Origin of the sequence: Pseudomonas rubra (genome assembly GCF_028656935.1) — a bacterium.
GTDB lineage: Bacteria > Pseudomonadota > Gammaproteobacteria > Pseudomonadales > Pseudomonadaceae > Aquipseudomonas > Aquipseudomonas rubra.
On sequence record NZ_JAMDGZ010000040.1, the window covers coordinates 1 to 56285 of the forward strand.

Genomic DNA, 56285 nt, shown 5'->3' on the forward strand with positions numbered 1-56285 from the left:
AGCGTTTATTTTGAAGTTTTCCAGAATTTCTCTTTCAACTTCAACCACTTGACTCGCTGCGATCTCTCGTTAGCGGGAGGCGAATTCTACAGCGTTTCAATCCGCTGTCAACCACCTTTTTCACCGCTAGCGATCTTTCGATCGAAGCCCCTCCGGAATGCCCTGAAACTGCTAACTCGTTGAAACTCAAGGAGTTTTCAGCTCCGACTGCGCCGGAAGTGGGGCGAATTATAGAGAGATTAAATCGGGCGTCAAGGACTTATTACAAACTTATGACAACATGCCTTTGAAACGCCTCTCTATATAGAAGGGAAGGGCGTCAAACCACCCTAGCCACCTGCAAACGCTCGATCTCCGCAGCCGACAAGCCAAGCACCTCACCGAGGATCTGCTCGGTATGCTCGCCCAACAACGGCGGCGCATGGCGATACTCCACCGGCGTCCTGGACAAACGAATCGGGCTGGCCACCTGCGGCACCTGCCCGGCAAGCGGGTGAGGCATTTCAATCGCCAGCCCCCGCGCCTTGACCTGAGGATCGGCAAACATCTGCGCCAGGTCATTGATAGGCCCGCACGGCACACCCACCTGCTCCAGTTGCGCGACCCATTGCGCAGTGGTCTTGAACACCGTGGCCTGGCGGATCAACGGGATCAGCTCGGCACGATTGGCAACCCGCTGCTTATTAGTAGCAAAGCGTGGGTCGTCCGCCCATTGCGGCTGGCCTGCGACCTCGGCGAACTTGCGGAACTGCCCGTCGTTGCCCACGGTAAGAATGAAATCGCCGTCAGCGGTAGGGAAGTCCTGGTAAGGCACGATATTGGGATGAGCATTGCCCAGGCGCCGAGGCGGGGTGCCGGTAGTGAGGTAGTTCATGGCCTGGTTGGCCAGGCAGGCAACCTGCACGTCGAGCAACGCCATATCGATGTGCTGGCCGCCGCCATCGCGGTCACGATGGGCGAGGGCGGCCAGAATCGCTACGGTCGAGTACAGCCCGGTGAGGATGTCAGTCAGCGCTACACCCACCTTTACCGGCCCCGCACCTTCTTCACCCTCCGGGCGCCCAGTCAGGCTCATCAGCCCGCCCAGGCCCTGGATCATGAAGTCATAGCCTGCACGCTTGGCGTAGGGCCCGGTCTGGCCGAAGCCGGTGACCGAGCAGTACACCAGGCGCGGGTTGATCGCCTTCAGACTTTCATAGTCCAGCCCATAGGCAGCCAGCCCACCCACCTTGAAGTTCTCGATCAGCACGTCCGACTTGGCCGCCAGCTCGCGCACCAGATACTGGCCCTCGGGCTGGGTGAAGTCGATGGTCAGCGAACGCTTGTTGCGGTTGGCCGCCAGATAGTAGGCCGCCTCGCTGGTGTTCTCGCCATAGGCGTCCTTGAGGAAGGGCGGGCCCCAGGCGCGCGTGTCATCGCCGCTGCCTGGGCGCTCGACCTTGATCACTTCGGCACCCAGGTCAGCAAGAATCTGCCCGGACCACGGCCCGGCCAGTACTCGCGACAGGTCCAGCACCCGCAGATGAGATAGCGCGCCCATAGCTGGCTCCTTATTAATAGAAGGACTGAATGCCGGTCTGCGCGCGACCGAGGATCAGCGCGTGCACGTCGTGAGTGCCTTCATAGGTGTTGACCACCTCAAGGTTGACCAAGTGACGGGCCACGCCGAATTCGTCGGAGATACCGTTACCACCGAGCATGTCGCGAGCCAGACGGGCGATATCCAGGGCCTTGCCGCAGGAGTTGCGCTTCATGATCGAGGTGATTTCGACCGCAGCGGTGCCTTCGTCCTTCATCCGACCCAGGCGCAGGCAACCTTGCAAAGCCAGGGTGATTTCGGTCTGCATGTCGGCCAGCTTCTTCTGGATCAGCTGGTTGGCGGCAAGTGGGCGACCGAACTGCTTACGGTCCAGAGTGTACTGGCGCGCGGTGTGCCAGCAGGCTTCCGCAGCCCCCAGGGCGCCCCAGGAGATGCCATAACGGGCGGAGTTCAGGCAGGTGAACGGGCCTTTCAAGCCACGCACATCCGGGAAGATGTTCTCTTCGGGCACGAACACGTTGTCCATGACGATCTCGCCAGTGATCGAAGCGCGCAGGCCGACCTTACCGTGAATCGCCGGGGCGCTCAGGCCCTGCCAGCCTTTCTCGAGAACGAATCCGCGAATGTCGCCGGCATCATCCTTGGCCCAGACCACAAACACGTCGGCGATCGGGCTGTTGGTGATCCACATTTTGCTGCCGCTCAGGCGATAGCCGCCGTCTACCTTCTTGGCCCGGGTGATCATCGAGCCCGGGTCGGAACCATGGTCAGGCTCGGTCAGACCGAAGCAACCGATCCATTCGCCGCTGGCGAGCTTGGGCAGGTACTTCTGCTTCTGGGCCTCGGTACCGAATTCGTTGATCGGCACCATGACCAGGGAAGACTGCACGCTCATCATCGAGCGGTAGCCGGAGTCGATGCGCTCCACTTCCCGCGCAATCAGGCCGTAGCACACATAGTTCAGGCCGCTGCCGCCGTATTGCTCGGGAATGGTTGCCCCCAACAGGCCGATTTCGCCCATCTCGCGGAAGATCGCAGGGTCGGTTTGCTCGTGGCGGAAGGCCTCCAGCACGCGCGGGGCCAGCTTGTCCTGGGCGAACTGATAAGCGCTGTCACGCACCATGCGCTCTTCTTCAGTGAGCTGTTGGTCGAGCAACAGCGGGTCGATCCAGTTGAAGCTTGCTTTACCGGCCATGAGCGAATCCTCGAGAGATGGGTCCAGAGTTGTTGTGCATTGATCCTAGGCCCGTTCAGGCGACGAGACAAACGAGGATTGCGCATGCTCTTGTGATATTTTCTCACTTCGTCATGGCCGAAAAGGCCATCTTCACGCCACATTAGTGAGGTCGCTGTACATGCGACGCAAGATCCCCAGCACAGCGGCACTGGTCTGCTTTGAGGCCGCCGCCCGCCACGAGAGCTTTACCAAGGCATCCCAGGAGCTATCCCTGACCCAGGGCGCCGTATGTCGGCAAATCGCCGGGCTCGAGGAGTTTCTCAATGTCGAATTGTTTCGCCGCTCCCGGCGCGGGGTGAAGCTCACGGAAGCCGGGCTTTCCTATAGCCGTCGAGTCGCCACCCAACTGGATGCGGTAGAGCGCGACACCTTGTCGGTGATGGGCCAGCAGGGCGCCAACGTCATCGAACTGGCAGTGGTGCCAACCTTCGGCACTCAATGGCTGCTGCCGCGGCTCAAGGACTTCCAGCAGCGCCACCCGGAGGTCACAGTCAACCTGACCAACCGTACCCGGCCATTTCTGTTTGCCGACACCAGCTTCGACGCGGCGATCTACTTCGGTGATGCCGACTGGTCGGGCACCGAGTCCCACCGACTGATGGGTGAGAACCCCGTACCGGTATGCAGCCCGGCGTTGCTGGCCGGCAACCGGCAACTCACGCCCGGGCAGATTGCCCAGCTACCGCTGCTGCAGCAGACCACCCGACCCTATGCCTGGCGCCAATGGTTCAACAGCCTGGATATGAGCGTCGCGCGCGACATGACCGGCCCACGCTATGAGCTATTCTCGATGTTGGCGCAGGCCGCCATGCACGAGATGGGCGTGGCACTGATTCCACCCTTCCTGATCCAGCGCGAACTGGCGGAAGGGCACCTGGTGGTAGCCAGCCCGCACGCGCTGTCGAGCATCAAGGCTTATTACCTGATGATCCCCGAGCGCAAGGTGGAATCGGCCTCGTTGCGCGCCTTCCGCGACTGGCTGGTGACTGAAGCAAGCCGCTACGCCGCAGTACATAAGGACGACAACTTTAAACTGACCCCGTAGTCAATAAAATCCAAGCCCTACAGATATAAGAAAATGTCGCATTTAACCCAACTGTTTCAGGCACCCTCACAAAAGCCCTTAACCCTGCTGTCTATGCGGCTTTCACAGCATAAATCGCGCTTTGATCATGGCATTCAGCAAAATCGGCGGAAAATTTTCAAATTTTACCGTAATCTCCCTGAAGCCCACGTTTGGCGGGCTCCAGGCCTGTTCTTGCGACATTCGGTCACAGGGTGACTTGTAGTTTGATTGCCGTCACCCTTCAAAACTGGTTGAAGCGATTCAGGAATCACCTGCAAAATGCCGCGCCCCGCCTGAATTCGGCGGGATCGTGCTGATCGGCCGCCCCAGCGCACCATCCGCAGTGCACTGGTTTACCAACAAAAGATCACGCAGGAGAAATGACGTGCACATTGGTGTTCCTCTCGAAACGCAGACGGGCGAAACACGGGTTGCTGCAACCCCGGAAACCATCAAGAAACTGATTGGCCAGGGGCATCAAGTCACAGTCCAGAGCGGCGCCGGCGTCAATGCCAGCGTTCCGGACAGTGCCTATGAAGCAGCAGGCGCCACTATTGGCAGCGCTGCCGATGCGTTTGGAGCTCAGCTTGTTCTGAAGGTTGTAGCCCCTGACGATAGCGAACTGGCCCAGATCAAGAGCGGCACCGTTCTGGTGGGCATGCTCAATCCATTCAACAACGAAACCATTGCCAAGATGGCCGAGCGCGGCATCACCGCCTTTGCCCTTGAAGCTGCGCCGCGCACCTCGCGAGCACAAAGCCTCGATGTGTTGTCGTCGCAAGCCAACATCGCCGGTTACAAGGCCGTGTTGCTGGCGGCTCACCACTATCCGCGCTTCATGCCGATGCTGATGACTGCTGCCGGTACCGTTAAAGCCGCACGCGTGCTGATCCTCGGCGCAGGTGTCGCCGGGCTGCAGGCCATCGCCACGGCCAAGCGCCTGGGTGCGGTGATCGAAGCCTCGGACGTGCGTCCGGCGGTAAAAGAGCAGATCGAATCGCTGGGCGCCAAGTTCATCGATGTCCCTTACGAGACGGATGAAGAGCGCGAATGCGCCGAAGGTGTCGGGGGTTACGCCCGGCCCATGCCGGCCAGCTGGATGCAGCGCCAGGCCCTGGCGGTGCACGAGCGCGCCAAACAGGCCGATATCGTCATAACCACCGCACTGATTCCCGGCCGCAAGGCACCGACCTTGCTCAGCGCCGAGACCGTGGCGCAGATGAAGCCCGGCTCGGTGGTCATCGACCTGGCTGCAGCCCAGGGTGGCAACTGCCCGCTGACCGTTGCCGACCAGGTAGTGGTAGAGCAGGGCGTGACCATCGTCGGCCCGACCAACCTGCCAGCCCAGGTTGGCGCTGATGCCTCGGCGCTGTATGCGCGCAACCTGCTCGACTTCATGAAGCTGCTGTTCGACAAGGACGGCGCACTGACGATCAACCTCGAAGACGACATCGTCGCCGCGTGCCTGATGTGCCGCGACGGCCAGGTCATCCGCAAGAACGGATAAGGAGCCAGACAATGGAAGACATGCTGATCTCTCACGGCGTCTATAACCTGATCATCTTCGTGCTGGCGATCTATGTCGGTTATCACGTGGTCTGGAACGTCACCCCGGCACTGCACACCCCGTTGATGGCGGTCACCAACGCCATTTCCGCCATTGTCATCGTCGGCGCCATGCTGGCCGCCGCGCTGACCGTGACACCGCTGGGCAAGACCATGGGCACCCTTGCGGTGGCCCTGGCCGCGGTCAACGTATTCGGCGGTTTCCTCGTCACCCGGCGCATGCTGGAGATGTTCAAGAAGAAAGCCCCAGGCAAGGGCGCAGCGAAGCAAGAGGGGCAGAAGTAAACATGAGCATGAACCTGGTAACACTTCTCTACCTTGTCGCCTCGGTGTGCTTCATCCAGGCGCTCAAAGGCCTGTCGCACCCGACCACCTCGCGGCGCGGCAACCTGTTCGGCATGCTCGGCATGGCCCTGGCGGTGATTACCACCGTGGGCCTCATCTATAAGCTGGGCGCTGAGCTGGCCACCGATGGTATCGGCTACGTCATTGTCGGCCTGCTGGTTGGCGGTACCGCCGGCTCGATCATGGCCAAACGCGTTGAAATGACCAAGATGCCCGAGCTGGTCGCCTTCATGCACAGCATGATCGGCCTGGCCGCGGTGTTCATCTCCATTGCCGCGGTGGTCGAACCGCAATCGCTGGGCATCGTTGCCAGCATCAGCGACCCGATCCCGACCGGTAACCGCCTGGAACTGTTCCTCGGCGCCGCCATCGGTGCGATCACCTTCTCAGGTTCGGTCATTGCCTTCGGCAAGCTCTCGGGCAAGTACAAGTTCCGCCTGTTTCAGGGGGCACCGGTACAGTTCAGCGGCCAACACAAGCTGAACCTGGTCCTGGGCCTGGCCACCCTCGGCCTGGGCCTGGTGTTCACCTTCACCGGCAGTTACAGCGCCTTTGCCCTGATGCTGATCCTGGCGTTCATCATGGGCGTGCTGATCATCATCCCGATTGGTGGCGCCGACATGCCAGTGGTGGTGTCGATGCTCAACAGCTACTCGGGTTGGGCGGCAGCCGGTATCGGCTTCTCGCTGAACAACTCGATGCTGATCATCGCCGGCTCCCTGGTCGGTTCGTCCGGTGCGATCCTCTCGTACATCATGTGCAAGGCGATGAACCGTTCGTTCTTCAACGTCATCCTCGGCGGTTTCGGTGGTGCGGCAGAAGCGGCCGGCCCTGCAGGTGCCAAGGAAGCCCGCCCGGTGAAATCCGGTTCGGCCGACGACGCCACCTTCCTGCTCAGCAACGCCGACACCGTGATCATCGTCCCGGGCTACGGCCTGGCGGTGGCCCGTGCCCAGCACGCGCTCAAGGAGTTGACCGAGAAGCTGACCCACAACGGCGTGACCGTGAAGTATGCGATCCACCCGGTAGCAGGGCGCATGCCTGGGCACATGAACGTACTGTTGGCCGAAGCCGAAGTGCCGTACGACCAGGTGTTCGAGATGGACGACATCAACTCCGAGTTCGGCCAGGCCGATGTGGTGCTAGTGCTCGGCGCCAACGACGTGGTCAACCCGGCGGCCAAGAACGATCCGAAGTCGCCGATTGCCGGCATGCCGATCCTCGAAGCCTTCAAGGCCAAGACCATCATCGTCAACAAGCGCTCGATGGCCAGCGGCTACGCCGGCCTGGATAACGAGCTGTTCTATCTGGACAAAACCATGATGGTCTTCGGCGACGCCAAGAAGGTCATCGAAGACATGGTCAAAGCGGTCGAATAAGCCTACAAAACTGCTGTGACAAATAGCCCCAGCGCGGTACCGGCTGGGGCTTTTTCATGCCCGGCCAGCCGACAGAAGGCTCAGCTTCAAGGCTTTGCATTCGACCTTGGTCGCGGGACGTGGCCAGGCGAAAACACTAGACTGCGCATCTAGCTTTAGTAGCCCGAGATAACAATCCATGTACCGTGATCGTATCCGCTTGTCCTCCCTGCACAGCAAGGTAATGAGTGCGGCTGATGCCGCTGGCCTGATCGAGGACGGCATGACCGTCGGCATGAGCGGTTTCACCCGCGCCGGTGAAGCCAAGGCCGTGCCCCACGCACTGGCCGAACGCGCTAAACAGTCGCCGCTGAAAATCAGCCTGATGACCGGCGCAAGCCTGGGCAACGACCTCGATAAACAACTGACCGAGGCCGGTGTGCTGGCCCGGCGCATGCCGTTCCAGGTCGACAGCACCCTGCGCAAGGCCATCAATGCCGGCGAGGTGATGTTCATCGACCAGCACCTGTCGGAAACCGTCGAGCAGCTGCGCAACCAGCAGCTCAAGCTGCCGGACATCGCGGTCATCGAAGCAGTGGCCATCACCGAGCAAGGCCACATCGTGCCGACCACTTCGGTGGGCAACTCGGCCAGCTTCGCGATTTTTGCCAAACAGGTCATTGTCGAGATCAACCTGGCGCACAACGCCAACCTCGAAAGCCTGCACGACATCTATATCCCGACCTATCGTCCGACCCGCACGCCGATCCCGCTGGTAAAAGTCGATGACCGCATCGGCAGCACCGCGATCCCGATCGACCCGGCCAAGATCGTCGGCATCGTCATCACCGATCAGTCTGACTCACCGTCCACCGTACTGGCGCCGGACGATGAAACCCAGGGTATCGCCAACCACCTGATCAACTTCCTCAAGCAGGAAGTCGACGCCGGGCGCATGACCAACAAGCTCGGTCCGCTGCAGGCCGGTATCGGCAACATCGCCAACGCGGTGATGTGCGGTCTGATCGACTCGCCGTTCGAAGACCTGACCATGTACTCCGAAGTACTGCAGGATTCGACCTTCGACCTGATCGACGCCGGCAAACTGAGTTTCGCCTCGGGCAGCTCGATCACCTTGTCGAGCCGCCGCAACGCCGACGTGTTTGGCAATCTGGAGCACTACAAGGACAAACTGGTGCTGCGTCCGCAGGAAATCTCCAACCACCCCGAAGTGGTCCGCCGCCTGGGCATCATCGCCATCAACACGGCCCTTGAGTTCGACCTGTACGGCAACGTCAACTCCACTCACGTCTGTGGCACGCGGATGATGAACGGCATCGGTGGCTCGGGCGACTTCGCCCGCAACGCGCACCTGGCGATTTTCGTCACCAAGTCGATTGCCAAGGGCGGGGCGATTTCCAGCGTGGTGCCGATGGTCAGCCACGTCGACCACACCGAGCACGACGTCGACATTCTCGTTACCGAGCAAGGCCTGGCTGACCTGCGCGGCCTGGCGCCACGCGAGCGGGCCCGGGTGATCATCGACAACTGCGTGCACCCGGACTACCGCGACGCGCTGAACGACTACTTCACCCGCGCTTGCGAGCGCGGTGGGCATACACCGCACATCCTGCGCGAAGCCCTAGCCTGGCACGAAAACCTGGAAGAAACCGGGCGCATGCTCGCCAGCTGACCTGAACAGTCACCCGCCGGTTGTGTGCAATGCCAACCGGTCGGGCAACTGATATATTTGTTCAGGAGTAAACTGTTCTACTGTACTGGTGCTTTCAGTACCATTTTCCGCGACCCACGCTCCCATCCGATCAAAAATGCACCATTTTAGTGCTGACCAGTACAGTTGCGCCTATTCCGAGTGCAACAGTCGCTTTAAACAGTTAACTGGCCCATCACAATGTAGATGAACTGTATCTACTGTTATGGACGACAGAGGAGGATCATTGGCATCAGTTAAATCACTACCTAATGCCGCCACAAGCGGAAGGATGACATCATGGAACGTACCCTCAGTTCCGATCTGGTTTTCGAAAACACCGCCGAACAATCCAAGGCCTCGCTGCCCCTGCGCCTGCTGGCCAACCTGATGCTGTGGCAACGCCGTATTGCCAGCCGCCACCAGCTGGCTCGCCTGGATTCGCGTCTGCTGGCTGATGCCGGTATCAGCGAAGCACAACGCTACGAAGAGCTGAGCAAGCCGTTCTGGCGTTAATGCAGGGCTCGCCGGCCAAGGCCGGCACCTAGAATTCCTCGAAACCCGTCGCAGGTGACTGCTGACGGGTTTTGTCGTTCAAAGGCCCGGATTAGAGCGTCCGTACAAGACACCTGTACAGTTTTTATTTTAATACAATTGACAGGTACAGTTGATAAATCTTGCCACGATACGGTCCAACTCGCGTATTGCCCTCGCGTGATACCCTTAACGTACCCAGCTTGGTAAAAAGTAGCGCAACAAGCTGAGCGTGCGTCTGACATAAGAACCACCAAAGAGCCTATCCAGGAGATCGACCATGTTCCATTCACGCTTGTTTGGCGCCGCCCTGCTGCTGGCCCTGGCTTCCACTGCCAACGCCACCAGCTTCGTCGTCACCACCGATACCGTCGTTCGTGGTGTCGCCGCCTCCACTGATGCCACCTCCGATGTGTCGTCTTCGTTCCGTGACGACAAAATCGTCCAGGCCGCCCGTGACGACGCTGCCAGCTTCATTGCCAGCCACGGCGACATCCGCGGTGCGAAACTGGAGAGCGCTTTCGCCCATATTCGCCAGCAGACCCCAACCCTGCAGGCCAGCGACGCACAACTGGCACAGGCCATCCTGGCGCTCTGAAGTCGCTCGCTTCCGGCCCTGTGCATGTAACACCATGCAACTAAGCCGGGCCCTCTGCGCTGGTCCTCACCGGCGCATTGGGATAGCCTTGGCCGCCTGATTCAGCTGCCGTTCGAGACCCATGCGTTATCTGTCATTGCTGTTGCTCGTGTTCTGCTGGAGTGGTGCCGCCCAGGCGCTGGACCTGACCACCAACAACCTGGTCGTCAGTGGTTATGCCACCAGCCAAGTGACATCGGCGCCCTTCGATCGCAAACTGCTGCTCGCCGCCCAGGACGATGCAGCAGCCTTCGTGGCCAGCGATGGCCAACGGCGGGGCGCTCGCCTGGAAGCTGCATTGAGCCGGCTGCGCCAGGCCAACCCGCACCTTCATGCCAGCGACCTTGAACTGGCGCAGGCAATTCTCGTCCAATAAACACTTCTGTTCTCCCGGAGATGCTCCATGCGTAACCCGCTGATTGCCGCCACTCTTGGCCTTATGCTGCTGGCCGATGTGGCCCAGGCACAAACCCTGGTGGCCACCAGCAACATTATCGTCCGTGCCTTTGGCCGCTCGATCGACTTCACCTCCGACACCACCACTTCGATTCGCGACTCAAAAGTCGTACGCGAAGCCCGTGACGATGCCGCCAGCTATGTCGCCAGCCGTGGCGACATAGCTGGCGCGCAGCTCGAAGCCGCCTTCGACACCCTGCGCCAACGTGTTCCCGAGGCACGCCAGGCCAGCGACCAGGTCCTGGCTGAAGCTATTCTCGCGCTGTGAAACCGGTGCGTGCCTGGCTGCTGGGCTGCCTGCTGATACTGTGTTCAAGTCCGGTACTGGCCGACCTGCAGTTGGTGCTGCAGGCCGACGGCTTGAGCCCGCAACAACAGCACGCGAGCCAGGCACTGCTGGACGAAGCCCTGCAGGCACTGCCGCCGAGCTTCAAGACCCGCCTTGACCGACGCGTTCAGGTCAGCTGGAGCAGCCACATGCCGGAGGACGCCTACGGTCAGGCGTCGCTGGTCTCGACCCTGCAACTCAATAGTCGCCTGCTGCCCAGCCTGGTCGACGGTAGCGCGGCAACGCAAAAGACCGGCCGCCCCCACGGCACTGTGCGCCAGGAGCTGCTGGCCACCGTCCTGCATGAGCTGACTCACATTTATGACCGCGCCCGCCTGTGGCAAGGCACCCAGCGTCGGTTGATCACCCAGTGCGCTCGGCAACACAACAGCCAGGGCAAAATCGGCCTGCCCGAGCAATGCCGCGGCCAAAGCGAACGCCGCTTCACCCTCAGCGACGATCCACGCCTGCTCGACCTGGCTGGCTGGCCGCAGTATGTAGGCCGTCGTGGCGAACGCGAACAGCACAACCGCCAGGTGGCACGTAGCCCCGACAGCTATGAGCTGAGCAGCCCCAAGGAATTCATTGCGGTCAACATGGAGTACTTCCTGCTTGACCCAAGTTTTGCCTGCCGCCGTCCGGCCCTGCAGGCATACCTGAGAGAGCACTTCGACTGGGCACCCGAACATCCAACATGCCCGAGCGCACTGCCGTTTCTCAATGCCGGCAACGACTTTGCCAAATCACCGCTGGGCGAGATCGACCCCGAGCGGGTCTATGCCGTCGATTACCTGTTGGCCGAAGCCAACCAGAACTGGGTCAGCCGTTGGGGCCACAGCATGTTGCGCCTGGTGATCTGCGCCCCGGGGCGCCCGCGTGGGCCGGACTGCCGCCTGGATCTTGACCAGCACCTGGTGCTGTCGTACCGGGCTTTCGTCAATGATGTACAACTGTCGAGCTGGGACGGTTTGACCGGTGCCTACCCGTCGCGACTGTTCGTGTTGCCACTGGCCCAGGTTATCGACGAGTACACCAAGACCGAACTGCGCAGCCTGGCCTCGATTCCGCTCAGGCTCGACCGTGACGAACTGGAAAGCCTGGTGCGCCAGGCTGCCGAAATGCACTGGAGTTACGACGGCAACTACTACTTTCTGTCCAACAATTGTGCGGTCGAAACCCTCAAGCTGTTACGCAGCGGCACGGCCAACCCGCGCCTGAGCGACCTGGACAGCATCGTCCCCAATGGTTTGCTCGAAGTCCTCGCGGGCCGTGGCCTGGCTGATGTCAGCGTGCTCGACGACCCACGTGAGGCGCTGCGCCTGGGTTATCGCTTCGACTCCTATCGGGACCGCTACCAGGCGATGTTCCTGGTGCTGAAGAAGCAGCTGCCGATCAAGCAGGACAGCGTCGAGGCCTGGCTGGAACAATCCGCCGAACAACGCCAGCAATGGTTCGCCCGGGCCGACCTGCGCACCAGCGCGGCCTTGCTGCTACTGGAGCAGGCTAGTCTGCGCCGGCAACTGTTGCTGGCCCAGGACGAGGTCAAGCAGCGCTACCTGAGCGGCCGCGAACGCAACGACGCCAGCGTCGGCAAAGCCAACAACACCCTGCAACAGATTCTCGCCAACAGTGGATTTCTCAGCCGCCCGGCAGAACTGCTGGGCAGCAGCGGCTACGGCCTGCCTCAGGCCAGCGAGCGGGAAAAGCTACTGAGCGAAACCCGCCTGCGGCAAACCCAGCTACAAACCCTCAGCGCCGACCTTGATAAAGAAGTGCGCGCCTTGCTCGACCCGGCACGCGCCGCTGAAATCAAAGCGGTAGAAGCCAATATCAAACAGGTGGGCGAACACCTACGCGCACTGCACAAGGCCGGCGGCGGCCTGCAACTGCCCTGATCACAGGGTTTCGCCGGGCTCTGCAGGCAAGTGCTCGTCCAAACGCAGCCAAGGCAGGCGGCTGTCGCTCCAGATGTGCCGGCTCGGCGGCGCAAGTTCCGGATGATCCAGGGTAGTGACAGTGACGTCGATGCTCTGCGGGCTAAGATCCGTGGTCAGCGCCACATGGGCACCGCAACGACTGCAGAAATAGCGCACGCAACTGGCCGACGAGTCGTAGCGTTGCGGCGTGCCGTTCAACCATTGGAAGTCATCGCAGTTCACGGTCAGCCAGGTGATCAGCAAGCCACCTGTGACCCGCCGGCACACCGAGCAGTGGCAATGGGCAACATCCGTCAGTGGGCCCTCAATCCGGTAGCGCAGGGCTCCGCAATGGCAGCCGCCTTCATACGTATCACGCATCGCTCCCTCCTGTTGCCTGCTGGGTAATAGCCAACAATGCACCTCTGGTCGGTTTAGGGCCAGCGAAAGCTGGCTGAAAGCTTCCCACCTTAGGATTGCCCCACTACCGGCACAAGACCGGTCAGCCAGGGCAGCGTTTGTTTCAGACGGCGCCCGGCCCAATTAACAACAACAATGGTGATACTGATGCTTTCCTACGCCCGCCTCCCTGCAGCAATCCCTCCGCTATTCCACGCGCCGCGCCCCGTGCGCTGATCCGCCCGAATCGTTTTTCCTTCGTCGCGCTACGCCTGGAGTACTCCCATGCTGACCTTCCTCGGCTTTGCCATGGTCATCACCTTCATGTACCTGATCATGACCAAGCGCCTGTCGGCCTTGATCGCGCTGATCCTGGTTCCGATCCTGTTCGCCCTGTTCGGCGGTTTCTCGGGCGATATCGGCCCGATGATGCTGCAAGGCATCACCAAGCTGGCGCCCACCGGCGTGATGCTGATGTTCGCCATCCTGTACTTCGCCCTGATGATCGACTCCGGCCTGTTTGACCCGGCCGTGCGCAAGATCCTCAAGCTGGTCAAGGGCGATCCGCTTAAAGTATCGGTCGGTACTGCGGTGCTGGCCCTGGTGGTTTCGCTCGATGGCGACGGCGCCACCACCTACATGATCTGCGTCGCAGCCATGCTGCCACTGTACAGCCGCCTGGGCATGAGCCCACGGATCATGGCCGGGCTGATCATCCTCGCCGGCGGCATCATGAACATGACCCCCTGGGGCGGGCCGACCGCACGCGCCGCCAGTGCCCTGCATGTCGACCCATCCGATATTTTCGTGCCGATGATCCCGGCCATGCTCGCCGGTGTCGTGGCCCTTCTGGCCATCTCCTACATGTACGGCAAGCGCGAGCGTGCCCGCCTGGGTGAGCTGCACCTGCCGGGCGATGAAATCGATCACAGCGAAATCAGTGTCTCGCAGTTCCCTGACGCACGCCGGCCGAAACTGCTGTGGTTCAATGGGGCCCTGACCGCCGCGCTGATGGTTGCCCTGATCATGGGCCTGCTGCCCCTGCCGGTGCTGTTCATGATCGCCTTCAGTATCGCCATGATCGTCAACTACCCGTGCCTGCAGCAGCAGAAGGACCGCATCGCCGCCCACTCCGGCAGCGTGCTGGCGGTGACCGGGCTGATTTTCGCCGCCGGTATCTTCACTGGCATCCTCTCCGGCACTGGCATGGTCGATGCCATGTCCAAGAGCCTGCTGGCAGTCATCCCGGATGCGCTGGGCCCGTACCTTGCGGTGATCACCGCGATCGTGAGCATGCCGTTCACCTTTTTCATGTCCAATGACGCGTTCTACTACGGTGTGCTGCCGGTACTCTCCGAAGCCGCCAGCCACTACGGTATCTCGCCAGTGGAAATGGCCCGCGCGTCGATCGTCGGCCAGCCCGTGCATCTGCTCAGCCCGCTGGTACCCTCTACTTACCTGTTGGTGGCCCTGGCCGGTATCGAGTTTGGCGATCATCAGCGCTTCACCCTGAAGTGGGCAGTGCTGATCTGCCTATGCATAATGTTCGCCGCGCTGCTCATGGGAATTTTCCCACTGTTCAGTAGCCTATAAGACAACAGAATTACCTAACCGTGGCTGCGCCCCATTGCCTGGGGCGCACTGCTTACACCGTTCGAAGGAATACACATGGAATGGCTGACCAGCCCAGAGATCTGGGTTGCCTTTTTTACTCTGACAGCGCTTGAGATCGTGCTCGGTATCGACAACATCATCATGATCTCGATCCTGGTCAGCCGCATGCCCAAGCATATGCAGCAGCGCACCCGGATCTTCGGCCTGGCGCTGGCCATGGTCACCCGGATCCTCCTATTGCTATCGATCACCTGGGTGATGCGCCTGACCGCAGACCTGTTCGTGGTGTTCGACCACGGTATTTCCGGGCGTGATCTGATCCTGTTCTTTGGCGGCCTGTTCCTGCTGTGGAAAAGCTCACAGGAGATCTACCACGGCCTGGAAGGCGAAGACGAAACCAACGACGAGCCAAGCGGCGCCGGTGGCAAGTTTTTCTACACCATCATCCAGATCGCGATCATCGACATCGTCTTCTCCCTGGACTCGGTGATCACTGCAGTCGGCATGGTTTCCCACGTACCGGTAATGATCGCCGCGATCGTCGTCGCCGTGCTGGTGATGATGCTCTGCGCCGGTGCCATCAGTAATTTCATCGACAAGCACCCGTCGCTGAAGATGCTCGCCCTGTCGTTCCTGATCGTGGTCGGTACCGTGCTGATTGCCGAATCCTTTGACGTTCATGTGCCTAAAGGCTACGTGTACTTCGCCATGGCGTTTTCGCTGGCGGTCGAAGCGATCAACATCAAGATGCGCACAGCGATGGCCAAGAAGAGGCAGCAGAGTGATCCGGTGAAACTTCGCAAGGATATTCCGGGTCAGTAATCCCGGTGCTGTAGCAAAGGGCCCTGCGGGGCCCTTTTTCATTGGCCTTCATGTCAGTTTTGTTTCAAAGGCCGTTCTGCCTATGCCATGCTGGCGCCATGGCCATTGGCCGACTACAGCTTAAGTGAGCACTGGGAAAAACCGCCTGGCAGCAGGACAGGCTCACGGCATCATCCATTTGCCCCGCTGGGGCACTCAACAGGGGGCCATTTCAATGCTGACCCTGCTCAATCTGCTTTCCGCCGTGGCGTTGCTGATCTGGGGCACGCACATCGTGCGTACCGGCATCCTGCGGGTGTATGGCTCGAACCTGCGCCGGGTGCTGAGCCAGAACATGTCCAAGCGACCTCTGGCCTTTGTCGCCGGGATCCTGGTCACGGCGATGGTACAAAGCAGCAACGCCACGGCGATGCTGGTGACCTCGTTCGTCGGCCAGAGCCTGATGGGCCTGACCCCGGCGCTGGCGATCATGCTGGGGGCCGATGTCGGTACCGCGCTGATGGCCCGGGTGCTGACGTTCGACCTGTCGTGGCTGTCACCGCTGCTGATCTTTCTCGGGGTGATCTTCTTTCTTTCCCGCAAGCAGACCCGCGCTGGCCAACTGGGCCGCGTCGGTATCGGCCTGGGCCTGATCATCCTCGCCCTGCAGTTGATCGTCGAAGCAGCGGCACCGATTACCCACGCCCAAGGCGTGAAAGTACTGTTCGCCTCGCTGACCGGCGATATCCTCCTCGACGCCCTGGTCGGCGCGCTGTTTGCGCTGATTTCCTACTCCAGCCTTGCCGCTGTGCTGCTCACTGCAACCTTGGCGGGTGCCGAGCTGATCAGCTTGCCGGTGGCCATTGGCCTGGTTATCGGCGCAAACATCGGCAGCGGCCTGCTGGCCTTTCTCAGCACCAGCATGCAGAACGCCGCCGGCCGCCAGGTGGCGCTTGGCAGTTTGCTGTACAAGCTCATCGGCCTGGTGCTGATCATTCCCGTACTGCACCCGCTGGTGACGTGGATGGACAGCCTGAGTTTCAGCCCCCAGGAACTGGTGATCGGCTTTCATCTGCTCTACAACACCCTGCGTTGCCTGATCCTGTTGCCCACGGTGACGCCCATGAGCCGTCTGTGCAGCTGGTTGCTGCCCGAGCGCGAAGAAACCAACGGCCGTGCCCGCCCACGGCACCTGGACGCTACCGCACTGACTACGCCAAGCCTGGCCCTGGCCAACGCCGTCCGCGAAACCCTGCGCATGGGCGACCTGGTCGACAGTATGCTCGATGCCATGCTCAACGTGCTGCGTGGTACCCAGACCGCCATGACCCAGCAGATGCGTGGCCTGGGCGAAGACGTCGAGGCCCTGTACAACGCCATCAAGCTGTACCTGGCGCAAATGCCCCGTGAAGACCTCAGCGAGCAGGACCGCCGACGCTGGGCCGAGATCATTGAACTGGCAATCAACCTCAAGCTTGCCAGTGACCTGATCGAGCGCATGCTGCGCAAGGTTCAACAGCAAAAAACCTCGCAACGCCGGGAGTTTTCCGACGTCGGCCTGGAGGAACTCACCGGCTTGCACGGCCAGTTGCTGGCCAACTTGCGCCTGGGCCTGTCGGTTTTTCTCAGCGCCGATCCGGAAAGTGCTCGCCAGCTGTTGCGCGAGAAGCGCCGCTTCCGCGCCCAGGAGCGGCGCCTGGCCCACGCTCATGTCAGCCGACTGCAACGTAAAGTGGTGCAAAGTATCGAGACCAGTTCATTACATCTGGAGCTGATCGCCGACATGAAGCGATTGAACTCCTTGTTCTGCAGCAGTGCCTATGTGGTATTGGGCGGCTCCGATACCGGCGGCCTGCTGCTCGACAGCGTGCCGGACGACGCTCATTCACCCTGATTGCTCGCCCCCAAGAACTCCCGCAAGGAAGCTCGCCATGCGTTGCCTGATGTTCATTTGCCTGCTGCTGGGCTGTATGCCCGGCTTTGCCCTCGACCGCTCCCAGGTCGAAGGCTACCTGTTGCCCAACGGCCTGCAGGTCGTGCTCAAGTCAGGCTATGAACGCAACCATGTATCGATCCGCCTGGTGGTGGGGGTCGGCTTCGATGATTTCCCGTGCGATCGCCAGGAGCTGCCGCACCTGCTTGAGCATTTGCTCTTCAGTGGCATCGATGACCGTGGTGAAGGCGGCCTGGAGGAGCGCATGCAGGCCCTGGGCGGGGAGTGGAACGCCTACACCAGCAGCGCTGACACCACCTTCGTCATCGAAGCGCCAGCACGTAACCAGCGCAAGGTGCTCGACCTGCTGCTGGCCGTAATCAACGATACCCAAATCGACGACAAAGCCCTGGAACTGTCCAAACGCATCGTCGAGCACGAAGACGGTGGCCACTACACCCGCCTGCAGCGCTGGCTCGATCGCCAGGATATCGGCCACCCGGCCAGCGACCAGCTGGCGGTGGAACTGGGGCTCAAGTGCGCCGAACGCTCATCAGTCGAGGACATGAGCCTGGAAGCGGTCAACGACCTGCGCCAGCACTGGTACGCCGCCAACAACATGACCCTGATCGTCGTCGGCGGCCTCGACCGCCTGCTGCCGGCCTACCTGGAGCGCACCTATGGCGAGCTACCGGCAGTCGAGCCGGGTGAGCGCAGGGTACTGGAAGGCGTTACCCACAAGGCTGAGGCACGTCGCGAGCTGAGCCGTGGCTGGCTGGGCGACAGTGCCCGGTTGCATTGGCTGTTTCTGGAGCCGGTGCTGGACCAAGACCATGGCCAGACCTACGACCTGCTGCAGCGTTACCTGGACTGGGCGCTGTACGATGAGTTGCGGCTCAAACACGGCTTTTCCTACGGTCCCTACAGCCAGCGCGAGAGCTTCGGCGACACCGGGCTGATGACGCTCAATGCCGATATCGACCGTGCCGATATCAATGCCGCCGAGAAAACCCTGGCGGCCATGCTAGAGCGCCTGCGCAAGGATGGCCTGGACCCGGCGACCTTCCAGCGTATCAAGCAGGCTGCCATCGACCGCGAGGCGTGGGCCACCCAGGGCAACAGCGCCCTGGCCGATTACTACTGGGGGGCACTGAACGACTTTGACGAAGGGCGTTTTGCCGATCCGGCGCGGGCGTTGCGCAAAATCAGTCTGGCAGACGCCAACCGGGCCCTGCAGCTGTTGCTGGCCGAACCCGGCTATGTGCGGATCGAGAAGCCGCTGCTCAGTTATGACGAGCTGTATGGCTGGGTGGCGCTGGCGGTGGGGGTATTGCTGGCCGGGGTGCTGATCTGGGGACGCCGCCGTTCACGCTGAAACCATCGGGGGGGCAAGCCCGCGCCTACAGATGGAGTATCCTGTGCAGGTTTTTTACCTGACCTTGCGAACCCCTTCATGCCTCTTTACCTGCAGCGCCTGATCGAGCTGATCAAGCGCTACCCCGGGGTCATTGCCCTCGGTGGTTTCATCTCCGGTGTCGGCAGCTTCATCCTGGTCGATCGCCAGGAAAGCCTGGCCAGCTGGATTGCCATCGTCATGCTGATCAGCTGGATCTGGCTGATGATGGAAAACACTTTCACCAAGGTCTTTGCCAAGGTCTTCAAGCGCGAAATACCCCAGCCGCTGCTGCGCTACGCAACGCAGATGATCCACCAGGAAAGCCTGTTCTTCGTCCTGCCGTTCTTCTTTGTCACCACCACCTGGAACAGCGGCCAACTGGTGTTTACCGGCATCCTCGCCGCAGCCGGGCTGATCTCGATCACCGACCCGCTGTACTACAAGTGGCTGGCCCCACGGCGCTGGCTGTACCTGGCACTGCATACCCTGACCCTGTTCGCCGCGCTGCTGACCGCACTGCCGATCATCCTGCACCTGACCACTTCGCAGAGCTTCAAGCTGGCCCTGGGCATCGCCATGCTGCTGTCATTCCCGAGCCTGGCCAGCAGCTTTCCGATCAGCCACTGGCGTCGCGGCCTGGTGCTGGTGGTGATGACCCTGGCCGTCGGTGCCGGCGGCTGGATGCTGCGCTCCTGGGTACCGCCGGCAACCTTGTGGATGACGGAAGTGGCGGTCAGTACCCAGGTCGAGAATCGCACCCCGGGCAAAAGCCTGGAGCAGCTCAAAGCCAGTGAAATACGCGCTGGCCTCTATGCGTTTACTGCAATCAAAGCCCCACGCGGGTTGAACGAGCGGATCTACCACGTCTGGCAGTTCGAGGGTAAAGAGGTCGATCGCATCGCCCTGGACATTCATGGCGGGCGCAAGGAAGGCTACCGGGCCTGGACCCACAAGCAGAACTTCCCGGGCAACCCGGTCGGGCGCTGGCAGGTGCGGGTGCTGACAGAAGACGGTCAGGTGATCGGCGTGCTGCGCTTTAATGTGCTTGACGATGGTCAAGCAACCGCGCCCGAGTGAGGCTATGATCAGAGGCTGCGAACCGTTGGTCGGACTGCATGGAGCTTATGACAACACACGCCAGCGCAACCCTGGACACCGCAAGCAACCCGCCACGGTTGCGGATCAGCGGTGACTGGACCCTGGCCAACTACGCCGGCCTCAAGCGCGTCAGCGATAGCTTGGCCGGCCAGTACGATCCCTCCACCGAAGTCGACCTCGACCAGCTCGGCAAGCTCGACACCGCCGGTGCTGCGCTGCTGGTCGAGCTGTTGGGTGCCGAGCGCCTGGCACGCCTGACCGAAACCACCACGCACTTGCCCGCTGCCAGCCAGGCGCTGCTCAAGACCGTGTATTGCTCGGTACAAGACTTCTGCATCCCGCAAAAGCAGCCCGAGCGCTCGGTACTGATCCAACTGCTCAGCCGTATCGGCCGCGCGGTCGACACCCTGTGGCAAGACACCCTGCAGTTGCTCGGTTTTGTCGGCCTGATCCTGCAAACCCTGTTCCTGCGCCTGTTCCAGCCCAAGCGCTGGCGGGTCACCTCGGTTGTGGCGCATATCGAACAGACCGGCCTGGATGCCGCGCCCATCGTCGCCTTGCTGACCTTCCTGGTGGGCGCCGTTGTGGCCTTTCTCGGCGCCACGGTGCTGGCCAGCTTTGGTGCCAGCATCTTTACCGTCGACCTGGTGGCGTTCTCGTTCCTGCGTGAATTCGGCGTGCTGCTGACCGCGATTCTGATGGCCGGGCGCACCGCCAGTGCCTTTACTGCGCAAATCGGCTCGATGAAGGCCAATGAGGAAATCGACGCGATTCGTACCCTGGGCCTGGATCCGGTGGAGCTGCTGGTAGTGCCACGAGTGCTGGCGCTGCTGATCGCGCTGCCACTGCTGACCTTTGTCGCCATGCTCTGCGGCATCATCGGCGGGGCGGTGGTCTGCGCCTTGTCGCTGGATATTTCGCCGGCAATGTTCCTGTCGCTGCTGCACAGCGATATCGGCGTGCAGCACTTTCTGGTCGGCCTGGTCAAAGCACCGTTCTTCGCTTTTCTGATCGCCGCCATTGGCTGTCTGGAAGGCTTCAAGGTCAGCGGCAGCGCCGAATCAGTCGGCGCCCACACGACCTCAAGCGTAGTCCAGTCAATCTTCGTGGTGATCGTTCTCGATGCCATAGCAGCACTGTTTTTCATGGAGATGGGCTGGTGAAAAACACCCGTGACCGAGAGGCTGTGATCGAAGCCCGGGGCATCTGCAATCGCTTTGGCACCCAGAGCGTGCATGAGCAACTCGACCTGGACCTGTACCGCGGCGAAATCCTCGCCGTGGTCGGTGGCTCGGGCAGCGGCAAATCGGTGTTGCTGCGCAGCATCGTCGGCCTGCGTCGCCCCAACGAAGGCCAGGTGCGAGTATTCGGGCAAGACCTGAGTGTTGCCAGTGACGAGCAGCGTTCACTGGTCGAACGGCGTTTCGGTGTGCTGTTCCAGAAGGGCGCCTTGTTCTCGTCGCTGACCGTTACCGAGAACGTCGCCTTGCCCTTGATCGAGCACGCGGGCCTGAGCCGCTCCGATGCCGAGCACCTGGCCGGGGTCAAGCTGGCCCTGGCCGGGCTGCCGATTTCTGCTGCCGACAAATACCCCTCATCGTTGTCCGGCGGGATGATCAAGCGCGCCGCCCTGGCCCGGGCGCTGGCCCTGGATCCGGACATACTCTTTCTCGACGAACCCACCGCCGGCCTCGATCCGATCGGCGCCGCAGCCTTCGATCAGTTGATCCTGACCCTGCGCGACGCCCTGGGCCTGAGCGTGTTCCTGATCACCCACGACCTGGACACGCTCTACACCATTACCGACCGCGTCGCCGTGCTGTCGCAGAAAAAAGTGTTGGTAGCCGGGCCTATCGCCCAGGTCGAAGACACCGACGACGCCTGGATTCACGACTACTTTCATGGCCCGCGTGGCCGCGCGGCGTACCAGGCCGCTACAGCGCCCAAGGAGCTCTGAGATGGAAACCCGTGCACATCATGTGCTGATCGGCCTGGTCACCGTCGTGGTGGTGGCTGGCGCCATGCTGTTCGGCCTGTGGCTGACCAAGTCCAGCGTCGACAGCACCTTCAAGGACTACCAGGTGGTGTTCAACGAGGCCGTGTCGGGCCTTTCGCGCGGCAGCTCGGTGCAGTACAGCGGGATCAAGGTCGGCGACGTCACCAGCCTGCGCCTGGACCCCAGTGACCCGCGCCGGGTGCTGGCCCAGGTGCGCCTGAGCGCTGATACCCCGGTCAAGGAAGACACTCAGGCCAAGCTGACCCTGACCGGCATTACCGGCACCTCGTTCATCCAGCTCAGCGGCGGCACACCACAAAGCCCGGAGCTCAAGGGCAAGGACGGCGAGCTGCCGGTGACTGTCGCGTCACCGTCACCGATTGCCCGCCTGCTGGACGACGGCAGCGACCTGATGGGCAACATCAATGCCCTGGTGCACAACGCCAATCTACTGTTCTCCCAGGACAACGTCGCCCGCTTGAGCAATACCCTGAGCAACCTCGAACAGACTACCGGCGCCTTCAACGACCAGCGCGGTGACATCCGCGAAGCCATCCAGCAACTGGCCCAGGTCGGCAAACAGGCCGGTGACATGCTCGAACAGACCAGCGCCTTGATGCGCAATGCCAACGGCCTGCTCAACAGCCAGGGCAAGCAGATGTTCGGCAGTGCCGAACAAGCCATGCAATCCTTGGCGCAAAGCACCGAGACCATCAACAAGCTGCTCAACGACAACCGTGAAGCCATCGACGGTGGCGCCCAGGGTTTCAATCAGCTGGCACCGGCAATACGTGAGCTGCGCGATACCCTGACCTCGCTCAAGGGCATCTCCCAGCGCCTGGAAGCCAACCCCAGCGGCTACCTGCTGGGCCGTGACAAAAACAAGGAGTTCGAGCCATGAAGCGCACCTGCCGCTACCTTGCCCTGGCCGCCGCACTGAGCCTGGGCAGCGCCTGCTCGATTCTGCCCCAGGCCGAGCCCGCCGACGTCTACCGCCTGCCTTCGGCGCAGATCACCCGCAGCGTGACGCAAAGCAACCCGTGGTCGCTGCGGATCAACAAACCAATCGCCAGTGATGCCCTGAGCAGCCCGCGCATCGCTGTGGTGCCGCAAGGCAACCTGATCAGCAGCTACAAGGGTGCACGCTGGAGCGACCCGACGCCGACGCTGCTGCGCAACCGCATGCTCGATGCCTTCCAGCGTGACGGCCGGGTACAGCACCTTAGCGCTGACGACAGCAACCTGCAAAGTGACTATGAAATTGCCGGAGAACTACAGGCTTTCCAGAGCGAGTACAGCGCCGACGGCCTGGCCGTGGTGATCCGCTACGACGCCCGCCTGGTGCAGGGCCGCACCCAGCGCATTGTCGCCAGCCAGCGCTTCGAGGTGCGCCAGCCACTGGGCGACAAGCAAGTTGCCGCAGTGGTCAGCGGCTTCGGTGCGGCCAGCGACCAGTTGATGAACCAACTGGTCGACTGGACAGTGAGCCAGGCTACTCTGCTTCAGGCGAAGAACCAGTAGCAGACAAAGATCGCCGCAATCACCCCGGCCAGTTCCGCCAGCAGGGCACAGCCCACTGCGTGCCGGGCGCGCTGGATACCGACGGCGCCGAAGTACACCGCCAGCACATAGAAGGTGGTTTCGGTGCTGCCCTGGATAGTGGCCGCCACCAGCGCCGGGAAGCTGTCCACCCCATGAGTCTGCATGGTTTCGATCAACATCGCCCGCGCCGCACTGCCGGAAAACGGCTTGACCAGCGCCGTGGGCAGGCCTTCGACAAAACGGGTGTCCCAACCCAGCCACTCGACCACATGACGGATGCCATCCAGGGCCAGCTCAAGGGCCCCTGAGGCGCGCAGCACGCCGACCGCGCACAACATGGCAACCAGGTAGGGCAACAGGCTCTTGGCGACGTCAAAGCCCTCCTTGGCGCCTTCCACGAAGGTTTCATAGACCTTCACCCGCTTCAGCGCGCCGATCACCAGGAACAGGATGATCAGACCGAACAGGGTCAGGTTGCCAAGAATCGACGAAAGGCTCGCCAGCGCGGTGGCCGACAGGGTGGCGAGGAACGCCATGAAACCGCCCAGCAACAGGGCGCCGGGGATCAGGTAAGCCAGCACCACCGGGTCCCACAGCCGCAGACGCTGCATGACCGCCACCGACAGCAGGCCGACCAGGGTCGAGGCACTGGTGGCGAGCAGGATCGGCAGGAACACCAGAGTCGGGTCCATCGCCCCTTGCTGGGCGCGGTACATGAAGATGGTCACCGGCAACAAGGTCAGCGACGAGGCATTGAGCACCAGGAACAGGATCTGTGCGTTGCTGGCGGTAGTCGAGCTGGGGTTGAGCTCCTGCAGCGCGCGCATGGCCTTGAGGCCGATAGGCGTGGCAGCGTTGTCCAGGCCAAGGCCGTTGGCGGCGAAGTTGAGGGTGATCAGGCCCAGGGCCGGGTGGCCGGGTGGGACTTCCGGCATCAGGCGGGCGAACAGCGGGCCGAGCACCTTGGCCAGCCAGTCGACGACACCGGCCTTTTCAGCAATCTTCAGAAAGCCCAGCCACAGGGTCAGGGTGCCGAACAGCAGGACCATGACCTCGACCGACAGCTTGGCCATGGCAAAGATGCTCTCGACCATTGCCGCGAAGATCCCGGCGTTACCGCCCACCAGCCATTGGGCCATGGCCGAGATGGCCGCGACAATGAAAAAACCAAGCCAAAGGCCGTTGAGCATCCGTTGTTCCCCCACAAAGTTGCGACAAATGATAGCGGGGCGGGTTGGTTTCGCGCCATAAACCTTGTGCCCCATCGCGGGTCAAGCCCGCTCCTACAGTGTGGGAGCGGGCCAACAAAAAAGCCCCGACCAGGTCGGGGCTCTTTCACACAGGCAGCCTAATCAGTCGTTGGCAGGGTTGCCAGCCGGTACGGCTTCCTTGCTGCGCCAGTGCGGCAGCGAGTTCCAGTAGCGCTGACCTTTGGCATCGTCGTACATGCCTTCCCAACGCGCGATAACCAGTACTGCCAGGGCGTTGCCGATCACGTTGAGTGCGGTACGGGCCATGTCCATGACGCGGTCGACACCAGCGATAAAGGCCAGGCCTTCCAGCGGGATGCCAACACTGCCCAGGGTAGCCAGCAGGACCACGAAGGAAACACCTGGAACACCGGCGATGCCTTTGGAGGTGACCATCAGGGTCAGGACCAGCAGCAGCTGCTGGCTCCACGACAGGTCGATGCCGTACAGCTGGGCGATGAAGATTGCTGCAATGCTCTGGTACAGGGTCGAACCGTCAAGGTTGAACGAGTAGCCGGTCGGGACCACGAAGCTGCAGATGGCTTTCGGCGCGCCGTAGGCTTCCATCTTCTCGATCACGCGCGGCAGAACGGTTTCGGAGCTGGCGGTGGAGTAGGCCAGTACCAGTTCGTCCTTGAAGATGCGCATCAGCTTGATCACCGAGAAGCCGAACAGGCGGGCAATCAGGCCAAGCACCATGAAGGCGAAGAAGGCGATGGCGAAGTACACCAGCAGCACCAGCTTGGCCAACGGCAGCAGCGAGGCGAAGCCGAAGTTGGCGACGGTCACGGCGATCAGCGCGAACACACCGATTGGCGCGTAATTCATGATCATGTGAGTGACCTTGAACATGGCTTCGGAAACGCCCTGGAAGGTTTTCACCAGAGGATCGCGGATGTCTGCCTGCAGGCTCGACAGGCCCAGGCCGAACAGAACCGAGAAGAAGATGATCGGCAGCATCTCACCGCGCATCAGCGCTGCGAAGATGTTCGACGGGATCAGGTTGAGAATGGTCTCGATGAACGCATGCTCGTGCTGAACTTCGGCCGCCGTGGCCTGATACTTGGAAATATCGACGGTACCCAGGGTGCTCATGTCGATGCCGGCGCCCGGGTGGAACAAGTTGGCCAGAACCAGGCCGACGACGATGGCGATGGTGGTCACCACCTCGAAGTAAATAATGGTCTTAAGGCCGATACTGCCGAGTTTTTTCGCATCGCCAACCCCGGCGATACCCACGATCAGTGACGAAATCACGATCGGGATGACGATCATCTTGATCAGGCGAATGAAGATGTCACCAGCAGGTTGCAGGACGTTGCTGATCCACCATGCCTTTTCTGCACTGAAATGGTTCAGTAAAGCGCCAATTGCAATCCCCAGTACCAGACCGATGAGGATCTGCCAGGCGAGGCTTAGCTTTGCCTTCTTCATGTCGTTACCTTTTCTTCAGGTGGAAACGGCCACCAGGCTGATAACCGCGATCCAGAGCTATTGCCAGCCATCCGTATCATATTTTGTTATCTGCCGATGACATCGTAAAAGGTCACCGCAAGCGAGCGTAGGAACGCTCAGGCCAGCGAAAAAAGGCGCAACTATTCCCACGCAGGGGGGCTCCGTCTAATGCCGTAAACGACTACCCCATGCCGAATCGGCATGAGGTTTATCGGCCAAAACGTACGTCACAATGGGTTATTCGCTTACCGTTCGGAAATCCGACGATGGCCAAAGCGCCATAATCCGGCAGATATAGAGGTATCCAGGTGCGTGACCAAAGCCTTTGTTCGACAATCCGAATGCATGAAATCGCTTCGGCTTTGGTAGGGCGGCGGGGCGAAAAAATATCGATGTACGGTCGGGCAGAAATATGCGTCGACAGCTTCTGTAGGAAAAAGGAATTTACTGCGGGGTAAAGGCAATTGTCTCTAAGCGCGCTACGGAAGTCCGGTCAGGCATCACCGCCTGACGGTGGTTGCCTGACCTGGAACTTCCGCGACCGCTTCACCTGACCCGGCCCTCATCGGAGGCACTCCCTGTACCCCTAGGCCCCTCCGATCCTGAAACAATCAGAGCAGCCCGGCCCCTTGATCATGCGCCTGCCTTCCTCGGGTGGCGCAGCATAGAAGCCTGAAAGGGGAAAAGGTTCAGCTTCTATATATGTACTGAAGCGCGAGCAACACCTCAGTACCAGTTTGGATCACGCTTGAGTTGCTCTTTTAGCAGGGCTTGCATGCCTTCGTCCGGCTTGCCCAGCCAGCGGTAGTCAGCGTGGCGTGTGGGCGATTTATCGGACGGCAGACCTTCGGGCACTTCGATCAACATCCCGTAGGCTTCGTCCTTGTCCCAGCTGAAAGCAACGATCAGACGCTTGTTCAGGCATTTCTGCTCGGACTCGCACAGTGGCCCGACCAGATACTTGTCGCCATCCTCCTCAACTGCCGACATCTGTTGCTCGGCAGTCCCACTCAGGTTGAGGACCCATTCAGGCAAGCGCTCCTCATCTTTCACCACGTCTTGCCAGGTTTCCCGGTATTCAGGGTCCGAGCCAAGAATCTGGTTGGCCCGGACCTGGCCGTCATTGGCCGCCATTGCCACTGCGCTGCCGCCCATCATCAGGGCGACAACCAGGGCTCTGCCTAGCGTTGTGCTCATGTTCAACCCCTACCGCGGCGACCGAAGAAGAAGGACACCACAAATAGCACCAGGAAGATGATGAACAGAATCTTCGCGATACCGGTAGCGGCGCCGGCGATACCACCGAAGCCCAGCACGGCAGCAACAATGGCGATAATCAGGAAGGTGATGGCCCAACTCAACATGGTGATTCTCCTTGCTGTTTTTGGAAGAAGTCTTTGGACGCTCGCTTAGAACACCCAACGATCACGTGGTGCAGCAGCGTCAACCACGGCCGGGGTAGTGACAGGCGTTGCCTGCAAGACCCTGACAGGCAGGGGAGCAACCGAGCGTTGAACCTGAACCTGAGCCACCTGCGCAGCCTGGGCCGCCAGTAGATCGGCGCTACGCGCCGCCTCCCAACTGCTGTAGAGCTGCCCGGCAATCAGGGTCAGCAGTAGCGCCATACTGAAAAACAGGCCCTGGCGCAGTTGAAGCGAAGTAACCTGCATTAGGGTGGCGGATTTACGGTTCATGCCGTGCTCCTCCTGCTGCGTTTATTGTTGACTTGATGTAGTCATTGCAGCAGGCATGCCAGCCTCAAAAACAATTTTTATCTTTAAAAATCAGATAGATAAGAAAACAGCTCAAGCCACCCTGAAACGTATCCTGCACGATTGGACTTAGGCGTTCGTGCGTTTTGCATGATCAGCCCTGTGGATAACTTCGACGGATAAGTAACAGGCAAGCGACTACCCTGCAGGCAACGGAATGAATCAGAATGAGCCATGCAACTTGCACGATTTTTCCGACACTAACCTAGATCTTTCTAAAAGGAGCGTAGGAAATGGAGTCAGCCCAGGAGCATCAAGGCCGTATTCTGCTGGTCGACGATGAGTCCGCCATCCTGCGAACCTTCCGTTACTGCCTCGAAGATGAAGGCTACAGCGTTGCCACCGCCAACAGCGCGGCGCAAGCCGAAACCCTGTTGCAGCGGCAAGTCTTCGACCTGTGTTTCCTCGACCTGCGCCTGGGTGAGGACAATGGTCTGGATGTGCTGGCGCAAATGCGCATCCAGGCACCGTGGATGCGTGTGGTGATAGTCACCGCGCATTCGGCCGTCGACACAGCGGTTGATGCGATTCAGGCCGGCGCCGCCGATTACCTGGTCAAGCCCTGCAGCCCGGACCAACTGCGCCTGGCAACCGCCAAGCAACTGGAAGTCCGCCAGCTGTCGGCGCGCCTGGAAGCGCTGGAAGGTGAAGTACGCAAACCCAAGGACGGCCTCGACTCGCACAGCCCGGCCATGATGGTGGTGCTGGAAACCGCCCGTCAGGTGGCCACCACCGACGCCAACATCCTCATTCTCGGAGAGTCCGGTACCGGTAAAGGCGAGCTGGCCCGCGCAATTCACGGTTGGAGCAAACGTGCGCGCAAAGCCTGCGTGACCATCAACTGCCCGTCGCTAACCGCCGAATTGATGGAAAGCGAACTGTTTGGCCACAGCCGCGGTGCCTTTACTGGCGCCAGCGAAAACACCCTGGGCCGGGTCAACCAGGCGGACGGTGGGACCTTGTTCCTCGACGAGATCGGCGATTTTCCGCTGACCCTGCAACCCAAGCTGCTGCGCTTCATTCAGGACAAGGAATACGAACGCGTCGGCGACCCGGTGACCCGCCGCGCCGACGTGCGGATTCTGGCCGCGACCAACCTCAACCTCGAAGACATGGTCCGCGAAGGCCGCTTCCGTGAAGACCTGCTGTACCGTCTTAACGTCATCACCCTGCACCTGCCGCCATTGCGCGAGCGCAGCGAAGACATCCTAACCCTGGCCGATCGCTTCCTCGCCCGCTTCGTCAAGGAGTACTCCCGCCCGGCCCGCGCGTTCAGCGACGAGGCCCGCGCCGCACTGCTCAACTACCGCTGGCCGGGCAATATTCGCGAACTGCGCAACGTGGTCGAGCGGGCGAGCATCATCTGTGCCCAGGAGCGCGTCGAAATCAGCCATCTGGGCATGGCCGAACAACCGGCCAGCAATGCCCCGCGCATTGGCGCAGCGCTGAGCCTGGATGAACTGGAGCGGGCGCACATCGGCGCAGTCCTGGCCACCAGCGAAACCCTCGACCAGGCAGCCAAGACCCTCGGTATCGATGCCTCGACCCTGTACCGCAAACGCAAGCAGTACAACCTGTGAAACTGGCGATGAAGCTGCGCACACGGCTTTTCCTCAGCATCTCGGCGCTGATCACCGTGGCGCTGCTGGGCTTGTTGCTGGGCCTGGTCAGCGTGCTGCAAATGGCCAGCTCACAGCAGGCACTGGTGCGCGATAACTCGATGACCCTTGAGCTGGGCCTGAAGCTGCGCCAGAACCTGGGCGAGCAACTGACCCTGCTACTGGGCGACTCCGCAGATAAACCCGCCCTGGAGCACTTGCAAAGGCAATTCCAGCAATTGCTGGACGAAGGCATCAACCATGATGACGACAGCCCTGGCGACCAGGGGTTTGCCAAAGCCAACGTCGATTACCAGGCATTCCTGCAGGCCTACCGCAGCAGCCGCACACCGTCGAAAAGCCTGGGCGCCGAGCAGCCGTTGGGCCACGCCTTCAATCTATTGCGGGGTGATCTGGTCGAGTCGCACAAACGCGCCCTGCAGCACATCAACGAAAGCGAACAAAAAGCCCATGACCGTGCCCTGCTGATTGGCGGCTTGCTGGGCCTGGTTGGCCTGAGCGTTTTGATTCTCGGCTTCGTCACCGCCCATGGCATTGCCCGCCGGGTCGGCCAACCGATCGAAGCACTGGCCAAGGCCGCCGACCAGATCGGCCAGGGCAATTTCGACGTCACCTTGCCGGTGTCCCATGCCCTGGAGCTGAACCAGCTGACCCGCCGTTTTGGCCTGATGGCCGAAGCCTTGCGCAAACATCAGGCGACCAACATCGATGAAGTACTGGCCGGCCAGCAACGCTTGCAAGCGGTGCTCGACAGTATCGACGACGGCTTGCTGATAATCGATCGCCAGGGCCACCTGGAGCACCTCAACCCGGTCGCCCAACGCCAGTTGGGCTGGGAGGATGCGCGCCTGGGCACCGGTCTGGGCGATGCCTTGCAACGCCCGGAGCTGGACGAGCAACTGCGCCTGGTGTTGCGCGGCGGCACCCTGGAGCGGGTGCCCGACGATCTCAGGCTGGAAATAGATGAAGAAATCAGGCTGCTTTCCTATAGCCTGACACCGGTCTGTCACCCACAAGGGCAGATCCTCGGTGCGGTAATGGTGCTACACGATGTCACTGAGCAACGCGCATTCGAGCGGGTACGCAGCGAGTTCGTCCTGCGCGCTTCCCATGAGCTGCGCACCCCCGTGACCGGTATGCACATGGCCTTCGGTCTGCTACGTGAGCGTTTGAGCGTTGCCCCGGGCTCACGCGAAGCCGACCTGTGCGAGACCATCGGCGAAGAAATGCAGCGCTTGACCCAGTTGATCAATGACCTGCTGAACTTTTCCCGCTACCAGAACGGCCTGCAAAAACTCGAGCTCACCCCCTGTGCCATCGACGAACTGCTGGACCGTGCTTGCGAACGTTTTGCCGCCACGGCCAACAACAAGCAGATCGAGCTGCAGGTAGAGCTCGCAGCACCGCTGCCACGCATCCAGGCGGACCCGGCGCAACTAGACCGGGTCTTGGACAATCTGCTGGACAACGCCGTGCGTCATACGCCACCTGCCGGACGTATCCGTTTGCATGCACGCCGCCATGCCGAGCGGGTGATTATCAGCATCGAAGACAACGGTGAGGGTATCGCTTACGGCCAACAGGGTCGGATCTTCGAGCCTTTCGTTCAGGTCGGACGCAAAAAAGGCGGGGCCGGCCTTGGCCTGGCACTGTGCAAAGAGATCGTGCAGTTGCATGGCGGGCGCATGGGCGTGTATTCGCGGCCCGGCCAGGGCACGCAGTTCTACATGGCCCTACCGGTCTGAAACAGCTACCGCTCAGGCCTCGTCGTCGATGCGGCGAGGGCCCAGGCGCCGACCGCGGGTGATCAGCTCGATGAATTGCCGAGCGTTGAGTGGATGAGCAAACAGCCAGCCCTGGCCATAGTTGACCCCTTCGCTGTTCAGTAGCAGGGCCTGGTCTTCATACTCGATGCCTTCGGCAATCACCCGCAACTGCAGGGCGTGGGCCATGCGAATGATGTGCGGCGCCACGCCGCTGCTGGCCGCGTCATGGCCCAGGGCATCGATAAAGGCCTTGTCGATTTTCAGGCAATCGACCGGCAGGGTTTGCAGGTAGGCAAGGCTGCAATAGCCGGTGCCGAAATCATCGATCAGCACCTGGTGCCCGACGGCGCGCAAGGCTTGCAGGTTATCGCGCGCCACCACCACATCGATCAGCCCGCGCTCGGTGACCTCGAAGGCGATCTGGCTCGCCGCCACATGGTGCAAGGCCAGCAGGCGCGCCGCCACCCGGCCGATCCTGGGCACCATCACATCGCAAGCGGCAAGGTTCACCGAGATGTACAACTGGCGATTGGCGCGCAGTAGCTGGCCCAACTGCTCCAGCACCCGCTGCAGGACGAAATCGGTGATCTGGCGAATCTGTCCGGTGTTTTCCGCCAGCGGGATGAACAGCTCCGGGCTGGTCAGCGTGCCATCCGAGCGACGCCAGCGCACCAGGGCTTCGGCGCCTACACAGCGGCGGCTGGTGAGTTCGAAAATCGGCTGGTAGAGCACCTGCAGCTCACCACGGCGCAGCGCCCCCTGAAGCTCTGAACTCATCGAGCGACGTTGGCGGATCAACTGCAATACCAGCCAACCTATGCACCAGGCCAATACCAGACTGCCCGGGAACAGCAGCCAGAGAATCCCGTTCATCTTCAGCGGCAGGCTGGCCCGCGGCGCGATCAGCACCAATTGATAGTCCGGTGACTTGGTCGGCATGCGGTAAATCAGCCGATCAGGCAACTCCAGCAGCGAGCCACTGGAGGCGGGTGGCCAATCGGCGGACGGCGGCCACACCTGCGGCGGGCCGAGTACCGGTACCGCCCGCGTGCCGTTGTCGAGCACCACCAGCAGGCTGCCTTCGGGCGGCAGGTCAACCACGTCGGTTATATGCCCACGGGAGGTGGCAACCAGAAACTTGCCACGCCCAAGCATCAGCGCCGCCAGGTTGTCATCGGGCTCGGTGGTTGTGTTGAGCCAGTAGCTGTAGGTCGGCCCCTGGATATCGGCAGGGCGTAACGGGTTGATGGTGCGCTCGCCCACCCGGTTGGAACAGGCGATGTTGCCATCGACGTAAGCGGCCTCATAAACAAAGCGGTAGCGGAATGCGACCTGTTGCAAGGCCGTCATCATGCTGGCATCGCAACCTCGCACGGGTTGCGCCTGAAGTTCGTCGACGCCTTCACGCAGTTGGCCGAAGATCTGCTCGAGGCGGGCGAGAAAACGCTCGCCCTTGGCGTTCATCTGCTCGATTTCGCTTTGCTGCATTTGATGCATCGCCACGCCAACACTGGCCATGAGCAACAGGATCGCGCTGGCCATAGCCGCGAGTGTGGCCAATAACCAGGGACGATAGAGCAAGTGGCGCAGCACGGAGAGGGCAGCTGACATCAAGAATTATCCCGTTGAATACCAAGAGGTATAGCAACTGCCACTCAAGTCAGCCTGCCCGTTGGGCGGTGCAGGTCAACGACGGTTGTTGAGTACCTGCAACATGGCAGCGGTCTGGGCATCTGCAACCCCATCAAAACGCTGGGGGCGAAAGCGCATCTGGAAAGCGGCCAGCACATGTTTGGTGCTGACATCGTACTCACCGGTCTGCTCGATGGCGTAGCCAAAACGCTTCAACTGCTGCTGATACCAGGCGATGCTCGGAGGATTGACGCTGAAGTACGCTTGCTGCCGGGCCACGGCCTGAGCATTCGGCCAGACCCCGAGCCCCTCGTCCGCCAGGCGCTTCCACGGGAACATCGGCCCCGGGTCGAGTTTGCGCAGCGGTGCGATGTCGCTGTGACCGATGATATAGCGCGGCTGGATGTGGTTGCGCTTGACGATGTCCTTGAGCAGGACGATCAGTGCCTGGATCTGCGCCTCGGTGTAGGGATGCCAGACCCGCCCGGTAGGCGTGTCGGTAAAACCTGGGTTGACGATCTCGATGCCAATGGAGGTGGAGTTGAGCCAGGTACGCCCATCCCACTGGCTGTCACCGGCATGCCAGGCGCGGCGGCTTTCATCGACCAGTTGATAGACCGTCGCCGGCGAGTCGCCGATCAGGTAATGGCTGCTGACCTCACCATGGGTCAGCAAGGCCAGTGAACGCTCCAGCGAGGCGTTGGTGTAATGCAAGACGACGAACTGGATCCGCTCGTCCTGATTGGCAGAAGTGTGGCTGCGGTCGATCCGCAAGCCAGTGGCGCAACCTGCCAGCGTCAGCAGCAGGAGCGCAGTGAAAAACGCTTTCATGGAGGGCACTGTGATGAGAGTCTGCAAAGCGTAAGCTTAACGTATCCTCGCCAATGCCACTCAGCCCTGTTCGACGCGATTTCGACCAAGATGTTTCGCCCGGTACAGCGCCTCGTCTGCCCGCTTGAGCACCGCTTCGCTGCGCTCACCGCTGCGAAATGCACTGATGCCGATGGACAGGGTGATGGTCACCCGCTCGCCCTTGAAATGGAACGGGCAGGCTTCGATGGCTGCACGCAGGGTTTCTGCCAGCTGGCAGCCGGCGGGCAGCGAAGTTTGCGGGATCAGCAGGACGAACTCCTCGCCACCAAAGCGGGCAATGAAGTCTCGGCTACGCAGACGCTTGCGCAGCACACTGGCTACGATCTTCAACACCTTGTCACCGGCCAGGTGGCCATAGCCGTCGTTGATACGCTTGAAATGGTCAAGGTCGAGGATCGCCATCAACAGATGACCGCCGTTTTCCTGCCACTCCAGTACTTCCTGATCGACCCGTTCCGACCAGGCGGCACGATTGGGCAGGCCGGTGAGGGGGTCGATCAGGGCCTTTTGCCGCTGCTCCTCAAGGTGCTCACGGTAGCCCAGGGCTTCCTGCTCCATGCTCGCCACCCGCTCGGCCAAGCCTTGCAGACGGTTAGCCATGTCCTGCTCACGCTGATCACGCTGCTGCTGGTGCTCATCCATGGTGCCGAGCAAGCCTTCGAGGCGGTTCTCGAGGATATTCTTGAGGCTGCCCAGGTCGGCAGCACCCTGCACACTGCTTTGCAGGCTGTCGACGTGCTCACGCAACTGACTGTCGAGGTCGCGTGCCGCCGAGGTGTTGTCTGCGTGGCCTTCGCTAGCTTCATGCAAGTGGCTCTGGAACGACTCCAGACGCTCGTTGAGTTGCTGCAGGTAAGCTTCGAACTCGTGCTGGCCACTGTCGTTGATCGCCAGCATCAGCACTGCCAGGTCATCGAGGACCGGCAACAGTTCGTACCAGTTCAGACCGTGCTCCAGGCGTTCGCGCATGGACTGCGCCTGAGCCTTGTGGCGCTCGGGCAGGGTCAGGTCGTCAAGCAGGCCCAGCAGGGTGTCTTCAATATGCGCAGCCACCGAGCTGTAGGTTGGCTCGGTCCCGTCCGGCAGGGCGTAATGGGCTTCTTCATCGTCCTGCGCAGCGATTTCAGACGACTCGGTCGCAGGATCGTCCGGACTGTGTTCGAGTAAGGCCAGGACAGCCTGCTCGGCGTCCTCGGGTGGCGACTCGGGTGCGGCTTCAGGCTGCGGTTGTTGTGGCTCTGGCTCCGGCTCGACGGGCAACTCGATACGTATCTCGGGCGCCGACGTAGGGGCGGGCTGTGCAGCTTCGCCTTCTATCTCGGCAGGCTCAAGGGGCTCGATGAGCCGCTCCTGAGCCACCGGCAATGACTGCAGCTCATCGACATCGACAGTCTCCAAGGGCACCGGCTCAGCATGAACTTGAGCCAGCTGCGCAGGCTTCTCACGGAGCTCAGGCACCGTTGCCGGGCCAGCGAGGGCCGGCTGCAAGGCTTCGGTTTCCGCTTCACGGTTGCCGAACAGGCGCTGCAACAAGCCCGGACGTTGCGCCTCTTCAGGCTGCTCCAGCGCCGACAGCGCCTGCCCCTGCAAGCCACTCAACTCACCCAGCAGCAGGGGCACTTCCCTGGATTGACTGGCCCGGGCCTCGACCTGCTTGGCGAACTTTTTCAGCGGCCGGCTGACTTCGCTGGGCAAGGGCAGGGCCTGTAGCTGGGTGACCAACGAGGTGAGCGCAGTACTGACTTGGGCGATGCGGGTTTCTCGACGCTGCTCGGAGTCGAGCACAGCCTTTTCCAGGCGCGGAATCAGGCCGGCGAGGGCGGCGTCCATATTGTCGGTGCGGATAACCTCGCGCATTTCCTTCATGCACTGGTCCACCGCCCGATCGCTGCCTTCAGCGGCCAGCGTGCTGCGCACCAGACCGCGGCGCAACAGGTCGAGGCGAGCCTCCCAACGGCGCTCGAGCTTCTCTTGCTGTTCGATACTCTTGAGGTATTTTTCTTTCCAGCGCTGGGCTTCGTCGGTCATGCCTGGGTCCGCAGAGGGTAATGGCAATTAGCTCAAAGCGGGCAGCGTATCCACAGCAAGGGCATCAGGCAAACGAATCTCAACCGCGACCGGAAGATGATCGGAAATTGGCTGGGCCAGAACCTCAACCCGCTCCAGGGTCAGGCTTGGGCTGAGCAGGATATGATCAAGGCAGCGTTGTGGCCGCCAACTGGGGAACGTGGCTTGCACCTGCGGTGCGACCAGGCTCAGGTCGCGCAGCGGCGAATGCTCCAGCAAGTCCGTGGCGTGGGTGTTCATGTCGCCCATCAGCACCTGGTGGCGATAGCCGCCAATCAGTTCACGAATATAGGCAAGCTGGCGGGCGCGGGTCTTGGAACCCAGGGCCAGGTGCATCATCACCACGACCAGGGCGTCCTCACCTTCGCCGAAGCGCACCAGGATCGCCCCGCGTCCAGCAGGGCCGGGCAGCGGATGATCCTCTAGCAGTTGCGGTTTCAAGCGGCTGAGCACGCCGTTGCTGTGCTGGGCCAGGCGCCCGAGGTTGCGGTTGAGCTGCTGGTACCAGTACGGGAAGGCGCCCAGTTGGGCCAGGTGCTCGACCTGATTGACGTAGCCCGAGCGCAGGCTGCCGCCATCGGCCTCCTGCAGGGCGACCAGGTCGAAATCGGCGAGCAGGTCGCCGATCTTCTGCAGGTTACCGGCCCGCCCGGTGTGCGGCAGCAGGTGCTGCCAGCCACGGGTCAGGTAATGACGGTAACGCTCGGTGCTGATGCCAACCTGGATGTTGAAACTGAGCAGCCGCAGCCGGCCATCCTCTGGCAGGCCGTTGGCCTGCAGGTGATGTTCGTTGACCTGCGGATCATGCAGGCCCACGCCACGCTCGGTTCTCCAGCGGCGCATGATCGGCGCCGCTTACTTGGCGGCGCGCTCCTTGGCGATCAGGTAGTCGGCAACATTGAGCACGCCTTGCGGCCCCTTGGCAGTGCCGAGGTCGAAGCGGTACTTGCCGTTGACGACCATGCTCGGTACGCCAGTGATTTCGTACTTCTTGGCCAGCTCTTTGGCCTGCTTGACCTGACCCTTGATGGCGAAGGAGTTGAAGGTGGCGAGGAACTTGTCAGGATCTACGCCTTGAGTGGCGAGGAAATCAGCCATTTCGTCCTCCTTGGTCAGCTTCTTGCGCTGAATCTGAATCGCTTCGAACACGGCAGCGTGAACCTTGTGTTCAACGCCCATGGCTTCGAGAGTCAGGAACATCTGGCCGTGGGCATCCCAAGGGCCGCCGAACATGGCCGGCACACGCTTGAAGTTGACGTCCTTCGGCAGTTTTTCGACCCATGGATTGACCACCGGCTCGAAGCTGTAGCAATGCGGGCAGCCGTACCAGAACAGCTCGACCACTTCGATCTTGCCAGGTACCGACACCGGAACCGGGTTGCTCAGCTCGGTATACTGGTCGAAGGCTACCGGATCGGCAGCCTGGGCAGTCATGCCGAAGAGGCTGGCAGTGACCAGCGCGGCGCCGAGAATCAGATTACGCATGCTTTACTCCTGAGCAGTCTATTGAGTCGCCTTGGCACGACCTGTCGTAGGACAGGCCGAGGCAGGCCCGAGTTCGTTAGTGTAACGGCAGCGGGCACAAAAAAGGGCGGCCGAAGCCACCCTTTTCATCTTTGCGCCGTAGTATTAACCCAGCGTTAAAGCGCGGATCAATGCAGACCCTGGATGTAGCTGGACAGCGCTTCGATGTCCTTGTTGCTCAGCTTGGCCGCAATGGTACGCATGGTGGTGGCGTCGCCATCATTGGTACGGTTGCCTTCGCGGAAGTCGGTGAGCTGCTTGGTGACGTAACTTGCGTGCTGGCCGCCCAGGTGCGGGAAGCCGGCCAGGGCAAGACCTGCGCCATTAGGCGAGTGGCAGCCAGTGCAGGCAGGCAGGCCTTTTTCGATGTCACCGCCGTTGAACAGCGCGCGGCCACGCTCGACCAGCTTCGGATCAGCTGCGCCAACGCTGCCTTTCTGGCTGGAGAAGTAGGCGGCGATGTCGGCCATGTCCTGGTCGTTGAACGCAGCCAGCATACCGGTCATTTCCAGCACGGTGCGCTTGCCCGACTTGATGTCGTGCAATTGCTTTTCCAGGTACTTCTCACCCTGGCCTGCAAGTTTCGGGAAGTTCGGCGCCAGGCTATTGCCGTCCGGATTGTGACAAGCGCCACATACAGCAGTTTTGGCCTGACCAGCAGCGGCATCCCCTTTGATAGGCTCTGCGGCATTGGCAACACCGGTGATGCCCAAGGTCAACAGCAGACTCACGAGTAGTTTGTTCATCAGCTAATCCAACTACGGCTAAGGGTGAAAGAGTTATGTATCGGGACTGTGGCTCATCCACTGGATGATTGCCTGGTAGTCCTCGGCACTGCAGTCCATGCACAATCCACGCATTGGCATAGCCTTGAAACCCTGGGTGACATGCACCACCAGCATCTCCATACCCTTCGCCAGTCTTGGCTCCCAAGCCGCACGATCACCTGCTTTCGGTGCCTGTGGCAGCTGCCCGGCGTGACAAGCCGCACACGTGCGGTTGTACAACGCCTCGGGATCCTGTGTAGCCTGAGCGCTGAATAACGGTATCAAGACACCGACAACAAGCAGCCATTTCGTCATGCGAACGACCTTTCAGGGTTGGGGGCTGCACTGCGTTCTAATGCGCAAGCTTGAATCCGATGCCCCCGTGCACATCCTCCTACGCTGGGATAATGCGCACACAAAATCTGGGGCATTATATACTCCCGTTACTGAAACGGAAACGACACCGCTTGCCGAGCCTGCCTCTGGCAACACCCACACCGGATATCCCATGCAAGTCAAAAACCCCATCCTCGGCCTCTGCCAACAGGCCAAATTCGCTATCAGCGCGGCCAAGGTCGACCAGTGTCCGCCCGACCAGGGCTATGAAGTAGCCTTCGCCGGCCGCTCCAACGCCGGCAAGTCCAGCGCCCTGAACACCCTGACACACGCCAGCCTGGCGCGAACCTCGAAAACCCCGGGGCGCACCCAGCTGTTGAACTTCTTCAGTCTGGACGATGAACGGCGTTTGGTCGACTTGCCCGGCTACGGTTATGCCAAGGTGCCAATCCCGCTCAAGCAGCACTGGCAGCGCCACCTGGAGGCCTACCTGGGCAGCCGCGAGGCCTTGAAGGGCTTGATCCTGATGATGGACGTGCGCCATCCGATGACCGACTTCGACATGATGCTGCTCGACTGGTCGCGCGCCTCCGGCATGCCGATGCACATCCTGTTGACCAAAGCCGACAAGCTGACCTTTGGCGCGGCCAAGAACACCCTGCTCAAAGTGCAGTCGGAAATCCGCAAAGGTTGGGGCGATAGCATTACGATCCAGCTGTTTTCGGCCCCCAAGCGCCAGGGCCTGGAAGAGGCCTATGGCGTGCTGGCACGCTGGATGGAACTGCCGGACAAGCCCGCCGAATAAGGGCCGCCCGGCAAACGCCGGGCAAAAAAAACCCCGGACTTCGTATGGGGAGGGGGAAGTTCGGGGTTCAAGTACCGGACCGCTAGGGCGGGGTCCGGATATCTGCCAACACTTAACACAACATAGGAGCATCGAAGGGCTTCACCAGCCATTCAGATACTCTGAGTCGTGGTTCACCGGTTTAGTTCCGGACGTTTAGAAACTATTTGCGATAGGTCGGAAATTTCCAGCACTAATGGCCTCGAGCCAGCCAAAAAGCCGCGACGATATGCCGCAGCTTTTCACCGATTTTAAGCGCTTTTTTAGTGCGCTTCGTCCCAATTTGACCCCACGCCGACGTCTACCACCAGCGGAACATCCAACTGAGCGGCACCACTCATGTGTGGACGAATCTGCTCGCGAACCTGCTCGATAAGGTCTTCGCGAACCTCCAGTACCAGTTCGTCATGAACCTGGAGGATGACCCGAGCATCTAGGCCCGAATCGGTCAGCCAGTTATCCACAGCCACCATAGCGCGCTTGATGATGTCCGCCGCCGTGCCCTGCATCGGCGCGTTAATCGCCGTGCGCTCAGCGCCCGCGCGTTCCTGCGGCTTGTTGGAATGAATAGCCGGCAGGTACAGCCGGCGGCCGAACAGGGTTTCTACATAGCCCTGTTCGGCCGCCTGCCCACGCGTACGCTCCATATACTCGCGCACACCTGGGTAGCGGGCGAAGTACTCATCGATGTAGGCCTTGGCCACCTTGGTATCGACGCCGATATCCTTGCCGAGCTTTTTCGCACCCATACCGTAGATCAGGCCAAAGTTGATCGCCTTGGCGCTGCGGCGCATGTCAGACGTCACCTGACTCAGTTCTACCTTGAACACCTCGGCCGCAGTCGCGGTGTGCACATCGAGACCATCACGAAACGCATTCAGTAGGCCCTCGTCACGGGACAGGTGGGCCATGATGCGCAGTTCAATCTGCGAGTAGTCCGCCGCCAGCAATTTGTAACCAGGCGGTGCAATGAACGCCTGGCGAATCCGTCGGCCCTCGGCCGTGCGGGCCGGAATGTTCTGCAGGTTCGGGTCACTGGAGGAAAGACGTCCGGTGGCCGCAACAGCCTGATGGTAGGAGGTGTGGATACGCCCGGTGCGCGGGTTGATCTGCTCCGGCAGGCGATCGGTGTAGGTGCTTTTGAGCTTGCTCATCGAGCGGTACTGCATCAGCACCTTGGGCAGTGGGTAGCCTTCCTCGGCCAGGGCTTCAAGGACGTCTTCAGCGGTGGACGGCTGGCCTTTTCCGGTTTTCTTCAGCACCGGCAGGCCGAACTTGTCATAAAGAATCGCCCCCAACTGCTTGGGCGAGCCGAGGTTGAACGTCTCACCGGCCAGGCGAATGGCTTCTTCTTCCAGGTCGGCCATTTTCTTGCCCAGCTCACCGCTCTGCACCTTGAGCAACTCGGCGTCGACCAGCGCGCCTTGACGCTCAATGCGCGCCAGAACCGGAACCAACGGCATCTCGATATCGCTCAGCACACCGGCCAGGCTCGGAATTTCCGCAAGCTTGGCGCTCAGCGTCTGGTGCAAGCGCAAGGTCACGTCGGCGTCTTCGGCAGCGTACGGGCCGGCCTGTTCCAGGGGGATCTGGTCAAAGGTCAGCTGCTTGGCGCCTTTGCCGGCGATGTCCTGGAAGCTGGTAGTGGTGTAGTCGAGGTACTTCAGCGCCAGGCTGTCCATGTCATGGCGGGTCGCCGTAGAGTTCAGCACGTAGGACTCGAGCATGGTGTCGAAAGCAATCCCGCGCACCACGATGCCATCGTCGGGGTCGCCGCCCAAGGCGCAGTTGGCCAGGATGTTCATGTCGAACTTGGCATGCTGACCGACCTTGAGCTTCTTCGGGTCTTCCAGCAAAGGCTTGAGTGCGCGCAGCACGGTGTCGCGGTCCAGTTGCTGCGGTACGCCCAGGTAGGCGTGCATCAGCGGAATGTAGGCCGCTTCATGTGCCTGAACGGCGAACGACAAACCAACCAACTGCGCCTGCTGGGCATCGACGCCCGTGGTTTCGGTATCAAAGGCGATCAGTTCGGCTGCCTGCAGTTTGGCCAGCCAGACGTCGAAGCGGGCCTGGTCGAGGATGGTCTCGTAGGTAGTCTCAATGGGGGCCTGCGCACTTGCAACGACGGCCTCGCTACCACCAGAGACAGGCGCCTCGCTGTTTGCCACAGGCGCTGCCAGCTCCTGGCGCTTGGCCTCACGCTGGACATCGGCGATCCAGCTCTTGAACTCCATCTCGGTGTACAAGGCCAGCAGCGCGTCGCAATCCGGTTCGCCACAGACCAGCGCATCCACCTCAACGTCCAACGGCACGTCAAGCTTGATGGTCGCCAGCTCATAGGAGAGGAACGCCGCGTCACGGTGCTCTTCAAGCTTGGCTGGCAGGGTCTTGGCGCCACGAATGGCCAGGCTCGGAACCTTGTCCAGGTTCTCGTACAGATCGCTCAAGCCACCGCCAATACCGGTCAGCAGGCCCACGGCGGTTTTTTCGCCGACCCCCGGCACGCCCGGAATGTTGTCGACCTTGTCGCCCATCAGGGCGAGGAAATCGATGATGTGTTCAGGACCGACGCCAAACTTCTCGTGCACGCCAGCTACGTCGAGCACGCTACCGGTCATGGTGTTGACCAGCGTAACGTGCCCGTCGACCAGTTGCGCCATGTCCTTGTCGCCGGTGGAGATGATCACCGGGCGCCCGGCGGCGGCGCTGCTGCGTGCCAGGGTGCCGATCACGTCATCGGCTTCCACCCCTTCGACGCACAGCAGCGGATAACCCAAGGCGCGCACACTGGCGTGCAGCGGCTCGATCTGCACCCGCAGGTCATCGGGCATGCTTGGCCGGTTGGCCTTGTATTCGGCGTACATTTCGTCGCGGAAGGTCCCGCCCTTGGCGTCGAAGACCACCGCGAACAGGCCGTCCGGATACTGCTTGCGCAGGCTCTTGAGCATGTTCAGCACGCCCTTGACTGCGCCGGTTGGCATGCCCTTGGAAGTAGTCAGTGGTGGCAGCGCGTGGAAGGCGCGGTACAGGTACGAGGAACCGTCCACCAGGACGAGGGGAGCTTGGCTCATGTGCAGAATCAACCTTTTCGACGGGCCCGGCGCTAGAATGTCCGGAACATTGACGACAAAGGGACAAGGTTATCATGCGTACACTAAATCGCCTGTTGCTGCTCAGCCTCTTGGCAGTCACTCCGGTCGTCGCCCTGGCAGCGGATGACGCGCCATCGGCAGATCCGGATGTAACCATTCGCACGGAAGGCGACAAAACCATTCAGGAATACCGGCAAAATGGCTTCCTGTATGCAATCAAGGTCACCCCGAAAGGTGGCAAACCTTACTTCCTGGTACGCGCTGATGGTTCGGAAGGCAATTTCATCCGTTCCGACCAACCGGACATGCTGATCCCATCGTGGAAAATCTTCGAGTGGTAAGCCGTACCCTTTACATCAACCTGGCACTTCCCTGCTGAAGTGCCCGTATGGGCAATTTTTGATCATGTCAGTTTTCACCCCCCTGACCCGGCCTGAGCTGGAAACCTTTCTGGCGCCCTACGGCCTGGGCCGCCTGCGGGACTTCCAGGGCATTGCCGCCGGCACCGAGAACAGCAACTTCTTTGTCAGCCTGGAACAGGGGGAGTACGTGCTGACGCTGGTCGAACGCGGGCCGATCCAGGACCTGCCGTTCTTCATCGAACTGCTCGACGTGTTGCACGAGGCCGACCTGCCAGTGCCGTACGCCTTGCGCGACAACACCGGTGTGGCCCTGCGTGAACTGGCCGGCAAGCCTGCGCTGCTGCAGCCGCGGCTGCCGGGCAAGCACATCAAGGTCGCCAACAACCAGCACTGCGTGCAGGTGGGCGAACTGCTCGGGCACCTGCACCTGGCCACCCGCGACAACGTGTTGGAACGCAAGACCGACCGCGGGCTGGACTGGATGCTGGAGACCGGCGCCGAGCTGATGCCGCGCCTGAACAGCGAACAACGCCAGTTGCTGCAAGCGTGCCTGGACGAGATCAAAGCGCACCAGGCGCAGATCATGGCGCTGCCACGGGCCAACCTGCACGCCGACCTGTTCCGCGACAATGTGTTGTTCGAAGGCACCCACCTGACTGGCCTGATCGACTTCTACAACGCCTGCTCGGGGCCGATGCTCTACGACCTGGCGATCACCCTCAACGACTGGTGCTGCGACGACGCTGGGGTTATCGACGGACCGCGGGCGCGGGCTTTGCTGGGGGCTTATGCGGCGCTGCGACCGTTCACCTCGGCCGAGGCGCACCTGTGGCCGGTGATGCTGCGCCTGGCCTGCGTACGCTTCTGGCTGTCGCGCCTGATTGCCGCTGAGTCGTTTGCCGGGATGGACGTACTGATTCACGACCCGGCTGACTTTGAAGTGCGCCTGGCGGCGCGGCAGCAGGTGGAGATTGCTTTGCCGTTTGCGCTGTAACGCATCGCGGGGCAAGCCCGCTCCCAAAGGTGGGAGCGGGCTTGCCCCGCGATCAGGGCGTCACAACTTCTCCAGACACCCCGCCAAATCATTCCCCAGTTTCTCCAGCAACTGCTCATACCCCCGGGCACTGGCTGGCGCCGTCCCACCCAGGGCATCCAGCTCGGCCAGGGTCACCGGCAGGCCCGCTGTCAGCGTCTCGGCCAGTCGTGGCCGCAGCGGCGGCTCGCTGAACACACAGGTCTTGCCCACTTCCTGCAAACGCTTGCGCATCGCCGCCACATGCTGGGCACCCGGCTGCACCTCCGCCGCCACACTGAATACCCCGGTGTGTTTCAAGCCGTAGGCCGCTTCGAAGTAGTCAAAAGCCTCATGAAAAACAAAGAACGGCTTGCCACTGATGCCCGCCATACGCTGTTTCAACCGTGCATCCAGGGCATCCATACGTTCGCCAAAGGCATTGAGGTTGCTCTGGTAACGAGCGGCATTGACCGGGTCAGCGGTGCTCAGGTCGGCGGCCATCTTCGCCGCGATCACCCGGGCATTGACCGACGACAGCCACAGGTGAGCATCGAGGCTGCCCGGGCGGTGATCATGGTCGTGATCGTCATGGTCTTCATCGTGGGAGTGGCTGTCTTCGCCAAAATGGCGCAGTTGCAGGCCGGGCAGGTCCTGCACGGCGATGCTCGGCTTGCTGCGAGACTTGAGCACGCGCGGCAGGAAGCCTTCCATGTCCGGGCCGATCCAGTACAGCAGCTCGACATCGCCCACACGCCGTACGTCGGAAGGGCGCAGGGCGTAATGGTGTGGCGAGGCGCCTGGCGGCAGCAGTACTTCAGGCGTACCGACGCCATCCTGCACCGCCGCGGCAATCTGCTGCAGGGGCTTGATGCTGGTGAGCACACGCACTTCGGCCTGTGCCTGGGCCATCGTCAAGGTGGCGATAAAAGCGACAAAAAGGGCAAAAATTCGGAACACGATGACCACTCACAGGGGCTGAAACAGGTAACATAATAACGTCTCCAATCAGAACCGTCGCCGCTCATGCCTAAAACCCCGCTGGCCAACCGCCCCCACGACCACTCCCATTGCGTGCACAGCGCCCTGGCCGAGGCCGATGCGCTGTGCGCGCGCCTGGGTGTACGCCTGACCGCCTTGCGTCGACGGGTGCTGGAGCTGGTGTGGCAGAGCCACAAGCCGCTGGGCGCCTACGACATCCTCGCCGTGCTGAGTGAGCAGGATGGCCGCCGGGCGGCGCCGCCCACCGTGTACCGCGCGCTGGATTTTCTCCTGGAAAACAGCCTGGTGCACCGCATTGCCTCGCTCAACGCCTTTATCGGCTGCAGCCACCCCGAGCATGCGCACCAGGGCCAGTTCCTGATTTGCCGCGAATGCCACGTGGCCATCGAGCTTGAGCAAAGCTCCATCAGCGACGCCATTGTGGCCAGCGCCCACGAAGTCGGTTTCCGCGTCGAAGCACAGACGGTCGAAGTGGTCGGCCTGTGCAGCAACTGCCGGGGCGCCTGATGAGCAACGCGCTGATTCGCCTCGAACAGGTCGGCGTCAGCTTCGCCGGGCAGGCGGTGCTCGACAGCATTGACCTGGCTGTCGAGCCCGGGCAGATCGTCACCCTGATCGGGCCGAATGGCGCCGGCAAGACCACCCTGGTGCGCGCCGTGCTGGGCCTGCTCACGCCCCATAGCGGCAAGGTCTGGCGCAAACCGCGGCTACGCATTGGCTACATGCCGCAAAAGCTTCAGATCGATGCCACCCTGCCGCTCTCGGTACTGCGTTTCTTGCGCCTGGTGCCCGGTGTAGACCGTGCGGCCGCATTGTCGGCGCTCAAGGAAGTCGGCGCCGAACAGGTCATTGACAGCCCGATCCAGGGTATTTCCGGCGGTGAAATGCAGCGTGTGCTGCTGGCTCGAGCGCTGTTGCGCGAGCCCGAGTTGCTGGTGCTCGATGAACCGGTGCAGGGCGTCGATGTCGCCGGCCAGTCCGAGCTGTACAGCCTGATCACCCGCCTGCGCGATCGTCACGGCTGCGGCGTACTGATGGTTTCCCACGACCTGCACCTGGTCATGAGCACCACCGACCAGGTGGTTTGCCTGAACCGTCACGTTTGCTGTTCCGGCCACCCCGAGCAGGTCAGCGGCGACCCGGCCTTCGTCGAGCTGTTCGGCAGCAACGCGCCGAGCCTTGCGATCTATCACCACCATCACGACCACGCCCACGACCTGCACGGTTCGGTGGTTGCCCCGGCCAAAGGCGGCCATGTTCACGGAGATCACTGCAAGCATGGCTGATTTTCTGCTTTACGCCCTGCTCGCAGGTCTGGCACTGGCACTGGTTGCAGGCCCCCTGGGCTCCTTCGTGGTCTGGCGGCGCATGGCCTATTTTGGCGATACCCTGTCCCATGCCGCGCTGCTCGGCGTGGCCCTGGGCTTTGTGCTGGATGTCAGCCCGGCCCTGGCCGTCACTGTCGGCTGTCTGTTGCTGGCCATCTTGCTGGTGACCCTGCAACAGCGCCAGCCACTGGCCTCCGACACCCTGCTGGGGATTCTTGCGCCCAGTACTCTGTCACTCGGCCTGGTGGTGCTGAGCTTCATGCACGATGTGCGCATCGACCTGATGGCTTACCTGTTTGGCGACCTGCTGGCAATCAGCCCGGGGGATCTTGTCTGGATTCTCGGTGGCAGTGCTGCGGTGCTGCTGTTGCTGGTAGCGCTGTGGCGCCCCCTGCTGGCGGTCACCGTGCATGAAGAACTGGCCATGGTCGAAGGCTTGCCGGTCGCTGCATTGCGCCTGGCGCTGATGCTGCTTATCGCCGTAGTGATCGCCGTGGCAATGAAGATCGTCGGCGTGCTGCTGATCACGTCGCTGCTGATCATTCCCGCCGCTGCGGCGCAACGTCACGCCCGCTCACCAGAGCAAATGGCTCTGGGCGCCAGCCTGCTGGGGGTTACCGCAGTATGCGGCGGTCTGGCGCTGTCGTGGTTCAAGGACACGCCAGCCGGCCCGTCCATCGTGGTCTGCGCTGCGGTGCTATTCTTGCTGAGCCTGGCACTGCCCCGGCGCTGAGGGCCAGGGGTGCAGCCGCCGCGGTTGCACCCTGCGACAGTTAAAAACGCACAGGCACCTGAAGAGTTATTTTCGAGTCTGCGGACTGGGTGTAGACTTGCTCGCTTTTTGCGCAAATAGAGAGTCGCAGGAATGAAGCCGTTCGCCTCCCGTTATCTGCTCCTTGCCGCGTTTTCGCTGATCCTTGCCGCGTGCTCCAGCACCCCGGCCGACAACGCTGCCGGGACTGCCCAGCCTGATGCCTGGCAGCAGCTGGAGCAAAGCATTGCCAGCAGCGAGCTGGCCACTGCCGAAGACCAGCTCGCCACCCTGCAAAGCCAGGCGCCCAATGACAGCCGGATCGAGCAATACCAGCGTCAGTTGGCCGAAGCCTACCTGCAACGCAGCCAGATCGTCCTGCAAAAGGGTGATGTGAATGCTGCGGCCACCGCCCTGGCCCGCGCCCGCGCCTTGATGCCCAAGGCTCCAGCGCTCACCGGCGGCGTCAATGGCGCGATTACCCAAGCGCGCAAAGCCGAGCTGGACAAGGCCGAAGCAGCGCTCAAAGCCGCCGAAGCCCGCCCGGCCGCCAAGCTGATCGACCCGACCGCACCGAGTACTGTGGTTGCGCTAAAAACCACAAAAATTCGGGAAATGCGCAAGCAACTGGATGACATCGCCAGCGATGTCGTGAACTACCAGTGCGACGTAGTGTTTCAGGTGCCACGCACGCAAGACGCGCCCTGGTTGCAAACCTTGCTGGGTAAGCGGGTGAAAAAACTCGACCCTGAGTTTGCCGTGCAGCAGCGCCACGAGATCCATCGCAACCAGCCTGCACAGGCGGTGCTGATACCGCGTCGTCCCTGAGTGAGCGGGTGCCCGGGCGAGCACCACGCCCCTGGGCCTTCGCAGACTGGCGTTCCTTCGGATTGACCACTGATCGCGTTATTCCAGTTGCGTTGGTCAATTGCGAAATAAATGCTAAGAACCTCTATACGAACAGGCTAAAATGCGCGCCCGGCCAACAGCTGCCCCTATTCCCATGCGCCCCACAAGGTTCGCTACGTGATCGAGTTTCAAAATGTCCACAAGACCTACCGCGTCGCCGGTAGGGATATCCCCGCATTGCACCCGACCAACCTGAGCGTCGAAGACGGCCAGGTGTTCGGGCTGATCGGCCATTCCGGCGCCGGTAAAAGTACCCTGCTGCGCCTGATCAACCGCCTGGAAGCGCCGAGCGGCGGCAAGATCATCGTCGACGGCGAAGACGTCACTGCGTTCAACGCCAACGATCTGCGGCGATTCCGCCAGCAAGTCGGGATGATCTTCCAGCACTTCAACCTGCTGGCCTCCAAGACAGTTGCCGACAACGTGGCCTTGCCACTGACTCTGGCGGGCCAACTGTCGCGCAAGGAAATCGACACCCGCGTCAACGAACTGCTGGCCCGTGTCGGCCTGGCCGATCACGCGAAGAAATACCCGGCGCAGCTCTCCGGCGGCCAGAAGCAGCGCGTCGGCATCGCCCGCGCCCTGGCCACCAAGCCGAAAATCCTGCTGTGTGACGAAGCCACCAGCGCCCTCGACCCGCAAACCACCGCCTCGGTGCTGCAACTGCTGGCCGAGATCAACCGCGAACTGAAGCTGACCATCGTGCTGATCACCCATGAAATGGACGTGATTCGCCGGGTCTGTGACCGCGTGGCCGTGATGGACGCCGGACGGATCGTCGAACAAGGCCCGGTGGCCGATGTGTTCCTGCACCCGCAGCACCCGACCACCAAGCGCTTCGTCCAGGAAGACGAGCAGGTTGACGAGAACGAGCAGCGCGACGACTTCGCCCACGTACCGGGGCGCATTGTGCGCCTGACCTTTCAGGGCGATTCGACCTACGCGCCATTGCTGGGCACCGTCGCCCGGGAAACCGGTGTGGACTACAGCATCCTGGCCGGACGCATTGATCGCATCAAAGACACCCCCTATGGGCAGCTGACCCTGGCCGTCACTGGCGGCGACATGGAAGCGGCGTTCGCCCGCTTCACTGCGGCTGATGTTCATATGGAGGTACTGCGTTAATGGATACCTTGAGTTTCTTTGCCAACGTCGACTGGGCCGAAATCTGGCTGGCCACGATCGACACCATGATCATGCTGTTCGGCTCGCTGTTCTTCACCGTGTTGCTCGGCCTGCCCCTGGGCGTGCTGCTGTTCCTCTGCGGGCCGCGCCAGCTGTTCGAACAGAAGGGCGTGTACGCACTGCTGTCGCTGGTAGTGAACATCCTGCGCTCGCTGCCGTTCATCATCCTGCTGATCGTGATGATTCCGTTCACCGTGCTGATCACCGGCACCTCGCTGGGGGTTGCCGGGGCCATCCCGCCATTGGTAGTGGGGGCTACGCCGTTCTTCGCCCGCTTGGTGGAAACCGCACTGCGTGAGGTCGACCGCGGCATCATCGAAGCCACCCAGTCGATGGGCGCCACCACCCGCCAGATCATCGTCAACGCCTTGCTGCCCGAGGCCCGTCCGGGCATCTTCGCGGCTATTACCGTTACCGCCATCACCCTGGTGTCGTACACCGCAATGGCCGGTGTCGTGGGCGCCGGTGGCTTGGGCGACCTGGCGATCCGCTTCGGTTATCAACGCTTCCAGACCGATGTGATGGTGGTCACAGTGGTCATGCTGCTGGTACTGGTTCAAGTCCTGCAAAGCGTGGGCGACAAAATGGTTGTGCATTTTTCCCGTAAGTAACCCCATGGGTCGGCGCTGCCGACGCACCGGGGGCCGGATCGGCCCTCACAAGGAGTGATTTGATGAAAAAGCTGCTTGCTGTAGTCGCCGCCGTTGCGGCCTTCTCGGCCCAGGCCGAGACCCTGACCGTCGCCGCCACCCCGGTGCCGCACGCCGAGATCCTCGAGTTCGTCAAACCGGCCCTGGCCAAAGAAGGCGTGGACTTGAAGGTAAAGGTGTTCACCGACTACATCCAGCCAAACGTGCAAGTGGCCGAGAAACGCCTGGACGCCAACTTCTTCCAGCACCAGCCGTACCTGGATGAGTTCAACAAGGCCAAGGGCACTAGTCTGGTCAGCGTTGCCGGTGTGCACCTGGAGCCGCTGGGCGCCTACTCGAGCAAGTACAAGAAACTCGACGAGCTGCCGTCGACTGCCAACGTGGTCATCCCCAACGACGCCACCAACGGCGGTCGTGCCTTGCTGCTGCTGGACAAGGCCGGTGTGATCAAGCTCAAAGACAAAACCAACATCCTCTCGACCGTCAAAGACATCGTCGAGAATCCTAAGAACCTGAAATTCCGTGAGCTGGAAGCCGCCACCATCCCGCGTGTGCTGACCCAGGTCGACCTGGCGCTGATCAACACCAACTACGCGCTGGAAGCCAAGCTCAACCCTGAAAAAGACGCACTGGTCATCGAAGGCAGCGACTCGCCTTACGTGAACATCCTGGTGACCCGCGCCGACAACAAGGACGCGGACGCGGTGAAGAAGCTGGTTGCAGCCCTGCACACGCCAGAAGTGAAGAAGTTCATCGAAGAGAAGTACAAGGGCGCGGTCAAGCCGGCGTTCTGATAAGCCGCATCGCCTTCATCGCTGGCAAGCCAGCTCCCACAGATTCAGGTGCAAAGCCGGACCTTGTGGGAGCTGGCTTGCCAGCGATGCTTTTCAGTCGCGTTTAACCAATCCAGGCAACTGCGCAACCAGCTTCTGGTTGTTGAACGGCGCCCGGATAAACCCGCGCTGCTTGCCATCGGGGCCCAGCAGCGCCAGGTTGCCACTGTGATCAACCGTGTAGTTCGGCTTGCTGGTATCGGCCGGAATGAACGGAATGCTCACCGCATTCGCCAGCTTCTGGATATTGTCCAGCGGGCCGGTCACCCCACGAAAATCCTTGTCGAAATAACCCAGGTACTGCTTCAGCTGTGCCGGGGTGTCGCGGTTCGGGTCAACACTGACCAACACCACTTGCAAGCGCTCCACGGCCTCCTTGGGCAGCTCGCTCTTTACCTGGCGCAGTTGGGCGAGGGTGGTCGGGCAGATATCCGGGCAGAAGGTGTAGCCGAAGAACAACAGCGACCATTTGCCCTTGAGCTCGTCCATCACCAGCGGCTGGCCCTGCTCGTCGGTCATCTCCACGGCGGGCACGGTGCGGCTCTGTGGCAGCAGGATGATGCCGGCATCGATCAGCGCGGTCGGGTTGCCTTCGCTGCGGCCATTGAGCACCTTGTTGACAGTAAGCCCGAGGATCACGGCGACCAGGGCAACGAGAATAAAGACGGTTTTCTGGGTTCGAGTCATAGATTCAACAGTAAGTAGTGGTCAACAAGCAGCGCGATGAACAGCAACAACAGGTACCAGATAGAGTACTTGAAGGTCTTGATCGCCGCGTGCGGCCGACTGCCACGGTACAACACCCAGGCCCACTGCAGGAAGCGCCCGCCCAGGACCAGGGCGCAGGCCAGGTACAACGGGCCGCTCATGTGAATGGCATAGGGCAGCAGGCTGACCGCCAGCAATACCAGGGTGTACAGCAGGATATGCACCTTGGTGTAGTGCTCGCCATGGGTCACCGGCAGCATCGGAATATCAGCCTTGGCGTACTCCTCCTTGCGGTGAATGGCCAGCGCCCAGAAGTGCGGTGGCGTCCAGGCGAAGATGATCAGTACCAGCAACAGCGGTTCGGCGCTGATATGCCCGCTGATCGCCACCCAGCCCAGCAGCGGCGGCGCGGCGCCCGCCAGGCCACCGATAACGATGTTCTGCGGAGTGGCGCGTTTGAGAAAACCGGTGTAGATCACCGCGTAGCCCAGCAGCGAAGCCAAGGTCAACCAGGCGGTCAGGGCATTGGTGAACACCAGCAGCAAGGCCATGCCAACGACCGCCAACAGCAGCGCAAAGGTCAGTGCCGCCGCCGGTGCCACCCGTCCTTCAGCGATCGGGCGCTTGTGCGTACGCGCCATCAACGCATCAATGCGCCGGTCGACCACATGATTGACCACTGCCGCACCGCCGGCGCAACAGGCAATGCCCAGGTTGCCGAACAGCAGGATGGTCCACGGCACCCCGGCGCGGGTGGCGAGAAACATGCCAACCAGCGAGGTAATCAGCATCAGCACCACCACCTTGGGTTTGGTCAGCTCGAGGTAGTCACGCCAGCCCGCTTGCAGCCTGCGCTCACTCAGAAGCGTCGCCATGAGTTATCTCCCAGATAATGAACGACTCCACCGCTGGCCAGCGGAGTCAGGCGCCAACCCTGGCTGACCCGACGGACTTTGGCCTGGGCAACCAGGCGGATGCGGTAATTGACCAGCACCATGCTCAGCAACAGCAGGGCGCCACCGGCGTTGTGGGCTACAGCCACGGCCAGCGGCAAGTGCAACAGTACGTTGCTGACCCCCAGGCTCACCTGCACGGCCAGCGCCAGCAGCACCCATGCGGCCAGCTTGCCCAGGCCCTGGCGATACAGCTTCCAGCTTAGGATCAGCATGACAACCGTCACCAACAAGGCACCCAGGCGGTGGCTCATGTGAATCGCGGTGCGGGCATCGCTGTCGAGCTGGCCGCCAAGGTAATTGGGGCCGATGTGCTGGGTCAGGTGAAAGCCGTTGGCAAAGTCCGCCTGCGGCCACCACTGGCCGTGGCAGGTGGGCAGATCAACGCAGGCCACTGCCGCGTAGTTGGCGCTGACCCAGCCGCCCAGGGCGATCTGGCCGATCACCACCAACAAACCCAGCGCCGCCACCCGGCGCACGCTCAACGGCAGTTTGGGCAAGGGCGCAAAAGCCCGTGACAGGCGCAGGCTGAGCAGGAACAACAGGCTCAAGGTGGCAAAGCCGCCTAGTAGATGCGCCGTGACCACTTGCGGCCAGAGCTTGAGGGTCACCGTCCACATGCCGAAGGCTGCCTGGGCGAACACCACGCCGAGCAACAACAAGGGCAGCCGCAGCGGCTGGCCATCACGGCCGCGACGACGCCAGGCTTTCAGGGCCAGCAGGCTGATCACCAGGGCCAGGGTGCCGGCAAAATAGCGATGGAGCATTTCGTTGCGGCCCTTGTGCGCCTCCACCGGGGTGTCGGGAAAGTGCAACTCGGCATGGGCCAGTTGCGCTTCGCTCTTGGGCACGCTGATAAAGCCATAGCAGCCCGGCCAGTCCGGGCAACCAAGGCCGGCATGGGTCAGGCGGGTGTAGGCACCGAGCAGCACGACAACCAGTGCCAGCACGGTGGCGAAGACGGCGAGGCGAAATCCGGGTCTGGCCATGGCGATGTCCTATCCGATGTTGGACAGCTTCAGCAGGTGGCGCAGGTCATTGAGCAGGTCCTTGCCCTTGACCCTGGCGTCGTAGCGCAGCACCAGGTTGCCGTGCGGGTCTATGATCCACAGCTGGGCATCCTGCTTACCCTGGCTGACGGTCCCGTAACGCGACAGGTCCAGGGGGTAGCGCTGCAGTTGCGGGTACTCGCGCGCAAGCTTGGCCTGATAATCGCCGGCCAAGGGCTGGGCCGCCGCCAGGGCATGGCTGGCGCGGCTGGCATCGCGGCCCAGGCCGATCTGGATCTGCCGGGCCAGGTAGACCAGTTGCTGACAGTCCAGACCACATGCCCCGGGCGTGCTCACCAGCAGTTGCCAGCGTCCTTCTTCAGCAGGCACGCCAAGGTCCACGCGGGTCTGACCGATACCGATCATTTCCCCGTGATAGCTTCGGCTCTCGGGTACCCAGAACTTGAGTTTGTACATGCTGGTGGCAAGGACCATCGGACCGAGCACTACCAGCAGGATCAGCAACAGTTGCAGGCGACCGCGTGCCCGGCTGCGCGGCGCCTTGCCTTCAGACATGTTGAGTGGACTTGTGACGGCTCCCATGCTGTTTCTCCTTGTTGTTATGCCAGCCGAAGTAGAGGTAGAGCAGTAACAGGGCCAACGCCAGGGCGAACCACTGCACGGCGTAGCCCAAGTGTTTTTCCGGCCCCAGCGCAACCACTGGCCAGTCCAGCCGGTTGCTGGCTGGGCCTGGTTCCAGGCGCAATTCATGGGCAAAACCTTCGCGACCCAATTGCGGCCACAGCGCACCGGCATCGATGGCAGTCATCAGCCGCGGCCAGCTGCCGCCCTGCGGGTCGGCATGCAACTGGAAGGTCGCACCCGGTGCGACGTACACCGAGGCATCCAGGCTCAACGGCTGCTCAGGGGTACTGAACTGCACGGGGATGCGTCGATCCGGCCAGGGCAGCCAGCCGCGATTGATCAACAGCCACAGGCCACTGGCCTGATCGAGAAAGGGTTGCAGCAGCTCGACACCGACCTGACCGTCGCGCATGCGGTTATCCAACAGCAGGCTGTGTTGGCCGTCGAACTGGCCGTACAGGTGCACTCGGCGATAGGCCGGATCGTCAATCTGCTGCAACTGCGCACTGCCCACCGCGTCGCTGGCACTGCGCTCGGCGTAGACCTGCAGCATTTGGCGCTTCTGTTCGGCGCGCCCAAGCTGCCAGCAGCCAAGCGCGATCAACCCCGGCAGCAGCAACAGCACCACCAGGGTCGGCACGAGGCCCGGACGGAAGGGCTTCACCGGGCCCTCGAAAAGTCAGTCGCTATACTTGTACTCATCACTGCATCCCCCCGGAGTTTCGCCATGCTCAAAGCTGCGATTGTCCTGATGCTGTTGGCGACCATCGCCAGCCTGTTCAGCGGCCTGATCTTTCTGGTCAAGGACGACGGACAGTCGACTCGCCTGCTTAAAGCCCTGACTGTTCGCGTCACCCTGGCCGCCCTGACCCTGGCCCTGGTGGCCTGGGGTTTCTACAGCGGCCAGTTGGTGTCCCACGCGCCGTTCTGAACCCGGTTACAGCACGTAAACGAAGATAAACAGCCCCACCCAGACCACATCGACGAAGTGCCAGTACCAGCTGGCCGCCTCGAAACCAAAGTGTTTGTCGGCGTTGAAGTGCCCGCGCAGGATGCGTACCAGCATCACGATCAAAATCAGGGTGCCCATGGTCACGTGGGCGCCGTGGAAACCGGTGAGCATGAAGAACGTAGCGCCGTAGATGCCCGACCCCAGGGTCAGGCCCAATTCGTTATAGGCTTCGTGATACTCGTAGGCCTGCAGTACCAGAAAGCTCAAGCCAAGGAGGATGGTCAACGCCAGCCAGGCCTTCAGCGCTCCGCGGTGGTTCTTGCGCAGGGCATGGTGGGCGATGGTGATGGTGACACTGGAGCTGACCAGCAAAATGGTGTTGATCAGCGGCAAGTGCCAGGGGTCGATGATGTCCTTGGGCGGCGGGAACAGTTTCGGGTCTGGCGTATGCAGCAGCGGCCAGGAGAATTCGAAATTCGGCCAGAGCATGTGCGCCACACCCTTGGCGCCTTCCCCACCGAGCCAGGGGCCGGCCAGGTTGCGCACATAGAACAGGGCGCCGAAGAAGGCTATGAAGAACATCACCTCGGAGAAGATGAACCAGGACATGCCCCAGCGGAACGAGCGGTCCAGCTGCGGGCTGTAGAGCCCGGCGCGGCTCTCCTTGACCACTGCGCCAAACCAGCCGAACAGCATGTAGGCCAGGCATAGTGCACCGAAGAAAAAAATCCACGGCCCATGGGACTCAGGCCGCCCGGCCTTGAGGTCGTTGAACCAGGTGCCCAGACCGAACACCGTGATGAACATGCCGACCGTGGCAATGATCGGCCACTTGCTTTGCGCCGGGACGTAATAGTGCTCATGGGAAGCCATCGTGGTGTTCTCCTTATCGGGCGCCCTGTGCAACCGGGTCCGCCAAGTGTGCAACCGGCGGGTGGCGAGCGGTGATGTCGAACAGCGTGTAAGCCAGCGTCAGGTGTTTCACATCTTTGGGCAGGTCGCGGTCAACAATAAATCGCACCGGCATTTCGATGCGCTCGCCCGGCTGCAGCACCTGCTGGGTAAAGCAGAAGCATTCGGTCTTGTGGAAATACGCCGCCGCCTCGGCCGGAGTGATGCTGGGGATGGCCTGGGCGCTCATGGGTTTGTCAGTCGGATTGCGGGCAATGAAAACCATCTGGTTGACCGCCCCCGGATTGACGTCGATCTGGTCGGCGGTGGAATAGAAGTCCCAGACCATGTCGCTGGCGTTGGTCGACATGAACTGCACCTTCACCGTGCGGTTCATGTCACTGACCTGGGTGCCTTCATACTGCCCGCCAGTCTTGCCGTTGATGCCAAAGGCTTTGCACATCACATCGTAGATCGGCACCAGGGCAAAGCCGAAGGCGAACATCACCACGGTCAGCAGCATCAGCCGCCACACCAGGCGCTTGAGCGAGGTCCCTTCACTCATGGCTGTATCCTCAGGCCTGAGCCGTTCATTTCACTTCCGGTGGTGTCTGGAAGGTGTGATAAGGCGCCGGTGATGGCACC

Annotated in this window: 57 protein-coding genes (1 of these 57 running past the window's edge); 32 read left to right on the forward strand and 25 right to left on the reverse strand. The window is 61.5% G+C overall.

Annotated features, from left to right (window positions below; genetic code table 11):
- Positions 1-319 precede the first annotated feature (319 nt).
- Both M5G17_RS17825 and M5G17_RS17830 read right to left on the reverse strand, forming a co-directional pair.
- Positions 320-1540 (reverse strand): CaiB/BaiF CoA transferase family protein, encoded by a 1221-nt coding sequence (locus M5G17_RS17825; protein WP_273894237.1) that lies wholly within the window; start codon positions 1538-1540, stop codon positions 320-322.
- A 13-nt stretch (positions 1541-1553) separates the two neighbouring features.
- A complete protein-coding gene (locus M5G17_RS17830) occupies positions 1554-2735 on the reverse strand; it encodes an acyl-CoA dehydrogenase (RefSeq protein ID WP_273894238.1) in 1182 nt (393 codons plus the stop codon).
- A 160-nt stretch (positions 2736-2895) separates the two neighbouring features.
- Between M5G17_RS17830 and M5G17_RS17835 the strand changes: the two genes are divergently transcribed.
- The 10 genes from M5G17_RS17835 to M5G17_RS17880 all read left to right on the forward strand — a co-directional run bounded on the left by M5G17_RS17835 (position 2896) and on the right by M5G17_RS17880 (position 12673).
- Complete coding sequence (locus tag M5G17_RS17835) at positions 2896-3822, forward strand: LysR family transcriptional regulator (RefSeq protein WP_273894239.1); 927 nt, start codon at positions 2896-2898, stop codon at positions 3820-3822.
- Between the two features lie 406 nt (positions 3823-4228).
- A complete protein-coding gene (locus M5G17_RS17840; RefSeq protein WP_273894240.1) occupies positions 4229-5350 on the forward strand; it encodes a Re/Si-specific NAD(P)(+) transhydrogenase subunit alpha in 1122 nt (373 codons plus the stop codon).
- Positions 5351-5361: 11 nt separating this feature from the next.
- Positions 5362-5694 (forward strand): NAD(P) transhydrogenase subunit alpha part 2, encoded by a 333-nt coding sequence (locus M5G17_RS17845; protein ID WP_038997786.1) that lies wholly within the window; start codon positions 5362-5364, stop codon positions 5692-5694.
- A 2-nt stretch (positions 5695-5696) separates the two neighbouring features.
- A complete protein-coding gene (locus M5G17_RS17850) occupies positions 5697-7133 on the forward strand; it encodes an NAD(P)(+) transhydrogenase (Re/Si-specific) subunit beta (RefSeq protein ID WP_273894241.1) in 1437 nt (478 codons plus the stop codon).
- A gap of 178 nt (positions 7134-7311) precedes the next feature.
- On the forward strand, positions 7312-8805 hold the full coding sequence (locus M5G17_RS17855) for an acetyl-CoA hydrolase/transferase family protein (RefSeq protein WP_273894243.1): 1494 nt from the start codon (positions 7312-7314) through the stop codon (positions 8803-8805).
- A 318-nt stretch (positions 8806-9123) separates the two neighbouring features.
- Positions 9124-9339: a DUF1127 domain-containing protein gene (locus M5G17_RS17860; RefSeq protein WP_010222590.1), complete on the forward strand. Its 216-nt coding sequence runs from the start codon at positions 9124-9126 to the stop codon at positions 9337-9339.
- Between the two features lie 298 nt (positions 9340-9637).
- The gene (locus tag M5G17_RS17865) at positions 9638-9955 is read left to right on the forward strand and encodes a DUF2388 domain-containing protein (protein WP_273894246.1); all 318 of its coding nucleotides are present in this window, start codon (positions 9638-9640) and stop codon (positions 9953-9955) included.
- Between the two features lie 121 nt (positions 9956-10076).
- On the forward strand, positions 10077-10370 hold the full coding sequence (locus M5G17_RS17870; RefSeq protein WP_273894248.1) for a DUF2388 domain-containing protein: 294 nt from the start codon (positions 10077-10079) through the stop codon (positions 10368-10370).
- A gap of 27 nt (positions 10371-10397) precedes the next feature.
- Positions 10398-10718: a DUF2388 domain-containing protein gene (locus M5G17_RS17875; protein WP_273894250.1), complete on the forward strand. Its 321-nt coding sequence runs from the start codon at positions 10398-10400 to the stop codon at positions 10716-10718.
- Positions 10715-12673: a DUF7844 domain-containing protein gene (locus tag M5G17_RS17880; RefSeq protein ID WP_273894251.1), complete on the forward strand. Its 1959-nt coding sequence runs from the start codon at positions 10715-10717 to the stop codon at positions 12671-12673. Before M5G17_RS17875 ends, M5G17_RS17880 begins: the two co-directional genes overlap by 4 nt.
- Here the strand turns inward: M5G17_RS17880 and M5G17_RS17885 are convergent, their stop codons facing one another.
- Positions 12674-13075: a GFA family protein gene (locus M5G17_RS17885; RefSeq protein WP_273894252.1), complete on the reverse strand. Its 402-nt coding sequence runs from the start codon at positions 13073-13075 to the stop codon at positions 12674-12676.
- A 303-nt stretch (positions 13076-13378) separates the two neighbouring features.
- Between M5G17_RS17885 and M5G17_RS17890 the strand changes: the two genes are divergently transcribed.
- From M5G17_RS17890 to M5G17_RS17930, 9 genes are all read left to right on the forward strand, one after another.
- Positions 13379-14686 (forward strand): CitMHS family transporter, encoded by a 1308-nt coding sequence (locus M5G17_RS17890; RefSeq protein ID WP_273894254.1) that lies wholly within the window; start codon positions 13379-13381, stop codon positions 14684-14686.
- 75 nt (positions 14687-14761) lie between these two features.
- Positions 14762-15529, forward strand: coding sequence for a TerC family protein (locus M5G17_RS17895; RefSeq protein WP_273894255.1), 768 nt, complete (start codon positions 14762-14764; stop codon positions 15527-15529).
- A gap of 214 nt (positions 15530-15743) precedes the next feature.
- On the forward strand, positions 15744-17402 hold the full coding sequence (locus M5G17_RS17900; RefSeq protein ID WP_273894256.1) for a Na/Pi cotransporter family protein: 1659 nt from the start codon (positions 15744-15746) through the stop codon (positions 17400-17402).
- Positions 17403-17439: 37 nt separating this feature from the next.
- Positions 17440-18816 carry a M16 family metallopeptidase gene (locus M5G17_RS17905; RefSeq protein ID WP_273894257.1) on the forward strand — a complete coding sequence of 459 codons (1377 nt, stop codon included), beginning with the start codon at positions 17440-17442 and terminating at the stop codon, positions 18814-18816.
- Between the two features lie 78 nt (positions 18817-18894).
- Positions 18895-19914 (forward strand): DUF5924 family protein, encoded by a 1020-nt coding sequence (locus M5G17_RS17910; protein ID WP_273894258.1) that lies wholly within the window; start codon positions 18895-18897, stop codon positions 19912-19914.
- 38 nt (positions 19915-19952) lie between these two features.
- The gene (locus M5G17_RS17915) at positions 19953-21098 is read left to right on the forward strand and encodes an ABC transporter permease (RefSeq protein ID WP_273894259.1); all 1146 of its coding nucleotides are present in this window, start codon (positions 19953-19955) and stop codon (positions 21096-21098) included.
- A 23-nt stretch (positions 21099-21121) separates the two neighbouring features.
- Positions 21122-21892 carry an ABC transporter ATP-binding protein gene (locus M5G17_RS17920; protein ID WP_420793368.1) on the forward strand — a complete coding sequence of 257 codons (771 nt, stop codon included), beginning with the start codon at positions 21122-21124 and terminating at the stop codon, positions 21890-21892.
- 1 nt (position 21893) lies between these two features.
- Positions 21894-22832: an MlaD family protein gene (locus tag M5G17_RS17925; protein ID WP_273894261.1), complete on the forward strand. Its 939-nt coding sequence runs from the start codon at positions 21894-21896 to the stop codon at positions 22830-22832.
- On the forward strand, positions 22829-23452 hold the full coding sequence (locus tag M5G17_RS17930) for an ABC-type transport auxiliary lipoprotein family protein (RefSeq protein ID WP_273894262.1): 624 nt from the start codon (positions 22829-22831) through the stop codon (positions 23450-23452). Before M5G17_RS17925 ends, M5G17_RS17930 begins: the two co-directional genes overlap by 4 nt.
- Here the strand turns inward: M5G17_RS17930 and M5G17_RS17935 are convergent.
- From M5G17_RS17935 to M5G17_RS17955, 5 genes are all read right to left on the reverse strand, one after another.
- Positions 23434-24663 carry a nucleoside recognition domain-containing protein gene (locus tag M5G17_RS17935; RefSeq protein WP_273894263.1) on the reverse strand — a complete coding sequence of 410 codons (1230 nt, stop codon included), beginning with the start codon at positions 24661-24663 and terminating at the stop codon, positions 23434-23436. The two genes, M5G17_RS17930 and M5G17_RS17935, sit on opposite strands and share 19 nt — an antisense overlap.
- A gap of 162 nt (positions 24664-24825) precedes the next feature.
- Entirely contained in the window at positions 24826-26157 is a 1332-nt protein-coding gene (gene gltP, locus M5G17_RS17940; protein ID WP_273894264.1) for a glutamate/aspartate:proton symporter GltP, read from the reverse strand.
- 747 nt (positions 26158-26904) lie between these two features.
- Positions 26905-27375, reverse strand: a complete 471-nt coding sequence (locus tag M5G17_RS17945; RefSeq protein WP_273894265.1) for an inhibitor of vertebrate lysozyme family protein — start codon at positions 27373-27375, stop codon at positions 26905-26907.
- 2 nt (positions 27376-27377) lie between these two features.
- A complete protein-coding gene (locus tag M5G17_RS17950; RefSeq protein ID WP_010222609.1) occupies positions 27378-27542 on the reverse strand; it encodes a DUF1328 domain-containing protein in 165 nt (54 codons plus the stop codon).
- Between the two features lie 45 nt (positions 27543-27587).
- The gene (locus M5G17_RS17955; protein WP_273894266.1) at positions 27588-27872 is read right to left on the reverse strand and encodes a hypothetical protein; all 285 of its coding nucleotides are present in this window, start codon (positions 27870-27872) and stop codon (positions 27588-27590) included.
- Positions 27873-28183: 311 nt separating this feature from the next.
- Between M5G17_RS17955 and algB the strand changes: the two genes are divergently transcribed.
- Both algB and M5G17_RS17965 read left to right on the forward strand, forming a co-directional pair.
- Positions 28184-29530, forward strand: coding sequence for a sigma-54-dependent response regulator transcription factor AlgB (algB, locus tag M5G17_RS17960; RefSeq protein WP_273894267.1), 1347 nt, complete (start codon positions 28184-28186; stop codon positions 29528-29530).
- Between the two features lie 8 nt (positions 29531-29538).
- Positions 29539-31314, forward strand: coding sequence for a KinB sensor domain-containing domain (locus M5G17_RS17965; protein WP_273894299.1), 1776 nt, complete (start codon positions 29539-29541; stop codon positions 31312-31314).
- A gap of 12 nt (positions 31315-31326) precedes the next feature.
- Here the strand turns inward: M5G17_RS17965 and M5G17_RS17970 are convergent, their stop codons facing one another.
- The 7 genes from M5G17_RS17970 to M5G17_RS18000 form a co-directional block, all read right to left on the reverse strand.
- On the reverse strand, positions 31327-32946 hold the full coding sequence (locus M5G17_RS17970) for an EAL domain-containing protein (RefSeq protein ID WP_273894268.1): 1620 nt from the start codon (positions 32944-32946) through the stop codon (positions 31327-31329).
- Positions 32947-33021: 75 nt separating this feature from the next.
- Positions 33022-33798, reverse strand: coding sequence for an N-acetylmuramoyl-L-alanine amidase (locus tag M5G17_RS17975; RefSeq protein WP_273894269.1), 777 nt, complete (start codon positions 33796-33798; stop codon positions 33022-33024).
- 60 nt (positions 33799-33858) lie between these two features.
- Positions 33859-35868, reverse strand: coding sequence for a GGDEF domain-containing protein (locus M5G17_RS17980; protein WP_273894270.1), 2010 nt, complete (start codon positions 35866-35868; stop codon positions 33859-33861).
- A 27-nt stretch (positions 35869-35895) separates the two neighbouring features.
- Positions 35896-36753: an endonuclease/exonuclease/phosphatase family protein gene (locus M5G17_RS17985; protein ID WP_273894300.1), complete on the reverse strand. Its 858-nt coding sequence runs from the start codon at positions 36751-36753 to the stop codon at positions 35896-35898.
- Between the two features lie 9 nt (positions 36754-36762).
- Complete coding sequence (gene dsbA, locus M5G17_RS17990; protein WP_273894271.1) at positions 36763-37392, reverse strand: thiol:disulfide interchange protein DsbA; 630 nt, start codon at positions 37390-37392, stop codon at positions 36763-36765.
- Positions 37393-37559: 167 nt separating this feature from the next.
- Entirely contained in the window at positions 37560-38177 is a 618-nt protein-coding gene (locus M5G17_RS17995) for a c-type cytochrome (protein WP_273894272.1), read from the reverse strand.
- 33 nt (positions 38178-38210) lie between these two features.
- On the reverse strand, positions 38211-38513 hold the full coding sequence (locus tag M5G17_RS18000) for a c-type cytochrome (RefSeq protein ID WP_273894273.1): 303 nt from the start codon (positions 38511-38513) through the stop codon (positions 38211-38213).
- A gap of 193 nt (positions 38514-38706) precedes the next feature.
- Between M5G17_RS18000 and yihA the strand changes: the two genes are divergently transcribed.
- A complete protein-coding gene (gene yihA, locus M5G17_RS18005) occupies positions 38707-39339 on the forward strand; it encodes a ribosome biogenesis GTP-binding protein YihA/YsxC (RefSeq protein WP_130262207.1) in 633 nt (210 codons plus the stop codon).
- A gap of 302 nt (positions 39340-39641) precedes the next feature.
- On the opposite strand, the gene polA is transcribed toward yihA, so the two are convergent.
- Positions 39642-42449 carry a DNA polymerase I gene (gene polA, locus M5G17_RS18010; RefSeq protein WP_273894274.1) on the reverse strand — a complete coding sequence of 936 codons (2808 nt, stop codon included), beginning with the start codon at positions 42447-42449 and terminating at the stop codon, positions 39642-39644.
- Between the two features lie 74 nt (positions 42450-42523).
- On the opposite strand from polA, the gene M5G17_RS18015 reads away from it, so the two are divergent.
- Both M5G17_RS18015 and M5G17_RS18020 read left to right on the forward strand, forming a co-directional pair.
- Positions 42524-42811, forward strand: coding sequence for a DUF2782 domain-containing protein (locus M5G17_RS18015; RefSeq protein ID WP_273894275.1), 288 nt, complete (start codon positions 42524-42526; stop codon positions 42809-42811).
- 64 nt (positions 42812-42875) lie between these two features.
- Positions 42876-43826 (forward strand): homoserine kinase, encoded by a 951-nt coding sequence (locus M5G17_RS18020; protein WP_273894276.1) that lies wholly within the window; start codon positions 42876-42878, stop codon positions 43824-43826.
- A gap of 60 nt (positions 43827-43886) precedes the next feature.
- On the opposite strand, the gene M5G17_RS18025 is transcribed toward M5G17_RS18020, so the two are convergent.
- Complete coding sequence (locus M5G17_RS18025; RefSeq protein WP_420793367.1) at positions 43887-44756, reverse strand: zinc ABC transporter substrate-binding protein; 870 nt, start codon at positions 44754-44756, stop codon at positions 43887-43889.
- 114 nt (positions 44757-44870) lie between these two features.
- Between M5G17_RS18025 and zur the strand changes: the two genes are divergently transcribed.
- The 7 genes from zur to M5G17_RS18060 all read left to right on the forward strand — a co-directional run bounded on the left by zur (position 44871) and on the right by M5G17_RS18060 (position 50463).
- Complete coding sequence (zur, locus tag M5G17_RS18030; protein ID WP_273894278.1) at positions 44871-45353, forward strand: zinc uptake transcriptional repressor Zur; 483 nt, start codon at positions 44871-44873, stop codon at positions 45351-45353.
- A complete protein-coding gene (gene znuC, locus M5G17_RS18035) occupies positions 45353-46132 on the forward strand; it encodes a zinc ABC transporter ATP-binding protein ZnuC (protein ID WP_273894279.1) in 780 nt (259 codons plus the stop codon). The genes zur and znuC overlap by 1 nt, the downstream gene beginning before the upstream one ends.
- Positions 46125-46907 (forward strand): zinc ABC transporter permease subunit ZnuB, encoded by a 783-nt coding sequence (znuB, locus tag M5G17_RS18040; protein ID WP_273894280.1) that lies wholly within the window; start codon positions 46125-46127, stop codon positions 46905-46907. Before znuC ends, znuB begins: the two co-directional genes overlap by 8 nt.
- A 132-nt stretch (positions 46908-47039) precedes the next feature.
- The gene (locus M5G17_RS18045) at positions 47040-47753 is read left to right on the forward strand and encodes a PA5502 family lipoprotein (RefSeq protein ID WP_273894281.1); all 714 of its coding nucleotides are present in this window, start codon (positions 47040-47042) and stop codon (positions 47751-47753) included.
- Between the two features lie 198 nt (positions 47754-47951).
- On the forward strand, positions 47952-48959 hold the full coding sequence (locus tag M5G17_RS18050; protein ID WP_130262198.1) for a methionine ABC transporter ATP-binding protein: 1008 nt from the start codon (positions 47952-47954) through the stop codon (positions 48957-48959).
- Positions 48959-49630, forward strand: a complete 672-nt coding sequence (locus tag M5G17_RS18055; RefSeq protein WP_273894282.1) for a methionine ABC transporter permease — start codon at positions 48959-48961, stop codon at positions 49628-49630. The genes M5G17_RS18050 and M5G17_RS18055 overlap by 1 nt, the downstream gene beginning before the upstream one ends.
- 62 nt (positions 49631-49692) lie before the next feature.
- Positions 49693-50463, forward strand: a complete 771-nt coding sequence (locus tag M5G17_RS18060; protein WP_273894283.1) for a MetQ/NlpA family ABC transporter substrate-binding protein — start codon at positions 49693-49695, stop codon at positions 50461-50463.
- Between the two features lie 93 nt (positions 50464-50556).
- Here the strand turns inward: M5G17_RS18060 and M5G17_RS18065 are convergent, their stop codons facing one another.
- Genes M5G17_RS18065 through M5G17_RS18085 form a run of 5 tightly spaced genes read right to left on the reverse strand, consistent with a single transcriptional unit; the run spans position 50557 to position 54461 of the window.
- A complete protein-coding gene (locus M5G17_RS18065; protein ID WP_130262195.1) occupies positions 50557-51189 on the reverse strand; it encodes an SCO family protein in 633 nt (210 codons plus the stop codon).
- A complete protein-coding gene (gene cyoE / locus M5G17_RS18070; RefSeq protein ID WP_273894284.1) occupies positions 51186-52085 on the reverse strand; it encodes a heme o synthase in 900 nt (299 codons plus the stop codon). Before cyoE ends, M5G17_RS18065 begins: the two co-directional genes overlap by 4 nt.
- On the reverse strand, positions 52070-53152 hold the full coding sequence (locus M5G17_RS18075; protein ID WP_273894285.1) for a COX15/CtaA family protein: 1083 nt from the start codon (positions 53150-53152) through the stop codon (positions 52070-52072). The genes cyoE and M5G17_RS18075 overlap by 16 nt, the downstream gene beginning before the upstream one ends.
- A 9-nt stretch (positions 53153-53161) precedes the next feature.
- Positions 53162-53755, reverse strand: coding sequence for a hypothetical protein (locus M5G17_RS18080; RefSeq protein ID WP_273894286.1), 594 nt, complete (start codon positions 53753-53755; stop codon positions 53162-53164).
- Positions 53721-54461 carry an SURF1 family protein gene (locus M5G17_RS18085; protein WP_273894287.1) on the reverse strand — a complete coding sequence of 247 codons (741 nt, stop codon included), beginning with the start codon at positions 54459-54461 and terminating at the stop codon, positions 53721-53723. The genes M5G17_RS18080 and M5G17_RS18085 overlap by 35 nt, the downstream gene beginning before the upstream one ends.
- A gap of 63 nt (positions 54462-54524) precedes the next feature.
- On the opposite strand from M5G17_RS18085, the gene M5G17_RS18090 reads away from it, so the two are divergent.
- Positions 54525-54728 carry a twin transmembrane helix small protein gene (locus tag M5G17_RS18090; protein ID WP_273894288.1) on the forward strand — a complete coding sequence of 68 codons (204 nt, stop codon included), beginning with the start codon at positions 54525-54527 and terminating at the stop codon, positions 54726-54728.
- Positions 54729-54734: 6 nt separating this feature from the next.
- Here the strand turns inward: M5G17_RS18090 and M5G17_RS18095 are convergent, their stop codons facing one another.
- The 3 genes in view from M5G17_RS18095 to ctaD are tightly spaced (at most 25 nt apart) and all read right to left on the reverse strand, a layout consistent with a single transcriptional unit that may run on beyond the window.
- The gene (locus tag M5G17_RS18095; RefSeq protein ID WP_130262189.1) at positions 54735-55622 is read right to left on the reverse strand and encodes a cytochrome c oxidase subunit 3; all 888 of its coding nucleotides are present in this window, start codon (positions 55620-55622) and stop codon (positions 54735-54737) included.
- Positions 55623-55635: 13 nt separating this feature from the next.
- A complete protein-coding gene (locus M5G17_RS18100) occupies positions 55636-56205 on the reverse strand; it encodes a cytochrome c oxidase assembly protein (RefSeq protein WP_130262188.1) in 570 nt (189 codons plus the stop codon).
- A gap of 25 nt (positions 56206-56230) precedes the next feature.
- Positions 56231-56285: the end of a cytochrome c oxidase subunit I gene (gene ctaD / locus M5G17_RS18105; RefSeq protein WP_273894289.1), read on the reverse strand. Its footprint extends 1535 nt past the window's final position; 55 of the gene's 1590 nt are visible here — the last part of the coding sequence; its start codon lies beyond the right edge, outside the window; the stop codon is at positions 56231-56233.

Bases quoted from the DNA above. Each gene is read 5' to 3' on its own strand.
- M5G17_RS17825 (WP_273894237.1), bottom strand. From the start codon at position 1,540: ATGGGCGCGCTATCTCATCTGCGGGTGCTGGACCTGTCGCGAGTACTG.
- M5G17_RS17830 (WP_273894238.1), bottom strand. From the start codon at position 2,735: ATGGCCGGTAAAGCAAGCTTCAACTGGATCGACCCGCTGTTGCTCGAC.
- M5G17_RS17835 (WP_273894239.1), top strand. From the start codon at position 2,896: ATGCGACGCAAGATCCCCAGCACAGCGGCACTGGTCTGCTTTGAGGCC.
- M5G17_RS17845 (WP_038997786.1), top strand. From the start codon at position 5,362: ATGGAAGACATGCTGATCTCTCACGGCGTCTATAACCTGATCATCTTC.
- M5G17_RS17850 (WP_273894241.1), top strand. From the start codon at position 5,697: ATGAGCATGAACCTGGTAACACTTCTCTACCTTGTCGCCTCGGTGTGC.
- M5G17_RS17855 (WP_273894243.1), top strand. From the start codon at position 7,312: ATGTACCGTGATCGTATCCGCTTGTCCTCCCTGCACAGCAAGGTAATG.
- M5G17_RS17860 (WP_010222590.1), top strand. From the start codon at position 9,124: ATGGAACGTACCCTCAGTTCCGATCTGGTTTTCGAAAACACCGCCGAA.
- M5G17_RS17865 (WP_273894246.1), top strand. From the start codon at position 9,638: ATGTTCCATTCACGCTTGTTTGGCGCCGCCCTGCTGCTGGCCCTGGCT.
- M5G17_RS17870 (WP_273894248.1), top strand. From the start codon at position 10,077: ATGCGTTATCTGTCATTGCTGTTGCTCGTGTTCTGCTGGAGTGGTGCC.
- M5G17_RS17875 (WP_273894250.1), top strand. From the start codon at position 10,398: ATGCGTAACCCGCTGATTGCCGCCACTCTTGGCCTTATGCTGCTGGCC.
- M5G17_RS17885 (WP_273894252.1), bottom strand. From the start codon at position 13,075: ATGCGTGATACGTATGAAGGCGGCTGCCATTGCGGAGCCCTGCGCTAC.
- M5G17_RS17890 (WP_273894254.1), top strand. From the start codon at position 13,379: ATGCTGACCTTCCTCGGCTTTGCCATGGTCATCACCTTCATGTACCTG.
- M5G17_RS17895 (WP_273894255.1), top strand. From the start codon at position 14,762: ATGGAATGGCTGACCAGCCCAGAGATCTGGGTTGCCTTTTTTACTCTG.
- M5G17_RS17900 (WP_273894256.1), top strand. From the start codon at position 15,744: ATGCTGACCCTGCTCAATCTGCTTTCCGCCGTGGCGTTGCTGATCTGG.
- M5G17_RS17905 (WP_273894257.1), top strand. From the start codon at position 17,440: ATGCGTTGCCTGATGTTCATTTGCCTGCTGCTGGGCTGTATGCCCGGC.
- M5G17_RS17910 (WP_273894258.1), top strand. From the start codon at position 18,895: ATGCCTCTTTACCTGCAGCGCCTGATCGAGCTGATCAAGCGCTACCCC.
- M5G17_RS17915 (WP_273894259.1), top strand. From the start codon at position 19,953: ATGGAGCTTATGACAACACACGCCAGCGCAACCCTGGACACCGCAAGC.
- M5G17_RS17925 (WP_273894261.1), top strand. From the start codon at position 21,894: ATGGAAACCCGTGCACATCATGTGCTGATCGGCCTGGTCACCGTCGTG.
- M5G17_RS17930 (WP_273894262.1), top strand. From the start codon at position 22,829: ATGAAGCGCACCTGCCGCTACCTTGCCCTGGCCGCCGCACTGAGCCTG.
- M5G17_RS17935 (WP_273894263.1), bottom strand. From the start codon at position 24,663: ATGCTCAACGGCCTTTGGCTTGGTTTTTTCATTGTCGCGGCCATCTCG.
- gltP (WP_273894264.1), bottom strand. From the start codon at position 26,157: ATGAAGAAGGCAAAGCTAAGCCTCGCCTGGCAGATCCTCATCGGTCTG.
- M5G17_RS17945 (WP_273894265.1), bottom strand. From the start codon at position 27,375: ATGAGCACAACGCTAGGCAGAGCCCTGGTTGTCGCCCTGATGATGGGC.
- M5G17_RS17950 (WP_010222609.1), bottom strand. From the start codon at position 27,542: ATGTTGAGTTGGGCCATCACCTTCCTGATTATCGCCATTGTTGCTGCC.
- M5G17_RS17955 (WP_273894266.1), bottom strand. From the start codon at position 27,872: ATGAACCGTAAATCCGCCACCCTAATGCAGGTTACTTCGCTTCAACTG.
- algB (WP_273894267.1), top strand. From the start codon at position 28,184: ATGGAGTCAGCCCAGGAGCATCAAGGCCGTATTCTGCTGGTCGACGAT.
- M5G17_RS17965 (WP_273894299.1), top strand. From the start codon at position 29,539: ATGAAGCTGCGCACACGGCTTTTCCTCAGCATCTCGGCGCTGATCACC.
- M5G17_RS17970 (WP_273894268.1), bottom strand. From the start codon at position 32,946: ATGTCAGCTGCCCTCTCCGTGCTGCGCCACTTGCTCTATCGTCCCTGG.
- M5G17_RS17975 (WP_273894269.1), bottom strand. From the start codon at position 33,798: ATGAAAGCGTTTTTCACTGCGCTCCTGCTGCTGACGCTGGCAGGTTGC.
- M5G17_RS17980 (WP_273894270.1), bottom strand. From the start codon at position 35,868: ATGACCGACGAAGCCCAGCGCTGGAAAGAAAAATACCTCAAGAGTATC.
- dsbA (WP_273894271.1), bottom strand. From the start codon at position 37,392: ATGCGTAATCTGATTCTCGGCGCCGCGCTGGTCACTGCCAGCCTCTTC.
- M5G17_RS17995 (WP_273894272.1), bottom strand. From the start codon at position 38,177: ATGAACAAACTACTCGTGAGTCTGCTGTTGACCTTGGGCATCACCGGT.
- M5G17_RS18000 (WP_273894273.1), bottom strand. From the start codon at position 38,513: ATGACGAAATGGCTGCTTGTTGTCGGTGTCTTGATACCGTTATTCAGC.
- yihA (WP_130262207.1), top strand. From the start codon at position 38,707: ATGCAAGTCAAAAACCCCATCCTCGGCCTCTGCCAACAGGCCAAATTC.
- polA (WP_273894274.1), bottom strand. From the start codon at position 42,449: ATGAGCCAAGCTCCCCTCGTCCTGGTGGACGGTTCCTCGTACCTGTAC.
- M5G17_RS18015 (WP_273894275.1), top strand. From the start codon at position 42,524: ATGCGTACACTAAATCGCCTGTTGCTGCTCAGCCTCTTGGCAGTCACT.
- M5G17_RS18020 (WP_273894276.1), top strand. From the start codon at position 42,876: ATGTCAGTTTTCACCCCCCTGACCCGGCCTGAGCTGGAAACCTTTCTG.
- M5G17_RS18025 (WP_420793367.1), bottom strand. From the start codon at position 44,756: ATGGCCCAGGCACAGGCCGAAGTGCGTGTGCTCACCAGCATCAAGCCC.
- zur (WP_273894278.1), top strand. From the start codon at position 44,871: ATGCCTAAAACCCCGCTGGCCAACCGCCCCCACGACCACTCCCATTGC.
- znuC (WP_273894279.1), top strand. From the start codon at position 45,353: ATGAGCAACGCGCTGATTCGCCTCGAACAGGTCGGCGTCAGCTTCGCC.
- znuB (WP_273894280.1), top strand. From the start codon at position 46,125: ATGGCTGATTTTCTGCTTTACGCCCTGCTCGCAGGTCTGGCACTGGCA.
- M5G17_RS18045 (WP_273894281.1), top strand. From the start codon at position 47,040: ATGAAGCCGTTCGCCTCCCGTTATCTGCTCCTTGCCGCGTTTTCGCTG.
- M5G17_RS18055 (WP_273894282.1), top strand. From the start codon at position 48,959: ATGGATACCTTGAGTTTCTTTGCCAACGTCGACTGGGCCGAAATCTGG.
- M5G17_RS18060 (WP_273894283.1), top strand. From the start codon at position 49,693: ATGAAAAAGCTGCTTGCTGTAGTCGCCGCCGTTGCGGCCTTCTCGGCC.
- M5G17_RS18065 (WP_130262195.1), bottom strand. From the start codon at position 51,189: ATGACTCGAACCCAGAAAACCGTCTTTATTCTCGTTGCCCTGGTCGCC.
- cyoE (WP_273894284.1), bottom strand. From the start codon at position 52,085: ATGGCGACGCTTCTGAGTGAGCGCAGGCTGCAAGCGGGCTGGCGTGAC.
- M5G17_RS18075 (WP_273894285.1), bottom strand. From the start codon at position 53,152: ATGGCCAGACCCGGATTTCGCCTCGCCGTCTTCGCCACCGTGCTGGCA.
- M5G17_RS18080 (WP_273894286.1), bottom strand. From the start codon at position 53,755: ATGGGAGCCGTCACAAGTCCACTCAACATGTCTGAAGGCAAGGCGCCG.
- M5G17_RS18090 (WP_273894288.1), top strand. From the start codon at position 54,525: ATGCTCAAAGCTGCGATTGTCCTGATGCTGTTGGCGACCATCGCCAGC.
- M5G17_RS18095 (WP_130262189.1), bottom strand. From the start codon at position 55,622: ATGGCTTCCCATGAGCACTATTACGTCCCGGCGCAAAGCAAGTGGCCG.
- M5G17_RS18100 (WP_130262188.1), bottom strand. From the start codon at position 56,205: ATGAGTGAAGGGACCTCGCTCAAGCGCCTGGTGTGGCGGCTGATGCTG.